General features: G+C 66.2%; 51 protein-coding genes and 1 tRNA gene (2 of these 52 only partly in view). 38 read left to right on the forward strand and 14 right to left on the reverse strand.

The features are described 5' to 3' along the window. From AC24R4_RS23120 to AC24R4_RS23145, 6 genes are all read left to right on the forward strand, one after another. Positions 1-1152: the 3' end of an adenosylcobalamin-dependent ribonucleoside-diphosphate reductase gene (locus AC24R4_RS23120; protein ID WP_400392891.1), read on the forward strand. Its footprint begins 1356 nt before the window's first position; only the last 1152 of its 2508 coding nucleotides appear in the window; its start codon lies beyond the left edge, outside the window; its stop codon occupies positions 1150-1152. Positions 1153-1486: 334 nt separating this feature from the next. Further along, positions 1487-3163 (forward strand): L-lactate permease, encoded by a 1677-nt coding sequence (locus AC24R4_RS23125; RefSeq protein ID WP_400392893.1) that lies wholly within the window; start codon positions 1487-1489, stop codon positions 3161-3163. 128 nt (positions 3164-3291) lie between these two features. Further along, positions 3292-5802, forward strand: coding sequence for a DNA polymerase III subunit gamma/tau (locus tag AC24R4_RS23130; protein ID WP_487523663.1), 2511 nt, complete (start codon positions 3292-3294; stop codon positions 5800-5802). A 78-nt stretch (positions 5803-5880) separates the two neighbouring features. Then, positions 5881-6207: a YbaB/EbfC family nucleoid-associated protein gene (locus AC24R4_RS23135; RefSeq protein ID WP_092594129.1), complete on the forward strand. Its 327-nt coding sequence runs from the start codon at positions 5881-5883 to the stop codon at positions 6205-6207. 37 nt (positions 6208-6244) lie between these two features. Further along, complete coding sequence (recR, locus tag AC24R4_RS23140; RefSeq protein ID WP_092594128.1) at positions 6245-6859, forward strand: recombination mediator RecR; 615 nt, start codon at positions 6245-6247, stop codon at positions 6857-6859. A 2-nt stretch (positions 6860-6861) separates the two neighbouring features. Further along, a complete protein-coding gene (locus AC24R4_RS23145; RefSeq protein ID WP_153945295.1) occupies positions 6862-7767 on the forward strand; it encodes a LysR family transcriptional regulator in 906 nt (301 codons plus the stop codon). A 16-nt stretch (positions 7768-7783) separates the two neighbouring features. Here the strand turns inward: AC24R4_RS23145 and AC24R4_RS23150 are convergent, their stop codons facing one another. Continuing rightward, positions 7784-9118 (reverse strand): GGDEF domain-containing protein, encoded by a 1335-nt coding sequence (locus AC24R4_RS23150; protein ID WP_487523664.1) that lies wholly within the window; start codon positions 9116-9118, stop codon positions 7784-7786. Positions 9119-9153: 35 nt separating this feature from the next. Further along, positions 9154-9921, reverse strand: coding sequence for a substrate-binding periplasmic protein (locus AC24R4_RS23155; RefSeq protein WP_487523665.1), 768 nt, complete (start codon positions 9919-9921; stop codon positions 9154-9156). A gap of 264 nt (positions 9922-10185) precedes the next feature. Between AC24R4_RS23155 and AC24R4_RS23160 the strand changes: the two genes are divergently transcribed. The 6 genes from AC24R4_RS23160 to AC24R4_RS23185 all read left to right on the forward strand — a co-directional run bounded on the left by AC24R4_RS23160 (position 10186) and on the right by AC24R4_RS23185 (position 16406). Further along, positions 10186-11382: a CaiB/BaiF CoA transferase family protein gene (locus tag AC24R4_RS23160; protein ID WP_400394637.1), complete on the forward strand. Its 1197-nt coding sequence runs from the start codon at positions 10186-10188 to the stop codon at positions 11380-11382. Next, entirely contained in the window at positions 11379-12356 is a 978-nt protein-coding gene (locus tag AC24R4_RS23165) for a hydroxymethylglutaryl-CoA lyase (protein WP_400394635.1), read from the forward strand. Before AC24R4_RS23160 ends, AC24R4_RS23165 begins: the two co-directional genes overlap by 4 nt. Positions 12357-12431: 75 nt before the next feature. After that, a complete protein-coding gene (locus AC24R4_RS23170; protein WP_400394633.1) occupies positions 12432-13412 on the forward strand; it encodes a Bug family tripartite tricarboxylate transporter substrate binding protein in 981 nt (326 codons plus the stop codon). A 224-nt stretch (positions 13413-13636) separates the two neighbouring features. Beyond that, a complete protein-coding gene (locus AC24R4_RS23175) occupies positions 13637-14680 on the forward strand; it encodes an ABC transporter substrate-binding protein (RefSeq protein ID WP_400394631.1) in 1044 nt (347 codons plus the stop codon). 94 nt (positions 14681-14774) lie between these two features. Beyond that, positions 14775-15587 (forward strand): ABC transporter ATP-binding protein, encoded by an 813-nt coding sequence (locus tag AC24R4_RS23180; protein WP_153945289.1) that lies wholly within the window; start codon positions 14775-14777, stop codon positions 15585-15587. A 27-nt stretch (positions 15588-15614) separates the two neighbouring features. Beyond that, positions 15615-16406: an ABC transporter permease gene (locus AC24R4_RS23185; protein ID WP_153945288.1), complete on the forward strand. Its 792-nt coding sequence runs from the start codon at positions 15615-15617 to the stop codon at positions 16404-16406. 170 nt (positions 16407-16576) lie between these two features. Here AC24R4_RS23185 and AC24R4_RS23190 read toward each other — a convergent pair whose 3' ends face one another. Beyond that, entirely contained in the window at positions 16577-17551 is a 975-nt protein-coding gene (locus AC24R4_RS23190) for an NADPH:quinone oxidoreductase family protein (RefSeq protein ID WP_400394772.1), read from the reverse strand. Positions 17552-17800: 249 nt separating this feature from the next. Between AC24R4_RS23190 and surE the strand changes: the two genes are divergently transcribed. From surE to AC24R4_RS23215, 5 genes are all read left to right on the forward strand, one after another. Further along, positions 17801-18553 (forward strand): 5'/3'-nucleotidase SurE, encoded by a 753-nt coding sequence (surE, locus tag AC24R4_RS23195; protein ID WP_400394770.1) that lies wholly within the window; start codon positions 17801-17803, stop codon positions 18551-18553. A gap of 109 nt (positions 18554-18662) precedes the next feature. Further along, positions 18663-19565, forward strand: coding sequence for a protein-L-isoaspartate(D-aspartate) O-methyltransferase (locus tag AC24R4_RS23200; RefSeq protein WP_400394769.1), 903 nt, complete (start codon positions 18663-18665; stop codon positions 19563-19565). 8 nt (positions 19566-19573) lie between these two features. Beyond that, positions 19574-20461: a peptidoglycan DD-metalloendopeptidase family protein gene (locus AC24R4_RS23205; protein ID WP_400394766.1), complete on the forward strand. Its 888-nt coding sequence runs from the start codon at positions 19574-19576 to the stop codon at positions 20459-20461. Positions 20462-20467: 6 nt separating this feature from the next. Beyond that, complete coding sequence (gene rpoS, locus AC24R4_RS23210) at positions 20468-21649, forward strand: RNA polymerase sigma factor RpoS (RefSeq protein ID WP_400394765.1); 1182 nt, start codon at positions 20468-20470, stop codon at positions 21647-21649. Then, positions 21646-22482 carry a 3'-5' exonuclease gene (locus AC24R4_RS23215; protein WP_400394764.1) on the forward strand — a complete coding sequence of 279 codons (837 nt, stop codon included), beginning with the start codon at positions 21646-21648 and terminating at the stop codon, positions 22480-22482. Before rpoS ends, AC24R4_RS23215 begins: the two co-directional genes overlap by 4 nt. Before the next feature lie 42 nt (positions 22483-22524). Here AC24R4_RS23215 and AC24R4_RS23220 read toward each other — a convergent pair whose 3' ends face one another. Continuing rightward, positions 22525-23379, reverse strand: a complete 855-nt coding sequence (locus AC24R4_RS23220) for an endonuclease/exonuclease/phosphatase family protein (RefSeq protein ID WP_487523666.1) — start codon at positions 23377-23379, stop codon at positions 22525-22527. A 123-nt stretch (positions 23380-23502) separates the two neighbouring features. Between AC24R4_RS23220 and rlmD the strand changes: the two genes are divergently transcribed. Next, the gene (gene rlmD, locus AC24R4_RS23225; RefSeq protein WP_400395096.1) at positions 23503-24888 is read left to right on the forward strand and encodes a 23S rRNA (uracil(1939)-C(5))-methyltransferase RlmD; all 1386 of its coding nucleotides are present in this window, start codon (positions 23503-23505) and stop codon (positions 24886-24888) included. 84 nt (positions 24889-24972) lie between these two features. Here the strand turns inward: rlmD and AC24R4_RS23230 are convergent, their stop codons facing one another. Further along, positions 24973-25680 carry a Bax inhibitor-1/YccA family protein gene (locus tag AC24R4_RS23230; protein WP_153945281.1) on the reverse strand — a complete coding sequence of 236 codons (708 nt, stop codon included), beginning with the start codon at positions 25678-25680 and terminating at the stop codon, positions 24973-24975. A 338-nt stretch (positions 25681-26018) separates the two neighbouring features. On the opposite strand from AC24R4_RS23230, the gene ndk reads away from it, so the two are divergent. The 16 genes from ndk (at position 26019) to AC24R4_RS23310 (ending at position 43685) form a co-directional block, all read left to right on the forward strand. Next, positions 26019-26444 carry a nucleoside-diphosphate kinase gene (gene ndk / locus AC24R4_RS23235; RefSeq protein ID WP_092594111.1) on the forward strand — a complete coding sequence of 142 codons (426 nt, stop codon included), beginning with the start codon at positions 26019-26021 and terminating at the stop codon, positions 26442-26444. A 52-nt stretch (positions 26445-26496) separates the two neighbouring features. Next, positions 26497-27648, forward strand: a complete 1152-nt coding sequence (gene rlmN / locus AC24R4_RS23240) for a dual-specificity RNA methyltransferase RlmN (RefSeq protein WP_153945280.1) — start codon at positions 26497-26499, stop codon at positions 27646-27648. Then, positions 27645-28424: a type IV pilus biogenesis/stability protein PilW gene (gene pilW / locus AC24R4_RS23245; RefSeq protein ID WP_487523667.1), complete on the forward strand. Its 780-nt coding sequence runs from the start codon at positions 27645-27647 to the stop codon at positions 28422-28424. The genes rlmN and pilW overlap by 4 nt, the downstream gene beginning before the upstream one ends. Further along, a complete protein-coding gene (locus AC24R4_RS23250; RefSeq protein WP_487523668.1) occupies positions 28417-29559 on the forward strand; it encodes a RodZ domain-containing protein in 1143 nt (380 codons plus the stop codon). The genes pilW and AC24R4_RS23250 overlap by 8 nt, the downstream gene beginning before the upstream one ends. Before the next feature lie 48 nt (positions 29560-29607). Further along, on the forward strand, positions 29608-30900 hold the full coding sequence (gene ispG, locus AC24R4_RS23255) for a flavodoxin-dependent (E)-4-hydroxy-3-methylbut-2-enyl-diphosphate synthase (RefSeq protein WP_400394385.1): 1293 nt from the start codon (positions 29608-29610) through the stop codon (positions 30898-30900). 42 nt (positions 30901-30942) lie between these two features. Further along, complete coding sequence (gene hisS / locus AC24R4_RS23260; RefSeq protein WP_400394387.1) at positions 30943-32295, forward strand: histidine--tRNA ligase; 1353 nt, start codon at positions 30943-30945, stop codon at positions 32293-32295. A gap of 87 nt (positions 32296-32382) precedes the next feature. Then, positions 32383-33012: a YfgM family protein gene (locus AC24R4_RS23265; protein ID WP_066733811.1), complete on the forward strand. Its 630-nt coding sequence runs from the start codon at positions 32383-32385 to the stop codon at positions 33010-33012. Positions 33013-33053: 41 nt separating this feature from the next. Further along, positions 33054-34205: an outer membrane protein assembly factor BamB gene (bamB, locus tag AC24R4_RS23270; protein WP_400394389.1), complete on the forward strand. Its 1152-nt coding sequence runs from the start codon at positions 33054-33056 to the stop codon at positions 34203-34205. Positions 34206-34473: 268 nt separating this feature from the next. After that, entirely contained in the window at positions 34474-35817 is a 1344-nt protein-coding gene (der, locus tag AC24R4_RS23275) for a ribosome biogenesis GTPase Der (protein WP_092594104.1), read from the forward strand. A gap of 211 nt (positions 35818-36028) precedes the next feature. Beyond that, complete coding sequence (gene hfq, locus AC24R4_RS23280; protein ID WP_153945274.1) at positions 36029-36268, forward strand: RNA chaperone Hfq; 240 nt, start codon at positions 36029-36031, stop codon at positions 36266-36268. Positions 36269-36533: 265 nt separating this feature from the next. Further along, positions 36534-37790, forward strand: coding sequence for a GTPase HflX (gene hflX / locus AC24R4_RS23285; RefSeq protein ID WP_487523669.1), 1257 nt, complete (start codon positions 36534-36536; stop codon positions 37788-37790). A gap of 107 nt (positions 37791-37897) precedes the next feature. Continuing rightward, a complete protein-coding gene (gene hflK / locus AC24R4_RS23290; protein ID WP_400393161.1) occupies positions 37898-39238 on the forward strand; it encodes an FtsH protease activity modulator HflK in 1341 nt (446 codons plus the stop codon). Between the two features lie 11 nt (positions 39239-39249). Then, on the forward strand, positions 39250-40155 hold the full coding sequence (hflC, locus tag AC24R4_RS23295) for a protease modulator HflC (RefSeq protein WP_400393163.1): 906 nt from the start codon (positions 39250-39252) through the stop codon (positions 40153-40155). A 141-nt stretch (positions 40156-40296) separates the two neighbouring features. Beyond that, positions 40297-41448 (forward strand): ATP phosphoribosyltransferase regulatory subunit, encoded by a 1152-nt coding sequence (locus AC24R4_RS23300; protein ID WP_400393165.1) that lies wholly within the window; start codon positions 40297-40299, stop codon positions 41446-41448. 189 nt (positions 41449-41637) lie between these two features. Then, on the forward strand, positions 41638-42981 hold the full coding sequence (locus tag AC24R4_RS23305; RefSeq protein ID WP_400393167.1) for an adenylosuccinate synthase: 1344 nt from the start codon (positions 41638-41640) through the stop codon (positions 42979-42981). A 134-nt stretch (positions 42982-43115) separates the two neighbouring features. Then, entirely contained in the window at positions 43116-43685 is a 570-nt protein-coding gene (locus tag AC24R4_RS23310; protein ID WP_153945268.1) for a phosphoribosyltransferase, read from the forward strand. 58 nt (positions 43686-43743) lie between these two features. Here the strand turns inward: AC24R4_RS23310 and AC24R4_RS23315 are convergent, their stop codons facing one another. The 3 genes from AC24R4_RS23315 to AC24R4_RS23325 form a co-directional block, all read right to left on the reverse strand. Continuing rightward, the gene (locus tag AC24R4_RS23315; protein ID WP_400393169.1) at positions 43744-44355 is read right to left on the reverse strand and encodes an NAD(P)-dependent oxidoreductase; all 612 of its coding nucleotides are present in this window, start codon (positions 44353-44355) and stop codon (positions 43744-43746) included. A gap of 63 nt (positions 44356-44418) precedes the next feature. Further along, entirely contained in the window at positions 44419-44853 is a 435-nt protein-coding gene (locus AC24R4_RS23320) for an Rrf2 family transcriptional regulator (protein WP_153945266.1), read from the reverse strand. A 291-nt stretch (positions 44854-45144) separates the two neighbouring features. Further along, positions 45145-45231, reverse strand: a tRNA-Leu gene (locus AC24R4_RS23325). Positions 45232-45300: 69 nt separating this feature from the next. Here AC24R4_RS23325 and rnr point away from each other — a divergent pair. The 3 genes from rnr to AC24R4_RS23340 are packed head-to-tail and all read left to right on the forward strand — an operon-like array spanning position 45301 to position 49450. Further along, positions 45301-47922: a ribonuclease R gene (gene rnr, locus AC24R4_RS23330; RefSeq protein ID WP_153945265.1), complete on the forward strand. Its 2622-nt coding sequence runs from the start codon at positions 45301-45303 to the stop codon at positions 47920-47922. Positions 47923-47967: 45 nt separating this feature from the next. Next, positions 47968-48705, forward strand: coding sequence for a 23S rRNA (guanosine(2251)-2'-O)-methyltransferase RlmB (rlmB, locus tag AC24R4_RS23335; protein ID WP_400393172.1), 738 nt, complete (start codon positions 47968-47970; stop codon positions 48703-48705). A gap of 1 nt (position 48706) precedes the next feature. After that, on the forward strand, positions 48707-49450 hold the full coding sequence (locus AC24R4_RS23340; RefSeq protein WP_487523670.1) for an SIR2 family NAD-dependent protein deacylase: 744 nt from the start codon (positions 48707-48709) through the stop codon (positions 49448-49450). Positions 49451-49539: 89 nt separating this feature from the next. Here the strand turns inward: AC24R4_RS23340 and tal are convergent, their stop codons facing one another. Beyond that, positions 49540-50496 carry a transaldolase gene (gene tal / locus AC24R4_RS23345; protein ID WP_400396332.1) on the reverse strand — a complete coding sequence of 319 codons (957 nt, stop codon included), beginning with the start codon at positions 50494-50496 and terminating at the stop codon, positions 49540-49542. A 196-nt stretch (positions 50497-50692) separates the two neighbouring features. Here tal and rpiA point away from each other — a divergent pair, with 196 nt between their 5' ends. Next, a complete protein-coding gene (rpiA, locus tag AC24R4_RS23350; RefSeq protein WP_400396330.1) occupies positions 50693-51379 on the forward strand; it encodes a ribose-5-phosphate isomerase RpiA in 687 nt (228 codons plus the stop codon). 18 nt (positions 51380-51397) lie between these two features. Here rpiA and AC24R4_RS23355 read toward each other — a convergent pair whose 3' ends face one another. The 5 genes from AC24R4_RS23355 to narI all read right to left on the reverse strand — a co-directional run. After that, a complete protein-coding gene (locus tag AC24R4_RS23355; RefSeq protein WP_400396328.1) occupies positions 51398-52063 on the reverse strand; it encodes a response regulator in 666 nt (221 codons plus the stop codon). 11 nt (positions 52064-52074) lie between these two features. Then, complete coding sequence (locus AC24R4_RS23360) at positions 52075-54162, reverse strand: type IV pili methyl-accepting chemotaxis transducer N-terminal domain-containing protein (RefSeq protein ID WP_487523671.1); 2088 nt, start codon at positions 54160-54162, stop codon at positions 52075-52077. 334 nt (positions 54163-54496) lie between these two features. Then, entirely contained in the window at positions 54497-55675 is a 1179-nt protein-coding gene (locus AC24R4_RS23365) for an NAD(P)H-dependent flavin oxidoreductase (protein WP_487523672.1), read from the reverse strand. A gap of 34 nt (positions 55676-55709) precedes the next feature. Further along, a complete protein-coding gene (locus tag AC24R4_RS23370) occupies positions 55710-56429 on the reverse strand; it encodes a carbonic anhydrase (RefSeq protein WP_487523673.1) in 720 nt (239 codons plus the stop codon). Positions 56430-56438: 9 nt separating this feature from the next. After that, on the reverse strand, positions 56439-56768 hold the 3' end of the coding sequence (narI, locus tag AC24R4_RS23375; RefSeq protein WP_487523674.1) for a respiratory nitrate reductase subunit gamma. 354 nt of this gene lie beyond the right edge of the window; the window shows 330 of its 684 coding nt (coding positions 355-684); its start codon lies beyond the right edge, outside the window; the stop codon is at positions 56439-56441.

Below are 56768 nucleotides of genomic sequence, written 5' to 3' on the forward strand. Positions count from 1 at the left end.
CACCTGCTGTCGATCGCGCCGACCGGCACCATCACGCTGGCCTTCGCGGACAACGCGTCGAATGGCATCGAGCCCGCGTTCTCGTGGACGTACAACCGCCGCAAACGCATGCCGGACGACAGCTATCGCACGTTCGAGGTGGCCGACCATGCATGGCGGCTCTACCGCCATATGGGCGGCGACATGGACCACCTGCCGGACAGCTTCGTCACCGCGCTGCAGATGTCGGCGCTGGACCATATGCGGATGCTGGAAGCCGTGCAGCCGTATATCGACACCAGCATCAGCAAGACCGTGAACGTGCCGGAGGACTATCCGTACGAAGCCTTCCGCAACCTGTACCTGGAAGCCTGGAAGGCCGGCCTGAAGGGACTGGCCACCTACCGGCCCAACCAGGTGCTGGGCGCCGTGCTGTCGGTGGCGCCGGCCCCCGGCGCGCCCGCGGCGGCGGCCACGTCGCCGGGCGCCCAGCAGAATGGCGACGACCCGCTCACCCGGCCGTTCGGCAGCCGTCCGCTGGGCGATCTGGAAGGCGTGACGTCCAAGGTCGAATACCTGACCTACGAAGGCCACAAGACCGTCTACCTGACCGTGAATTTCATGCGCGTCACGGGGACGGTGGACGGCCAGCCGGTCACGATCGAACGGCCCATCGAGTTCTTCATGCCGGCCGGCCAGCGTACCGAGGGGCAGCAGTGGATCACGTCCACGATGCGGCTGCTGTCGATGGTGGCGCGCTCGGGCGGCCCGATCGCCAAGGCGCTGGCCGACATGCGCAACGTGGTGTGGGACAAGGGCACCGTGCGCTATGGATCGGTGGTGCGGCAGGATGGCACCGAGGTGCCGCGCTTCCATGACTCCGAGGTGGCGGCCCTGAGCTACGCGCTGCAGCGCATCCTGATCAAGCGCGGCTTCCTGGACGACGAGGGCGGCCAGGTGCCCGTGACGGCGCTGGCCGCCCGGCTGGCCCGGCGCGACGGCGGGGAGGCGGCGGTCGCACTGGCCAGGCCGACGACGCCGGCCCAGGCCGCGACGGCCGTGACCGGCATCGGCACCGGCAAGCCATGCCCCGAATGTGGCGCGCATGCGTTGCACAAGGTTGACGGCTGCGCCAAATGCGCCAACTGCGGCTACGTGGGGGAATGCGGCTGATCCGGCACGCGCCGAAGGGGGCGGCCCGCAGTACACCGCCGCCGGTCGGCCGGGCCGCGCCTCCATCACATTACCTATATCGAACGATCGTTTTAAGGAGTACGCTGCGCGCGAGGATGTGAGGTGCGCCAGACTGCCCCCGAATAAACCCTGATCCCTGAATCCGGCTCATCGGGTCGATGACCGGATTTTGGGCGGTGAGCCGGGAACCCGTCCTTACAATCCCCTTTCTGTCCGGCGGGCGGCGCTTGCGTCGCTCGGCGGGGCACATGTCGTCCGGTTGTCCAGGCCCGTCAGAGGCAGGCAGCCGTATCAACCAGAGGAGGATTCAATCGTGTGGAGTCAAGTCTATGACCCGCTAGGCAGCATGGCGCTTTCGACCATCGCTGCAGGGGTTCCGGTCGCCGTGCTGCTTGCCGCGCTGGCGTTCTTTCATATGCAGGCGCACCTGGCGGCCGGCCTGGCGCTGGTGGTGGGCATCGTCGTCGCGTCGTTCGTGTTCGGCATGCCGGCGGCCATGGCCGGCAAGGCGGCGGGGCTCGGCATCGTGTCCGGCTTGTTCCCGATTGGCTGGATCGTCCTCAATATCATCTTCCTGCACCGGCTCACCACGATAAACGGGTCATTCAAGGTGTTGCAGAACTCGATCTCCGGCGTGACCGAGGATCGCCGCCTGCAACTGCTGCTGGTGGCCTTCAGCTTTGGCGCATTCTTCGAGGGCGCCGCCGGCTTTGGTACGCCGGTGGCCGTGACCGGTGCCATCCTGATCGGCCTGGGCTTCTCGCCGCTGGCCGCTTCGGGCCTGGCGCTGATCGCCAATACCGCGCCGGTGGCCTTTGGCGCGCTGGGTGCGCCGATCATCGGCCTGTCGTCGGTGACGGGCATCGACCAGGTGCAGCTGTCCGCGATGATCGGCCGCCAGCTGCCGTTCTTCTCGGTGCTGGTGCCGTTCTGGCTGATCTGGGCGTTCGCGGGCTTCCGCGGCATGCTGGCGATCTGGCCGGCCATCCTGGTGGCGGGCGTCAGCTTCGCCGTGCCGCAGTTCCTGGTGTCGAACTTCCATGGCCCGTGGCTGGTGGACGTGATCTCGGCGCTGATCTCGATGGGCTGCCTGACCGGCTTCCTGAAGATCTGGCAACCGAAGGAAATCTGGACGTCCACGCGCATCCTGGGCCGCCACGACGACTCCAAGGTCGATCATCCCGAGGCGCTGGAAGCCGACGCGCGGGCCAGCGCGGCATCGGTGGGCATCTCGGTGGCCAAGGCCTGGATGCCGTGGGTGATCCTGACCGTGTTCGTGTTCGTCTGGGGCGTTCCCGAGTTCAAGAAGCTGATGGACGGCATCTGGCAGTGGAAATTCCCGATCCCGGGCCTGGACAAGGCCGTCATCAAGGGCCCGCCGGTGGTGCCGAAGGAAATCGCCGAAGGCGCCGTGTTCAACTTCAACGTGCTGTCGATGGCGGGCACCGGCATCCTGGTGTCGGCGGTGGTCGGCGGCCTGCTGATGGGCTACTCGATCCCGCGCCTGTTCAAGGAATACTGGGAAACCATCAAGCTCGTGCGCTATTCGCTGCTGACGATCTGCGCGATGTTCGGCATCGGCTACCTGACCCGCTACTCGGGCCTGGACGCCACGCTGGGCCTGGCGTTTGCCCAGACCGGCGTGCTGTACCCGCTGTTCGGCACGATGCTGGGCTGGCTGGGGGTGGCGCTGACCGGGTCCGACACGGCATCGAACGTGCTGTTCGGCGGCCTGCAGAAGACCACGGCCGAGCAGCTGGGCCTGTCGCCGACGCTGATGGCGGCCGCCAACAGCTCCGGCGGCGTGATGGGCAAGATGATCGACGCGCAATCGATCGTGGTGGCATCCACGGCCACCAAGTGGTACGGCCACGAGGGCGAGATCCTGCGCTACGTGTTCTTCCACTCGATCTCGCTGGCCATTCTGGTCGGCCTGTTCGTGACGCTGCAGGCGTATGTGCATCCGTTCACGCAGATGGTGATTCACTGACGGCCGGCCAGCCCGATGTGACACGAAGCCCCGCCCCACGGCGGGGCTTTTTCGTAGGCGCCGGCCGGCCAGGGTTTGCCGGGCCGGCTCCCGATTGCCGAGGCCCGCCTTTTGCTACAATCGCCGCCATGAGTTATCAAGTTCTAGCGCGCAAATGGCGCCCACGGGATTTCACCACGCTGGTCGGCCAGGAGCACGTGGTGCGCGCGCTCACGCATGCGCTGGAACAGCAGCGGCTGCATCACGCCTACCTGTTCACCGGCACGCGCGGTGTCGGCAAGACCACGTTGTCCCGGATCCTGGCCAAGGCGCTCAATTGCACGGGCCCGGACGGCAACGGCGGCATCACCGCCCAGCCCTGCGGACAGTGCAAGGCCTGCCTGGAGATCGATAGCGGGCGGTTCGTCGACTATATCGAGATGGACGCGGCGTCGAACCGTGGCGTGGACGAGATGGCGCAGCTGCTCGACAAGGCGGTCTATGCGCCGACGGTCGGCCGCTTCAAGGTCTACATGATCGACGAAGTGCACATGCTGACCAACCACGCCTTCAACGCGATGCTGAAGACGCTGGAAGAGCCGCCCGGGCACGTCAAGTTCATCCTGGCCACGACCGATCCGCAGAAGATCCCCGTCACCGTCCTGTCACGCTGCCTGCAGTTCAACCTGAAGCAGATGCCGCCGGGGCATATCGTGTCGCACCTGGACCATATCCTGGGCCAGGAAGGCATCCACCACGACGGCAGCGCGCTGCGCCTGCTGGCGCAGGCTGCCCATGGGTCGATGCGCGACGCGCTGTCGCTGACCGACCAGGCCATCGCGTACAGCGCCGGCCAGGTGTCCGAGGAAGCCGTGCGCGGCATGCTCGGGGCGATCGACCAGAGCTTCCTGGTGCAGTTGCTCGATGCGCTGGCCGCCGAGGACGGCGCCGCGATGCTGGGCATTGCCGATTCGATGGCCGACCGCAGCCTGTCATTTGCCGGCGCGCTGCAGGATCTGGGCTCGCTGCTGCACAAGATCGCGCTGGCCCAGGCCGTGCCGGCATCGGTGCAGGACGAATGGCCCGAGGCCGAGGACGTGCGCCGCCTGGCCGGCCAGTTCGACGCGCAGGAAATCCAGCTGTTCTACCAGATCGCCAACATTGGCCGCAGCGAGCTTGCGCTGGCGCCGGACGAATATGCCGGCTTCACGATGACGCTGTTGCGCATGCTGGCCTTCCGGCCGTCGGCCACGCCTGCCGCGCCAGTGGGCGGGCAGGGCGGTGGCGGCCAGGCCGTGGCGCGGCCGCGTCCGGCCAGCCCGCCGGCCGCCGCGCCGCGTGCCATGCCGGCTGCGCCGGTGGCGCAGGCTCCCGCAGCCGCGCCGGTGAAGGCCGTCGCGCCCCAAGCGCCCGTGGCGCGGGCGCTTGCACCGAACGCCGGGACGCCGGTTGCCGATGTGCCGAAGGCCGTCGTTCCGCCCATGCCCGAGCCGGTAGCGGAACCGGTTGCAACGCCCATGGCAGCCGCGCCGGCGCGTGCCGAAGTCCCCGCATCCCCGGTCGTTGCCGAAGCGCCCGCCGCGCCGGCCAGCAGCCGCACCGCCATGTCTCCGGCCCGTGCCGCGCTGGAAGCCGCGCGACAGGCGTCGGCGGGCAAGGGTGCCTCGCGTCCGGCCGGCGCCAGCGCGCCGCCGATGGCTGGCGCCGCAGCCGCGTCCAGTCAGCGCCCGGCGGCCCAGCCGCTGCGTCCGCCCTCGGCTTCGCGCCCGGCGACCACGGCCGCACCGGCACCGGCATCCGCATCCGCATCCGCATCCGCGCCACCGGCCCGGCCCACGGGCGCCGCACCGGCTGCGCCCGCCGTGCCCACCGTGCCTGTGGCAGCCGCCCAGCAGGCCCCGGCCGCGTCGGAGCCCGTGCGCGAGCGCCCGGCACCCACTGTGGCCAAGCCTGCCCGGCCGGCACAGCCTGCCGCCGATGTGCCGCCGTGGGAAGCCGCCGGTGGCAGCGATGTCCCGCCGTGGGAAGCCATGCCGGCCGACATGCCGGTGATCGGCCCCTACGATAGCGATCCGGGCTTCGACTCCAACTTTGGCGGGTACGACAACGGGTTCGAATCGGAAAGCTTCGACCGCGCGCCGGGCGGCGCCGGACGTGCCGCCCCGGGCCAGTCCGCCCCGCCTCAGGCCCGCAAGCCGGCGCCCGAGCCCGAACCGGCGGTCGCGCTGGCACCGGCCGTGCCGCCGGTGGCGCCGAGCGCGTCCGACGACGGTACGCCGCCGGTCTTCACGGGCGACTGGCCCGCGCTGGCCGCCAGCCTGCCGCTCAAGGGCCTGGCGCAGCAGCTGGCGCATCAGAGCGAGCTGCACCGCGTGGTGGGCCGGACGTTGCATCTGCGCGTGCCGGTGGCGGCCATTGGCGAGGCCAATGTGGCCGAGCGCCTGCAAACGGCGCTCAATGAACACTTCGGCGTCGAGGTCCGCGTGCATTGCGAGATCGGCGCCGTGACCCATACCGCGGCGGCTGTCGAAGCCGCGGCGCGTGCCGAGCGCCAGCGCGAGGCCGAGGCCGAGATTGACCGGGACCCGTTCGTACAGGGCCTGCTGCGCGAATTCGGCGGGCAGATCGTGCCCGGTTCCGTGCAGCCGCGCGCTGCCTGATTTCGAGAGGCGGCCCGCCTGGATCGACACCATGCGGCGCCGTCCCACCCCATACACACATATCGAAGGAGTGATGCCATGATGAAAGGCCAACTGGCGGGGCTGATGAAGCAAGCCCAGCAGATGCAGGACAACATGAAGAAGATGCAGGAGCAGCTGGCCCAGATCGAGGTCGAGGGCCAGTCCGGCGCCGGTCTCGTGAAGGTGCTCATGACCTGCAAGAACGACGTGAAGCGCGTGACGATCGATCCGAGCCTGCTGGCCGACGACAAGGACCTGCTCGAAGACCTGGTCGCTGCCGCGTTCAACGACGCCGTGCGCAAGGCCGAGGCCACCACGCAGGAAAAAATGGGCTCGATGACCTCGGGCCTGCCGCTGCCCCCGGGCTTCAAGCTGCCGTTCTGATCGACGTCGCCATGCGCGCATTGTTCCAGGCGGTGCCATGAAGGCGGCGCCGCCCACTTCGCTGCAGGCGCTGATCGAGGCGCTCAAGGTGCTGCCCGGCGTGGGGCCGAAATCGGCCCAGCGCATGGCATATCACCTGCTGCAGCATGATCGCGACGGCGCGCGCAAACTGGGCGACGCGCTGCGTGGCGCCGCCGATGGCATCCGCCATTGCGAACGCTGCAATACGTTCACCGAGCAGGACATCTGCGAGACCTGCCGCGACCCCGGCCGCGACGCCGCGCTGCTCTGCGTGGTGGAAACGCCCGCCGACCAGGTCATGATCGAGCAGACCCTGACCTATCGCGGGCAGTATTTCGTGCTGATGGGGCGGCTGTCGCCGCTCGACGGCATCGGCCCGAAGGAAATTCATCTCGATCGCCTGCTGGCGCGTGCCACCGACCCCGAGTACGGCGGTCCGGCCACCGAGGTGATTGTCGCCACCAACTTCACCAGCGAAGGCGAGGCCACCGCGCACTACATCGGCGAAATGCTGAAGGCGCGCGGGCTCAAGGTGTCGCGCCTGGCGCGCGGCGTGCCGGTGGGGGGCGAACTCGAATACGTGGACGCGGGCACCATTGCCCGCGCCGTGATGGACCGGCGCACGCTCTGACCATGAATCTGGCGCGCTTCGATCTCGTGACGCTGGGCCTGTTCGTGGCCGTGGCCCGGCAGGGCAGCATCTCGGCCGGCGCGCGCCAGTCGCATCTGGCCGTGGCGGCCGCCAGCAAGCGGATTTCCGACCTGGAAACCGCCGTCGGCGCGCCGCTGTTCTTCCGCCATGCGGCGGGGGTGCAACTGACCGAGGCGGGACAGGCCTGCTTTCACCACGCGCTGACCATCCTGCAGGACGTGGAGCGCATGGCCGGCGTGATGTCCGACTATGCGTCGGGCGTGCGCGGCCAGGTGCGCGTTTGCGCCAACACGTCGGCCATTACCCAGTTCCTGCCCGACGACCTGGCGCAGTTCATGCGCCAGCATCCCACCATCCGCATCGAGCTCGAAGAGCACAACAGCAGCGACATCGTGGCCGCGCTGATGGAGAACCGGGCCGACGTCGGCATCTTTGCCGACCGCACGCCTTGCACCGGGCTGGTCACGGTCGAATACCGGCAGGACGAACTGGTCATCATCACGCCGCCGGGCCATCCGCTGGCCCAGGACGGTCCGGTGCATTACGCCGATGCGCTCGAATACGACTTCGTCAGCCTGCCCCAGGTGACGTCGCTGGCCGCGCGGCTGCTGGAAGAGAGCAGCCGACTGGAACGCCAGTTCCGCCTGCGCATCCAGGTGCGCAGCTTCGACGCGATGTGCCGCATGGTGATGGCGGGGCTGGGGGTGGGTGTGCTGCCGCGCATCGCCGCCGAGCCGCATGTGAAGTCGATGGGGCTGTCGCTGGTGGGGTTGCGCGATGCTTGGGCGCGCCGGTCGTTGCTGATCGGCATGCGCGACCCAGCCGGCCTGACCGTGTCGGCCAGGCTGCTCATTGCCCACCTGTGCGGGGACCGCGCCCCGTTCTGAGCAGCGCCGCGCCGGGCTATGGGGTGGTCAAGCCCTCGTCGGCGTACTCCACGCGGTCCCGTCCGTTGTTCTTGCCGCGATAGAGCGCCTGGTCGGCGCGCGAGATCATCCCGTGGATGGTGTCGCCGGGCTGCACGCTGGCCACGCCCAGGCTGGCGGTCATGTCGCCGGTCACCGAAAACGCCCGCTCGGACACCGTGCGGCGCAGCCGTTCGGCAAACTGCACGGCGACCTCGGGCGTGGCGTCGGGGCAGATGATCAGGAATTCCTCGCCGCCCCAGCGGCCCACGGTATCGGCATCGCGCGTGATTTCCAGGATGCGCTCGGCCATTTCCACCAGCACCCGGTCGCCGATCTGGTGGCCATGGTTGTCATTGATGGCCTTGAAGCGGTCCACGTCGATCAGGATGATCGAAAACAGGCTGCCGTCGCGGCGGTGGCGTTCCAGCTCGCTGATCAGCACCGCGTCCAGATGGCGCCGGTTGAACACGCCGGTCAGCTGGTCGGTCTTGGACAGCGCCTCCAGCTGCAGATTCTTCTCGACCAGTTCGGCCTGGGTGGCCTGGATCTGCGCAAAGGCCTCGTGGCTGCGCTGGATGGCGGCCCGCACCGTCAGTTCGGCTTCGGTCCGTTCGGCGATGATCAGCTTGAGCTTGCGCAGCACCTGGTTGAAGCCGTCGATGACGCTGTCGAACTCGGTGCGGCCCAGCCGCGACAGTTCGTCGAGCTCGTCGCCATGGCTCGACGCGAGCTGGAACAGCGCGCGCTGCAGGTGTTCCAGCGGGCGGAATACCATGCGCAGGCCAAAGGTCAGCAGCAGCACCAGCACCACGTCGATGGCGGCCACTTCGGTCATGCCCTGGATCATCGCCGCACGAAGCGCCCGGTGCATCGGCTGGCGCGAGAACCGGATCACGGCCGTGCCGATCGACTGCTCGCGGCGCGCCGCATCGATATTGGCCGGCGGGTAGATCCGCACCTCGCTCAGCACGTCGTGCGGTCCGGCCACGGTGCAAGGGGCGGTGCCCGGCGCGGCAGGGCGCCCGGCCGTGGCATAGGATTCCTTGCCGTCGGGCGAAAAGACGCAGGCCTCGGAGACTTCCGGGTGCACCAGCGTGGCTTCCAGGCGGGAGCGCAGGATGCCGACATTGAGCGCCCAGGCAGGTTCGGCCAGGCTCTGGCCCAGGCCATCCATGATTTCCGCGCGGGTCCGCTCGAAGCGACGCGCGAGTTCCTGCTGCAACTGCCACTGGCGATGCGCGGCAAAGGCCCCCAGCGTTGTCGTGGTGACAACGATGAACAGCACGATCATTCTGTTCCGGATCGACTGAACCGGGGGCAGCAGTGGCATGAAGGGCTCGATCCTGGAGGATTCAGGGAGGGATTCTATTCATCCGCTGCCTTGTTGAACAGCGCGCGGAAGCGGGCCAGCTCCGGATGCGATGCCTCGTACTGCTTGCTGAAACCGATATGCACGGTCTCGGTCTTGACGTTCAGCACGCGCCTGGACTTGTAGCGCATGCGCTCGGGCAGGCCGCGCGCCTCCAGCGTGACCAGCGCCTCGTTCAGGACCACGCTGGGGTTGACCACGCAGTCGATCTCGCCCACCAGCATCTTCTTGACCAGGTCCTGGAACTCGTGGCCCTCGACAACCTCGATGCGGCCTTCCCGGGCGAACTGGAAGAAGCGCGGCCCCGGGGCCAGGTAGCCGCGCTGGTTGCCGAACTTCAGGCCGGCAAAATCGTCGGGATAGGTGCGGAAGGTGCGGCCTTCCACGGCATCGCGATTGCAGTGGACGGCCACGTCCTCGGCGTAGAACGCCTTCGAATGGTTCAGGTATGGCCGTTCCTTGGGGCGGTAGTAGACGCCCAGGATGCCGGCGCTGTTGCCGGACCTGGCCTCCTCGACCACGCGCGCCCAAGAGGCGAAGCGGATCTCGACCCGGTATTCGGGCGGCAGCCGTTTCAGCACGCGCTGCACGCTGTCGATGTAGGCGCCCCGGGGCACGCCGTTTTCCTCGTAGGACAGCGGCCGCTGGCCGGCTTCGGAATACAGCACGATGGTCGTCGTGGCGGGCGTCTGCGCCGGCGCGGACGTGGCCATCCAGCCGGCGCAGGCGGCGCAGAGAATCCGGCAGAAGCGGAAAAATCGCATGGTGACGAAGCCGCGGAGGGTGAGTGGCTGGCGCGCAGCGTGCCGGAACGGTGCCGGAACTGCGCCCGGGAGGTGCCCCGGATAACGGCAACCCGGGACCGGAAGTTGACCCATCCCCTCGTCAGGGTTAGCCCCAATCTTTCGCATTCCGAGATAGCCCGCTTTCCGGAATGCCGATTCCGCGTCACCCCGAAGCTGCGGCACACTCCGTCGAAACCAAGCCAAATCCCCCGCACGGGTCAGTTTCACGGAGACATTTCCAGCATGGCGCAACAGATTCTCAATGGCATCAAGGTCCTCGAACTGGGCCAGTTGATCGCCGGCCCCTTTGCCGCCAAGACCCTTGCCGATTTTGGTGCGCACGTGGTCAAGGTGGAACCGCCCGGCCAGGGCGATCCGCTGCGAAAGTGGCGCATGCTTCACGAAGATACGTCGGTCTGGTGGGAAGCCCAGTCGCGTAACAAGCAGTCGATCGCCATCGACCTGCGCCAGCGCGAAGGGCAGGACCTGGTGCGCCAGCTGGCCGCCGAGGCCGACGTGCTGATCGAGAACTTCCGGCCGGGCACCATGGAAAAGTGGGGCATGGGCTGGGATGTGCTGCACGCGGCCAACCCCAGGCTGATCATGCTGCGCGTGTCGGGCTACGGCCAGACCGGACCGAAGCGCGACGAGCCGGGCTTTGCCGCGGTGGCCGAGGCCATGAGCGGGCTGCGTTACCTGACGGGCGAACCGGGCCGGCCGCCGGTGCGCGCCGGCCTGTCGCTGGGCGACACCATTGCCGGGCTGCATGGCGCGCTGGGCGTGCTGCTGGCGCTGTACGAGCGCGACGCGCGCGGCGGCAAGGGCCAGGTCATCGACGTGGCGCTTTATGAGTCGCTGTTCAATCTCAGCGAAAGCCTGCTGCCCGAGTATTCGGCATTTGGCGCGGTGCGCCAGCCGGCGGGCGGGGCGCTGCCGGGCATCGCGCCGTCCAATGCCTATCCGTGCGGCTGCGGCGAATACGTGCTGATCGCCGCCAATGGCGACGCCATCTTCAAGCGGCTGATGGCCGCGATGGGCCGCGAGGACCTGGGTGAGGACCCGGACCTGGCGCGCAACGACGGCCGGGTCAAGCGGGTGGACGACATCGACGCCGCGATTGCGGCCTGGACCCGCACGCAGACGGTGGCCTCGGCGCTGGAAGTGCTGCGCGCCGCCGACGTGCCGTCCGGCCGTATCTATACGGTCAAGGACATCGCCGAAGACCCGCATTACCGCGCCCGCGAAGTCATCGAGACGGTGACGTCGGCCAAGGGCCTGACCGTGGAAGTGCCGGGCGTCTTCCCGAAGCTGTCGAGCAATCCCGGTGCCATCCATGACCGCGCGCCCACGCTGGGCGAGCATACCGACAACGTGCTGGCGCAGGCCGGCTTCGACGCGGCGACCATTGCCGACCTGCGCGCCCGTGGAGTGATCGCATGAGTCAACCCATCGCCCAGACCTATCCGCTGGCAGGGCCGGCGCGCATCGAAATCAACGACGTGGCGCCGCGCGACGGGCTGCAGATCGAGCCGTTCGTGGTGCCCACCGAAGGCAAGGTCGCTTTCGTCAACGCGCTGGCCCATTGCGGGTTTGCGCGTATCGAGGCCACGTCGTTCACGTCGGCCCGGGCCATTCCCGCCCTGGCCGATGCCGAGGCCGTGATGCACCAGATCGAGCGCGTGCCGGGCGTGCGCTACACGGTGCTGGTACCGAACCTGCGCGGCCTGGAGCGCGCGCTGTCGTGCCGCCCGGACGAAGTGAACCTGGTGATGTCGTCCAGCGAGACGCATAACCGCGCCAACCTGCGCATGACGCGCGAACAGTCGAAGGCCCAGTTGCTGGCGATGATCGACGAGGCCGGCAAGGCCGGCGTGCCGGTGAACGTCTCGCTGTCCACGGTGTTTGGCTGCCCGTTCGAGGGCGATGTCAGCGACGCCGACGTGATGGCGCTGGCGCGCACGTTTGCCGACGCCGGCGCGGCCGGCATCACGCTGTGCGACACCACGGGCATGGCCTATCCGAACCAGGTGGCCGCGCTGTGCGAGACGTTCCAGCGCGCGCTGCCGCAGACCGGCCTGACGATCCACCTGCACAACACGCGCGGCATGGGCCTGGCCAATGCCATCGCGGCCTGGCAGACCGGCGTGGCGCGCTTCGACGCGGCGGCCGGCGGCCTGGGCGGCTGCCCGTACGCGCCTGGCGCCAGCGGTAACGTCAGCACCGAGGAACTGGTGCATATGTTCGCGGCGATGGGCGTCGATACCGGCGTCGACCTCGACGCGCTGCTGAACGTGGTGGGCGGGGTGTCGGAACTGGTGCAGCGCGACGTGCCCAGCCAGCTGCTGCGCGCTGGCCCGCGTCTGCGCACGCATCAGCCGCCCGCGTGGATGGCGGCGTTCTTCGCCAACGCCTGACCGGGCCGCAGAACAACAGGATTTTCCGATTTTCGGATTTTCGGGTCCCCCAGATAAGACATACGGAGACAACGCATGAAACGCAACCTCATCGGCGCCTGCGCCGCGCTGGCCGCTGCCGGCCTGACTGTCGGCACCGCCGTCCAGGCCCAGGACGGCACCTATCCCAATCGCCCGGTCATGCTGGTGGTGTCGGCGGCCGCCGGCGGCACCACCGACCTGGCGGCGCGGCTGATTTCCGAGCCGCTGTCGAAGGCGCTGGGCCAGTCGGTGGTGGTCGACAACAAGCCGGGCGGCAACGGCACCATCGCCGCCCAGGCCGTGCAGCGCGCCAAGGCTGACGGCTACACGCTGCTGGTGCAGTACTCGGGCTACCACGTGATCACGCCGCTGCTGACCAGGACGTCGTGGGACCCGGTCAAGGATTTCCAGCCCGTGGCCAACCTGCTGTCGGCGCCGCAGGTGCTGGTGGTGCGCCCGAGCCTGCCGGTGAAGTCGCTCAAGGAACTGGTGACCTACGCCAAGGCCAATCCGAACAAGCTCAACTACGCGTCGTCGGGTAACGGGTCGCTGCAGCACGTGTCCACCGAACTGCTGAACCAGATGGCCGGCATCCAGATCACGCACGTGCCGTACAAGGGGACCGGCCCGGCCATGACCGACCTGCTGGGCGGCAACGTCGACATGACGATCACCACGCCGCCGCCGCTGATGGGCCATATCGCCGCCGGCAAGCTGCGCCCGCTGGTGGTGACGAGCAAGTCGCGCCTGGAAAGCCTCAAGGACGTACCGTCGGCGCCGGAAGCGGGCTACCCCGACCTGGACGTCTCGTCGTGGTTTGCCATGTACGCGCCGGCCGGCACGCCCAAGGCCGTGGTGGACAAGCTGACCACCGAGATCGAGAAGATCATGAAGACCGAGGCATTCCGCAAGAAGGCCGAGGAACTGGGCGCCGAGGCGAAGTACATGAACCCGCAACAGCTCGACCAGTACCAGAAGGCCGAACTGCAGCGTTGGGCCAAGGTGATCAAGTCCGCCAACATCCACGCGGAATAAGCCGCCGGGCAGGGCGGGCAAGCCGATGGAAGGCGCCCGGCGGCGGCGTGGCCGTGGCGCCTGCCTCATTGTGCCGACATTAGGTGTTGATCCCGATGCGGACACTGGCTGTGTCCGGTAGCATCGCCGGGAGCCGCTTGGGCGGCGTCCCGGCTTTCGTGCGTCGGCACGCGGCGCGCCCTCATCCAAACAGAAGCAGGAATCGGAAAAGGCAGGAGACCCCCATGTACAACAAACCTTTCTGGAAGCAGTTGCTGATTGCACTGGCGCTGTTCCTGGCCGGCTGGTTCACGTTCGGCAGCGCCTTCGCGCAGGGCAAGCCCGAGAAGCAGAAGGTGACCATCGCCGTGGGCGGCAAGAACCTGTTCTACTACCTGCCGCTGACGATTGCCGAGCGGCTGGGCTACTTCAAGGAAGAAGGGCTCGACGTGGAGATCGTCGACTTCGCCGGTGGCGCCAAGGCGCTGCAGGCCGTGGTGGGCGGCAGCGCCGACGTGGTGTCGGGTGCCTACGAGCACACCATCAACCTGCAGGCCAAGGGCCAGCACTACCAGGAATTTGTGCTGCAGGGCCGCGCCCCGCAGATCGTGCTGGTGACGTCGAACAAGACCATGCCCAACTTCAAGTCGATTGCCGACCTGAAAGGCAAGAAGATCGGCGTGACCGCGCCGGGCTCGTCGACCAACATGATGGCCAACTTCGTGCTGGCCAAGGCCGGGCTGAAGCCGTCGGACGTGTCGTTTATCGGCGTGGGCGCCAGCGCCGGCGCGGTGGCCGCGATGCGCTCGGGGCAGATCGACGCCATGGCCAACCTGGACCCGGTGATTTCGATGCTGACGCAGAAGAACGAGGTCAAGATCGCCTCGGACACGCGCACCCTCAAGGAAACGCAGTCGGTGTTCGGCGGCAACATGCCGTCGGGCTGCCTGTATGCGTCGACGAAGTTCATCGAGCAGAACCCCAACACGACCCAGGCGCTGACCAACGCCATGGTGCGCGCGCTGAAGTGGCTGCAGGCGGCCGGCCCGTCGGACATCGTCAAGACCGTGCCGGAAAGCTACCTGCTGGGCGACCGCGCGCTGTACCTGGCGGCCTGGGACAAGGTGAAGGAAGCGATCTCGCCGGACGGCCTGATGCCGGCCGACGGCCCGAAGACCGCGCTGAACACGCTGCAGCAGTTCGATCCCGACCTGAAGGGCAAGGCGATCAAGCTGGATGGCACTTTTACGAATTCGTTCGTGCAGAAGGCCAACGCCAAGTACAAGTAAGCATTGCGCCCCGTCCGGGGCGTCTTTCGTCGCCCGCCGTGCCCGCCCTGCTTGGGTGCCCGGCGGGCGAAACGTTTCTCAGAGTCATGCCGTCATGAGCACGCCTGCACTTTCCCTTGAAAACGTGACTTGCACCTTCGTCTCGCGCGAAGACCGCTCGCAGCGGTATACCGCTGTGCGCGATGTCACGATGTCCATCCAGCCTGGCGAATTCCTTTCCGTGGTGGGGCCTACCGGCTGCGGCAAGTCCACGCTGCTGAATGTATCGGCCGGCCTGCTGGAGCCGTCCAGCGGCACCGTGCGTGTCTTCGGCGAGCCGTTGCACGGCATCAATACCCGCGCCGGCTACATGTTCCAGGCGGAAGCCCTGATGCCGTGGCGCAGCGCGCTGGACAACGTGATCGCCGGCCTGGAATTCCGTGGCGTGCCGCGGGCCGACGCCGTGGCGCAGGGCGAGGAATGGCTGCGCCGCGTGGGCCTGGGCGGGTTTGGCGACCGCTATCCGCACCAGCTGTCGGGCGGCATGCGCAAGCGCGTGAGCCTGGCGCAAACGCTGGTGATGGACCCCGACATCATCCTGATGGACGAGCCGTTCTCGGCGCTGGACATCCAGACCCGCCAGCTGATGGAAAACGAAGTGCTGGACCTGTGGGCCGCCAAGCGCAAGGCCGTGCTGTTCATCACCCACGACCTGGACGAGGCGATTGCGATGAGCGACCGCGTGGTGGTGCTGTCGGCCGGCCCGGGCACCCATCCAATTGGCGAATTTACGATCGACCTGCCGCGTCCGCGCGATGTGGCCGAGATTCGCAATCATCCGCGCTTCGTGGAACTGCACGCCGCCATCTGGGACGTGCTGCGCGAGGAAGTGCTCAAGGGCTACGCGCAGCAGCGCAAGGTGGCCTGATTTACCGGACCGGACAATAACAAGATCATGGCTTTTCGTGCTGATTCCAAAGGCATGCTGCGCGTCTGGCAGCTGCTGCTCCTGGTGGTGATCCTGGTCGTGTGGCACGTCGCCACGCGCGCGCAGGAGGTGGCGTTCTTCTTTGGCGAACCGTTGATGGTGGCGCAGCGGATCTGGAACTGGTTCGTCGTCGAACGCGATATCTATATCCATCTGGGCGTGACCCTGCTGGAAACCGTGCTGGCCTTCGGCATCGGCACCGTGGCCGGGCTGGGCGTGGGCCTGTGGCTGGCGCTGAGCCCGTTCACGTCAGCCGTGCTCGATCCCTACGTGAAAGCCGCCAACTCGATGCCGCGCGTGATCCTGGCGCCGATCTTCGCGGTCTGGTTCGGCCTCGGCATCTGGTCGAAGGTGGCGCTGGCCGTCACGCTGGTGTTCTTCATCGTGTTCTTCAACGTCTACCAGGGCGTGAAGGAAGTGAGCCCGGTGGTGCTGGCCAACGCGCGCATGCTGGGCGCCAACAAGCAGCAGTTGCTGCGCCATGTGTACCTGCCCAGCGCCACGAGCTGGGTGTTCTCGTCGCTGCATACGTCGGTGGGCCTGGCGTTCGTGGGCGCGGTGGTGGGCGAATATCTGGGCTCGGCGCGCGGCGTCGGCTACCTGATCCTGCAGGCCGAGGGCACGTTCGACATCAACACGGTGTTTGCCGGCATCGTGGTCCTGACGGCCTTCGCGCTGGTGCTGGACTGGATGGTGACGGCGGGCGAGAAACGCCTGATGAAGTGGCAGCCGCAGAGCGGGGAAACGGAGAAACTCTGATCGTTCGTTGAGGATTTTCTCCCCTCTCCCGCGAGCGGGAGAGGGGCCGGGGGAGAGGGCGGGCGGGTCAATATGCGATCGGCGCCGTTTGTACCGCCTTACCCTCTCCCCCAACCCCTCTCCCGCCATGCGGGAGAGGGGAGCAAAACACGCGAAACGGTGGCGCGCCTTTATGGCGTAATGACGATCTTCCCCGTCACCTTGCGCGCTTCCATGTCCTTGAGCGCCTGCGGGGCCTGTTCCAGCGGATACCGTGCCGAGATATGCGGACGGATCTTGCCTTCCTTCATCCAGCCGAGCATCTGGGCCATGTTGGCCTGGTTGGCCTTCGGCTCGCGCCGCGCGAAGTCGCCCCAGAACACGCCCACCAGCGACGCGCCCTTGAGCAGCGCCAGGTTCAGCGGAATCTTCGGAATTTCGCCATTGGCGAAGCCCACCACCAGATAGCGGCCCCGCCAGCCAATCGAACGGAAGGCCGGTTCCGCGTAGACGCCGCCCACCGGGTCGTAGATCACGTCCGGACCCTTGCCGTCGGTCAGCGCCTTGATGCGCTCGCGCAGGTCTTCGGTGGTGTAGTTGATCAAGGCGTCGGCGCCGTGTTCCTTGCAGACCGCCAGCTTTTCGTCGGTGGACGCCGCGGCGATCACGCGGGCGCCAATGGCCTTGCCGATTTCGATAGCCGCCAGACCCACACCGCCGGCTGCGCCCAGCACCAGCATGGTTTCGCCGGCCTTCAGTTCGCCACGGTCCACCACGGCGTGGTGCGACGTGCCGTAGGTCAGCGTGAACGCGGCGGCCACGTCGAAGTCGATGCCGGGCGGCATCGGCACCACGGCCTTGGCCGGCGCGCGGGCCTGGGTGGCAAACGCGCCGTTGCCCAGATAGGCAATCACCTTGTCACCGGGTTTCACATGCGTGACACCGGCGCCAACGGCATTGACCACCCCGGCCAGCTCCGAGCCGGGCGAAAACGGCAACGCGGGCTTGGCCTGGTATTTGTTCTGGATGATGAGCACATCCGGGAAGTTCACGCCGGCGGCCTTGACGTCGATGACGACTTCGCCGTCGCCGGGCACCAGGTCGGGCAGGGTTTCCAGCGCCAGCGAATCGGGCGGGCCCCAGGCTTTGCACAGTACGGCTTTCATTGTGTCTCCCATGTGTGATGTGGTCTTGCCGGTGCCGTGCCCGGCAGGAACGCCGGGGCGGCCGGGCACGACGCCGGGCAAGTGTAGCGCAAGAAAAGCACGATCGTTCTGCAGGAAAAAATCGCTGCATGTCGCCTATTCGGGCGCCGCATGGCGGCCGGCTGGCAGGGGCGCCGGCGCTGCATCTGTCCCGTTTACGGTGCATCCGCGGTGCCGCCAGCGGCCTTTCGCTCAGGTACAATCGCGGCCATGCATATCCTTCTCGCCAACGATGACGGTTACCTTGCGCCGGGGCTCGCCGTCCTGCACGCAGCACTCGCGCCCCTGGCGCGCGTGACCGTGATCGCTCCGGAACAGAATCACAGCGGCGCGTCAAATTCTCTGACGCTGCAGCGCCCGCTTTCGGTGTACGAGGCGAAGGAAGGCGTGCAGAAGGGGTTCCGCTATATCAATGGTACGCCGACGGACTGCGTGCACGTGGCGCTGACCGGCCTGATGCAGGATCGGCCGGACCTGGTGGTGTCAGGCATCAACCAGGGCCAGAACATGGGCGAGGACGTGCTGTACTCCGGCACGGTCGCCGCGGCCATCGAGGGCTACCTGTTCGGCATCCCGTCGATCGCGTTCTCGCAGGTCCACCATGGCTGGGAGCATCTGGATGCGGCGGCACGCGTGGCGCGCGAGATCGTCGAGAACGTGATTGCGCGTCCGCCGCGCGAACCGTTCCTGCTCAACGTCAATATTCCGAACCTGCCGTTCGAGCATATCCGCGGGCACCGCGCCACACGCCTTGGCAAGCGCCATCCGTCGCAGCCGGTGATCCAGCAGGTGAACCCGCGCGGCGACCCCATTTACTGGATCGGCCCGGCCGGCGACGCGCGCGACGCCAGCGAAGGCACCGATTTCCATGCCACGGCCCATGGCTTCGTCTCGCTCACGCCGCTGCAGCTGGACCTGACGCATCGCGGCCAGCTCGCACAGATCGAACAGTGGCTGGGGTGAGCGTGTCATCGCCGCGCGCCCCTCAGGCGTTTTTTCGCGGTCGCCGCGCGGGTATGCTGCGCGGCGGCATCGTTTTTGTCTTTCCCTTGGTTCCAGCGCCGTATCCGAAATGAGTTCCACGCCGCGCCGCCCCCGCTTTCCGCTGCCGCTGGATGCGGTAGTCGAACGCAAGCCAGCGCCCGCGCGCACTGCCGGCATGCCGGCGGTGGGCAAGCGCGCGGCCGCACCGGCGCCGGCCACCGTCAAGCCGCGCAAGCCGGCTGCCCCGCCTGCGGCACCGCCCCCGCCGGGCAGTGCCGTGGAGGCGCGCGCGTCGGCGGCCACGGCGGGCGGCGGCGGCATGGCGTCGGACCGGGCCCGTGCCGCGCTGGCCGCGCGCCTGCGCGCCGGCGGCATCCGCGACGAGCGCGTGCTGGGCGCCATCGCCACGGTGCCGCGCCACCTGTTCATGGAGCCGGGGCTGGCCTCGCAGGCCTATGAGGACGCGGCGCTGCCGATCGGGCATCAGCAGACCATTTCCAAGCCTTCGGTCGTGTCGCGCATGATCGAACTGCTGCGCGAGGGCCTGCCCCCCGATCAGCCGCTGGCGCGCGTGCTCGAAATCGGCACCGGCTGCGGCTACCAGGCCGCCGTGCTGAGCCTGTGCGCGCAGGAAGTGTTCTCCATCGAGCGAATCCGTCCGCTACACGAACAAGCCAAGGCCAACCTGCGGCCGCTGCGCGTGCCGAATATCCGCCTGCATTACGGCGACGGCATGCTGGGCCTGCCGCAGGCCGCGCCGTTCTCGTCGATCATCCTTGCCGCGGCCGGCATGGAGGTGCCGCAGGCCCTGCTGGAACAACTGGCCATCGGCGGGCGTCTGATTGCGCCGGTGGTGACACCTGGCAACGGCGCGCCGGGCCAGACGGTGACGCAGCAACTGCTGCTGATCGAGCGCCTCAATCGGCATCGATTTCACAGGACCGCGCTTGAAGCCGTTTTCTTTGTGCCCTTAAAATCGGGCACCATCTGAGTCGAACTATGCACAACATCGTGAATCAGAAGAATTTCACACGAGTCGGACAACATCTGAGCATCCTGGCCTGCGCGGCGGTACTGGCCGCCTGCGCCAATTCGCCGATGCCGGCACCCGTGGTGGACCGTACGTCCGGCGGCACCGCCCAGACGGCCGCGCCGCTGGAGCCGGCACCTGCTGGATACTATCGGGTCAAGCGCGGCGATACCCTTTACCGAATCGCACTGGAAAATGGCCAGTCGTATCGCGACGTGGCGGCCTGGAACAACATGGCCAACGCGAACCAGATCGAAGTCGGCCAGCTGCTGCGCGTGGTGCCGCCGAGCGCCGACGTGAACGCCGCCCCGGGCGTGGCCACCGTGCCGGTGGTGCCCGGCACGGTGCAGTCGCAGCCGATCGACGCCACGCGCCCGGTGGGCACGCCGATGAGCGCATCTTCCGCCCCGGCGGCCACGCCCGCAGCGGCCGCCCCGGCCGCGGCCGCCGGCGCCAGCGCCAGCGCGGCAGCTGGCGCGTCGGCCCCGGCAGGCGACGTCCGCCTGGCCTGGCCGGCCAGCGGACAATTGATTGGTAAATTTGACGACAAAGGTAACAAAGGCATCGATATTGCTGGCAAGAAAGGCGATCCGGTGCTGGCTGCCGACGAGGGTAGGGTGATTCACGTAGGCCCCTTGCGCGGCTACGGGAATCTTGTCATCATCAAACACAACGACACGTATCTCACCGCTTACGGTCATAACGACAAGGTGCTGGTGGCAGAGCAATCAACGGTTCGCAAGGGCCAGAAGATTGCCGAAATGGGTAACAGTGATACTGACAGGGTCAAGCTGCACTTCGAGGTTCGCAAGAACGGAAAACCGGTCGATCCGATGCGGTATCTACCGCCACAGTGAGGTTTCATGCCACGCCAGAAAACTGTTTCATCCGGAGTTGTCAGCAGGACCCGTCGTCCCAAGCAGCCGGAAGGACAGGCTGGTGTGGCAACCCGCGCCGCTGAAGGCGATGCCGAAGTATTCGAGGTCGAACTCGAACCCGCATCCGACATGGTGCCGGTGGCCGACGAGCCCATCGCGCCCGTGTCGCGCGGCAGCCTGCGCAACAATACCGACCGGAATACCGAGCGCAACACCGATCTGAGCGCCGACGACGCCGAGGACGAAGACGAGGAAGAAGACGAAGAGGAAGAGGCCGGCACCGAAGCCGCGCCGGAACCCGACGACTTCCGCACCGTCCTGCATACGGAACTGGCTGCCGACACGGTCCAGCACTACCTCAATCGCATCAGTATCAAGCCGCTGCTCTCGGCCCCGGAGGAACTGCATTTCTCCACGCTGGCCAAGGGCGGCGATTTTTCGGCCCGGCAGGTCATGATCGAGCGCAACCTGCGTCTCGTGGTGAGCATTGCCAAAGGCTATCTGAATCGCGGCGTGCCGCTGCTCGACCTGATCGAGGAAGGCAATCTCGGCCTGATGCACGCGATCGAGAAATTCGATCCTTCGCGCGGTTTCCGCTTTTCGACATATGCCACCTGGTGGATCCGCCAGAGCATCGAGCGCGCGATCATGAACCAGGCCCGCACCGTGCGGTTGCCGGTGCATGTGATTCGCGAACTCAACCAGGTCCTGCGCGCCAAGCGTCATCTTGAAAAAGGTGGCACCGATGGCCGCGACGCCAGCCTCGAGGACATCGCCCACCTGCTCGGCAAGACGCCGGACGAGGTGCAGGACGTGCTGGCACTCAATGAACATACCACCTCGCTGGATACGCCGTTCGATCTAGACCCGGGTTCGAGCCTGCTCGATTTCCTGTCGGACGAACATAACGCCGCGCCCGATCAGGAAGTGGCCCACCGCGAGCTGGAAAACCTGATGAAGCTCTGGCTGGCACGCCTGTCGGAGAAGCATCGCTATGTGGTGGAGCGCCGTTTCGGGCTCAACCACATCGAGCCGGCCACGCTCGAGGAGCTGGCCGAGGAAATGGGTCTGACGCGCGAGCGCGTGCGCCAGATCCAGCAGGAGGCGCTGGTCAAGCTCAAACGGCATTTCGCTTCGCAAGGTGTACGCAAGGACGCCGTTTTATGACCCCTGTGCTGGTATTCGACATCGAGACGATTCCCGATGTCGACGGCCTGCGCCGTTTGCATGACCATCCCGCATCGATGAGCGACGCCGAAGTCGCCGAGCATGCGTTTGCCGCCCGCCGGGAGAAGACCGGCTCCGACTTCCTGCCGCACTATCTGCAGCGCGTGGCCGCCATTTCGTGCGTGCTGCGCCGTACCCAGCGCGATGGTTCGGCGGTATTCCATGTCGGTTCGCTGGGCACGCTCGAGGATGGGGAAGCCACGCTGATCCAGAAGTTCTACGAACTGATTGCGCGCTACAGCCCGCAGCTGGTGTCGTGGAACGGGGGCGGTTTCGACCTGCCGGTGCTGCACTATCGCGGCCTGGTCCACGGCGTGGCCGCGCCACGCTACTGGGAGATGGGCGAGGGCCGCGACGACGACAGCCGCGATTTCAAGTGGAACAACTACATCAGCCGCTATCACATGCGGCACCTGGACCTGATGGACCTGCTGGCGATGTACCAGCCGCGGGCCAGCGCGCCGCTCGATGACCTGGCCAAGCTGTGCGGCTTTCCGGGCAAGATGGGCATGGACGGCAGCATGGTCTGGCAGGCGTTCCAGCAGGGCAAGCTGAACGAGATCCGCGACTATTGCGAGACCGATGTCGTCAACACGTACCTGATGTACTGCCGCTTCCAGCTGATGCGCGGCGGCCTGTCACCGCGCGAATTCGACATGGAAGTGGCGCTGGTCCAGGAATCGCTGGCCGAACTGCCGGGCGCGCAGTGGATGGCGTACCTGCGCGCGTTCAAGCTGCAGCCGAGGGCGCCCGAGGCCGAGGAAGACGACTGACGACGGCTGCGGCTGCAGGCGGCGTCCGAGCGGCACTGGCCGTCAGCGGTCCAGGATCAGGTGGATCGGCTGGTGGTCCGAGGCGTCGGTCTTGCCATTGACCTCGCAGCGCGTCACGTTGGCCAGCAGGTCTTCCGTCACAAACATGAAATCGCAGGCGAACGGTGGCTCCGGCCACTGCACCTTGTCGTACAGCGCGCAGGTCGGCGCGTGCGACTGGCCTGGATGCATGTGGCACCAGGCATCTTTCCAGTTTACGGTGGCATCGGGGTAGGGCTCGATCATGCGCTGGTAGGCCACGTCATCGGGCTTGCTGTTGAAGTCGCCGCAGAGGATGGCCTCGGTCGGGCGTGGTTCGGGCGTGAACGGCCCGGGCTTTTTTTCCGACTTGCCGGGGCGCCGCGCGTGCTCGCAGGCCTCCGCATGCCACTGGCGCAGGGCGTCCGCCTGCGCGGCGCGCTGCAGCTTCGAGTAGAACTCCAGGTGGGTGCAAATGACCCGAATCGGCCTGGCCCCAGCTTCCACGGTAACTTCCAGCGCGACGCGCGGCATCGATGCCACGTCGGGATCGGCTGGCCAGGGCAGGGCATGGCGGAAGATCTCGCGCACCGGCAGCCGCGTGGCCACGACATTGCCGAACTGGCGCGGCGTGCCGTCGCCATGGGTGCGGTCCACGCCCGGCGCGAAGATGACGCGATACCCGGGCAGCAGCGCGGTCAACTCGGCCACCTGGTCGCGCTGCGGCTGGCCTGCCATATCCGAAAAGCCGCGGGTGACCTCCTGCAGGCAGATGACGTCGGGATCGGTCATGTCACGGATCGTGGAGACGATGCGGGCCAGGTCGACCTTGCCGTCGGCACCGCGTCCCCACTGGATGTTCCACGAAATCAGTTCCATCGTTTCCTCTTTCGTCGTTCGGACTGTCGTGACGGCGCGATGACTGGACTACAATCGCGCTTTCGCAAAACAATACGTCAGGTCCCTCCGGTGTCTCAAGCCGTCGAATCTTCCAAGCCCGAAATGGCGGGCAAGCCGGGTGCCGCGCCCGCCGCATCCGCGCCTCCGAGCGATCCCGTGGTCACTATTCATAGCCTCGACATGGAGGCGCGTGGCGTCGGCCGCCTGGAGAATAACGAGGACGGCACAACCGGCAAGGTGATCTTCGTCGAGGGCGCGCTGCCGGGCGAAACCGTTTCGTACAAGAGCTACCGCCGCAAGCCCAGCTACGAGCAGGCGCATCTGGTGGAGGTCAAGCAGCCGTCTGTGATGCGCGTGGAGCCCGGCTGCCAGCACTTTGGCGTGTGCGGGGGCTGCTCGATGCAGCACCTGGACGCCCGGGCACAACTGGCGATCAAGCAGCGCGTGCTGGAAGACAATCTCTGGCACCTGTCGAAAGTGAAGCCGGACGTGGTGTTCCGCCCGATCGCCGGCCCGGACTGGGGTTATCGTTACCGGGCCCGCCTGACCGTGCGCTACGTGGCCAAGAAGGGCGGGGTGCTGGTGGGCTTCCACGAGCGCAAGAGCAGCTATGTGGCGGACATGACACGCTGCGAGATCCTGCCGCCGAACGTTTCCGCGATGCTCGTGCCGTTGCGCGAACTGGTGACGGGGCTGTCGATCCGTGACCGCATGCCCCAGATCGAACTGGCCGTTGGCGCGGAAGTGACGGCGCTGGTACTGCGCATCCTGGAGCCGCTGACCGATGCCGACAAGGATCTGCTGCGCGCATTTGCCGACAAGCACCAGGTGCAGTTCTGGCTGCAGCCCAAGGGCCCGGATACGGTCTATCCGTTCTATCCGGCCGAGCAGGAGCTGGCCTACACGCTGCCCGAATTCGGCATCCGCATGCCGTTCAAGCCCACCGACTTCACGCAGGTCAATCACCAGATCAACCGCGTCCTGATCGGCCGGGCGCTGCGCCTGCTCGATGCGCAGCCCACCGACCGGCTGCTCGACCTGTTCTGCGGCATCGGCAACTTCACGCTGCCGCTGGCCACGCAAGGCGCGTCGGTCATGGGGATCGAGGGCAGTGAAGCGCTGACCACGCGGGCGCTGGCCAACGCGGGGTACAACGGACTGGCCGACAAGACGTCGTTCGCCTGCCGCAACCTGTTCGAGGTGACTGCCGAGGATATCGCCGCGCTTGGCCGCTTCGACCGCTGGCTGGTAGACCCGCCGCGCGAAGGTGCGCTGGCCGTCTGCAAGGCGCTGGACGAACTGCATCAGGCTGGCAGCGACGTGCTGCCCAGGCGCATCGTCTACGTGTCGTGCAGCCCGGCCACGCTGGCGCGCGATGCCGGCCTGCTGGTGCACGAGGCCGGTTATCGCCTGGCGGGTGCAGGCGTGGTGAACATGTTCCCGCATACGTCGCACGTGGAGTCGATCGCCGTATTCGAGCGCGACTGACGCGTATGAAGGGCGCGGCCGAAGCCGGCGGCGCACAAAAAAATAGCCGCCCGAGGGCGGCTATTTTCATGATGGCGGGGCGACTCAGTCGCGGTTGCCGCCAAAGATACCCAGCAGCGCCAGCAGGTTTACGAAGACGTTGTACACGTCCAGGTAGATGGCCAGCGTGGCGGTGATGTAGTTGGTCTCGCCGCCATTCACCACGCGCTGCACGTCGATCAGGATGAAGATCGAGAAGATCGCGATGGCGATGACCGACAGCGTGATCATCAGGGCCGGCATCTGCAGCCAGATGTTGGCAATGCTGGCCAGGATCAGCAGTACGACGCCGACGAACAGGAACTTGGCCAGGCCAGAGAAATCGCGCTTGCTGACCGTGGCGATCGTGGCCATGACGCCAAATACCGCCGCAGTGCCGCCGAAGGCGTACATGATCAGCGCCGGGCCGTTCGAGTACGACAGCGTCAGGCTGAGAATGCGCGCCAGCATCAGGCCCATGAAGAACGTGAAGGCCAGCAGCAGGACCACGCCCATGCTGCTGTTCTTGGTCTTCTCGATCGCGAACATGAAACCGAACGCGACGGCCAGGAACAGCAGGGCCGACATGCCGGGGCTGCCGGCGACGAGGCCGGCGAATCCGGCAGCCACGCCGATCCATGCGCCCAGCACGGTCGGGATCATCGAGATGGCCAGCAGCCAGTAGGTATTGCGTAGGACCCGGTTGCGGACGGCAACGTCGGTGACGCCCGCAGCACTATTGCCGAATCCGTAAGTATTCAGCTTGTCGTTCATCGTGACTCCTGTCTTCAGTTCTATGTGAGGCGCCGGAGCAACCCGACGGCACAGCGCCAATGTGGCATCGCGCCTGCGGATTTGCAAGGGGCTTTGTCCACACAACCACCCTTGTCATTAGTTGTTTTCCGAAAACGCAAACATTTGACGAAGGGTTTGCGCCGCCGTTCCCACATTTCACGAATGTAATGTGATTTATAAATAACAATAAGTGCGGCAACAGTGCACACCGCAAGTATCGTCGGGGCCATTGGCGCGCATGCTCGAATCCGCCATGCGGTCGTGCTAGAATTGCACGTTTAATCCATTTGTAACCCCTTCATTTTTCGGAGTTTTTCATGGCGATCGAACGCACCCTGTCGATTATCAAGCCGGATGCCGTGGCCAAGAACGTTATCGGCCAGATCTACGCCCGTTTCGAGGCCGCTGGCCTGAAGATCGTTGCTGCCAAGATGGTTCACCTGTCGCGCGGTGAAGCCGAGCAGTTCTACGCCGTGCACAAGGCACGCCCGTTCTTCAAGGATCTGGTGGACTTCATGGTGTCGGGCCCGGTCATGATCCAGGCTCTGGAAGGCGAGAACGCCATCGCCAAGCACCGCGACCTGATGGGCGCCACCGACCCGAAGAAGGCCGAAAAGGGCACGATCCGCGCCGATTTCGCCGACAGCATCGACGCCAACGCCGTGCACGGCTCGGACGCCGCAGAAACGGCTGCCGTGGAAGTGGCTTTCTTCTTCCCGGGCATGAACGTTTACAGCCGCTGATTGTCTTCTGACACTCACGACTGAACCTGTAGTCAAGCTGGAAACTGCCGTCATGAACGATCTCGTCAACCTGCTCGACCTCGACGCGGACGCGCTCACCGCCTATTGCGGCGAGCTCGGCGAGAAGCCGTTCCGTGCGCGGCAGCTGCAACGCTGGATCCACCAGTTCGGTGCCAGCCGCTTCGACGCCATGTCGGATCTCGCCAAGTCGCTGCGCGAAAAGCTCGCGACGCGGGCCGAGATCCGGTCGCCTGCCATCATCACCGACAACCTGTCGGCTGACGGCACGCGCAAATGGCTGCTCGATGTCGGCGCCGGCAACGCGGTGGAGACGGTATACATCCCCGAGGACACGCGCGGTACGCTGTGCGTGTCGTCGCAGGCGGGGTGCGCCGTCAACTGCCGGTTCTGTTCGACCGGCAAGCAGGGTTTTTCCCGCAACCTGACGACCGGCGAAATCATTGGCCAGCTGTGGATGGCCGAATTCGCCATGCGCGCCCAGCTGGGCCGGGGTCCGAAGGACGACCGTGTCATCTCCAACGTGGTGATGATGGGTATGGGCGAGCCGCTGCTGAATTACGATGCCGTCGTGCCGGCCATGCGGCTGATGCTCGACGACAACGCGTACGGGCTGTCGCGCCGCCGCGTGACGCTGTCCACGTCCGGCGTGGTGCCGATGATGGACCGCCTGTCGCGGGATCTGCCCGTGGCGCTGGCCGTGTCGCTGCATGCGTCGAACGATGCGCTGCGCGACGTGCTTGTGCCGCTGAACCGCAAGTATCCGCTGGCCGACCTGATGGCGGCCTGCCGCCGCTACCTGGAATTCGCGCCGCGCGATTTCATTACTTTCGAATACTGCATGCTCGACGGCGTCAACGACACCGTCGAACATGCGCGGGAACTGTTGAAGCTTGTGGCCGACGTGCCCTGCAAGTTCAACCTGATCCCGTTCAACCCGTTCCCGGAATCGGGCCTGAAGCGATCGAACAACGACCAGATTCGCCGCTTCGCCCAGGTGTTGATGGATGCGGGCATCGTTACGACGATCCGCAAGACCCGGGGCGACGACATCGACGCCGCCTGCGGGCAACTGGCCGGCGAGGTCATGGATCGTACCCGTCTGGCCGAGCGCGGCAAGTTCGGCAAGATCACGCCACTGGTTCCGGTGGGTGCCGGAACCGCTCGGGAGGTCCGTCCTGCATGACCCGTCTGCTTGTCGCTGCCCTGTCAGGGCTGTTGATGCTGTCTGCCTGCACGCTGCCCGCCGGGCCCCAGCAGGACATCAAGACCGCTTCCGACCAGACCGCCGCTGACAAGCGTGCGTCGCTCCGGCTGCGCCTGGCCACGCAGTATCTTGAGGCGCGCCAGTATCCGGTGGCGCTCGACGAGGTCAAGCAGGCCATCAGTATCGATCCGTCGAACGCCGACGCCTATCACGTGCGTGCCCTGGCCTACATGGGCATGAACGAGAACGCGCTGGCCGAGGACAGCTTCCGCACTGCGCTGAACATGCGGGCGAACGATCCGGACGTGCTGAACAACTATGGCTGGTTCCTGTGCCAGACCAACCGCTACGCCGAGGGCAAGGCAACGCTGCAACGCGCGGTGCAGACCCCTTCGATGAACGGTCCGGTCAAGCCGCTGACGAACCTCGGCATTTGCGAGATGCGCAACGGCAATATGGCCGAGGCCGAAAAAAATCTGCAAACGGCCTACGGATATGACCGTAACGATCCGTCAGTGCTCATGAATCTCGCGCAATTGTATTTCCAGCGCGGGGACATGGGACAAGCCCGGCAGTTTGCCGGCCGCGTCAACGCGAGCCGCTTTGCCAGCGCGCAATCCCTCTGGCTGGGTGCGCGCATTGCCCACCGCCAGGGCGATACCCAGACGCAGGGCGCGATGATCGCGGAACTGCGTAACCGTTTCCCCGATTCGCGCGAGCTGACCGCATACGAGAGAGGAGCTTGGGATGAATGAAGAAGAGCGCGCCGGTAGCCAGGCAACGCACGTTGCCGGCGGCGCGACAGACTCCGACCGCGAGGCAGTGGCCCGCGAGATCGGGGCGCAGCTGAAAGAGGGTCGCGAGGCGCAACGCCTGTCGCTGGAGGATGTCGGGGCACGCCTGAAGGTGGCGCCCAACAAGCTGATGGCGATCGAGGCAGGCGACGTGTCGAGCCTGATGGACGTGACGTTTGCCAAGGGCGTGATGCGCGCCTACGCGCGCACGCTCCAGATCGATATCGACGCGCTGCTTGGCCAGTATCACGCGCGGGCGCAGGCCACGCCGGTGACTGGCATCACGCGCCGCCATGAAGGCGCGCTGAACCAGGCGTTCGACGACCGCAAGCGTTTTGGCAGCAAGAGCACCGGCGGCGCCGGGGGGCGCTGGATCTGGCTGGTTTGCGTGCTGGCACTGGTGGCAGCGGGCGTTTATTTCGGCTACGACCACGCCAAGGCATGGTTCGATGCACACAGCAAGGCCGCGGCGGAAGCCCCGGCAAGCGACAAGCCGGCCGAGAAGGTCTCGGAGGAAGGCAGCGCGCAGAGCAACGGCGACGGCACCGTGACCGCGGCCTTGCCGCCCGTGATGGCTGGCAACGATTCGCCGGCACCGTCCGAGGCGGCCCCCGCCGACGCGACGGCCAAGGCAGAACCGGCGGCGCCGGCAGCCAAGGCTGCCCCGGCCCCCGCGACGGCGGCACCCGCCCAGGCGCCGGTTGCCACCACGACGGCTGGCATGCCGCTGGCGACGGGCGGCGCCGTGAACCTGGCGCAGGACGCGCCCGCGAAGCCGGCAGCGCCGGCCGCTGCGGCCCCGGCCGTCGCCGCGCCTGCTGCCGCCGCAGCGCCCGCTTCGACGGCGTCCGGCGATGGCGCGGTGCAGATCCGCTTTGCCTCCGACACCTGGTACGAGGTGCGTGATCGCACCGGCAAGGTGATCCTCGGTGGCACGGCCAAGGGCGGCGACGCCGTGGCCGGCAGCGGCCAGGGCGGCCCGTACAAGGTCATTCTCGGCAACGTAAAGGGCGTGGAGTCGCTGGCGCACAATGGCTCGCCGGTGAACTTCAAGTCCGCCGACCGGAACAATGTGGCGCGCCTGACCCTGCAGTAATGCGGCCGGGCAGCGCAATCAGTCATGCCATTTGAAGGTGGTAACGCAATGCACCAGAATGCTTCCCACCCGGTGATTCCGGGTCCGCTGCCGCGCCGCGTGTCGCGCCAGGCCAGCGTCGTGTGGGGCGACAATATCGTGACGATCGGCGGCGGCGCGCCCGTGCGCATCCAGTCGATGACCAATACGGACACGGTCGATGCGATCGGTACTGCCATCCAGATCAAGGATCTGGCGCGTGCAGGCTCCGAGATCGTCCGGATTACCGTCAATACGCCGGAAGCCGCGGCGGCCGTGCCGGCCGTCCGCGAGCAGCTGGACCGCATGGGCGTGAACGTGCCGCTGGTGGGCGACTTCCACTACAACGGCCATACGCTGCTGCACGACTATCCCGAGTGCGCGCAGGCGCTGTCGAAGTATCGGATCAACCCCGGCAACGTGGGCAAGGGCGCCAAGCGCGACAAGCAGTTCGCCGAGATGATCGAAATGGCGTGCCGCTACAACAAGCCGGTGCGCATCGGCGTGAACTGGGGCAGCCTGGACCAGGACCTACTCGCCCGGATCATGGACGAGAACGCCAAGCGCGCCGAGCCGTGGCCGGCGCAGAGCGTGATGGTCGAGGCCCTGATCACGTCGGCGATCGAGTCGGCGCAGAAGGCCGAGGAAATCGGCCTGCCCGGCAACCAGATCATCCTGTCGTGCAAGGTGTCGCAGGTGCAGGAGCTGGTGGCGGTGTACCGCGAGCTGGCGCGCCGCTGCGAATATGCGCTGCATCTGGGCCTGACCGAGGCCGGCATGGGCAGCAAGGGCATCGTGGCCTCGACGGCGGCGCTGTCGGTGCTGCTGCAGGAAGGCATCGGCGACACGATTCGTATTTCGCTGACGCCGGAACCGGGCGCGGCGCGCGAGAAGGAAGTCTACGTCGGCCAGGAAATCCTGCAGACGATGGGCCTGCGCAACTTCACCCCGATGGTGATCGCGTGCCCGGGTTGCGGACGTACCACGAGCACGACGTTCCAGGAACTGGCGGCCAGCATCCAGGGTTATCTGCGCGAGCAGATGCCGGTCTGGAAGAACGAGTTCCCGGGCGTGGAAGAGATGGACGTGGCCGTGATGGGCTGCATCGTCAACGGCCCCGGCGAGAGCAAGCACGCCAATATCGGCATTTCACTGCCCGGCTCGGGCGAATCGCCGGCGGCGCCGGTGTTCGTCGACGGCGTGAAGGTCAAGACGCTGCGCGGCGAGAACATCGCCCAGGAATTCCAGGCGATCGTGGACGAGTACGTCCGCTCGCACTACGGCCCGAATGCCACGCAGGCAAAACAGGGCGCGGTGGCCTGAGCGCAGGGGCGCCAGGTCAGCATCGGTATCACGAAGAGAACAATGAGCGAAGACAAGACGAAGGCCGACAAGGCACTGCAGGGCGTGAAGGGCATGAACGACATGCTGCCCGCCGACGCCCCGCTGTGGGAAATGTTTGAGAACGCCGCGCGCAGCATGCTGCGTGCCTATGGCTATCAGCAGATCCGTACGCCGATCGTCGAGCATACGCAGCTCTTCGTGCGCGGTATCGGCGAGGTGACCGACATCGTCGAGAAGGAAATGTATTCCTTCACCGACGCCCTGAACGGCGAGAACCTGACGCTGCGTCCGGAAGGCACCGCGGCGGCCGTGCGTGCCACCATCGAGCACAATCTGCTGTACGACGGCCCGAAGCGCCTGTGGTACACCGGCCCGATGTTCCGTCACGAGAAGCCGCAGCGTGGCCGTTATCGCCAGTTCCACCAGCTTGGCGCCGAGGCGCTGGGCTTTGCCGGCCCGGATGTGGATGCGGAAATCATCCTGATGTGCCAGCGGCTGTGGGACGACCTGGGCCTGGTCGGCGTCCGCCTGGAGCTGAATTCGCTGGGCCAGGCGCACGAGCGTGCCGCGCACCGCGAGGAACTGATCAAGTACCTGGAAGGCTTCAAGGACATCCTCGACGAGGATGGCAAGCGCCGCCTGTATACCAATCCGCTGCGCGTGCTGGATACCAAGAATCCGGCGCTGCAGGACATGGCGGCCAACGCGCCGAAGCTGATCGACTTCCTGGGCGAGGAATCGCTGGCGCACTTCGAGGGCGTCCAGCGGATCTTGAAGGCGAACAATATCCCCTTCAAGATCAATCCGCGTCTGGTGCGTGGTCTGGACTACTACAACCTGACCGTGTTCGAGTGGATCACCGACAAGCTCGGCGCCCAGGGCACGATCGCCGGCGGTGGCCGCTACGATCCGCTGATCCAGCAGATGGGTGGCAAGGCCGCGCCGGCCTGCGGCTGGGCGATGGGTATCGAGCGCATCATCGAACTGCTGCGCGAGGAAAAGCTGGTGCCGGAATCGCAGGGCTGCGACGTGTACATGGTCCACCAGGGCCAGGCCGCGAGCGAGCAGGCGATGATTGCGGGCGAGCGCCTGCGCGACGCGGGCCTGGACGTGGTCTTCCATGCCACGCCCGACGGCAAGAGCGGCAGCTTCAAGTCGCAGATGAAGCGCGCCGACGCAAGTGGCGCATCCTTTGCCGTTATCATTGGCGAGGACGAAATCGCCGCCGGCACGGTGCAGGTCAAGCAGCTGCGCAGCGGCAATGCGGCCGAAGGCGGCCCGCAGACCAGCGTGCCGGCCGAGAACGTTGTCGACTTCATCATCGACAGGATGGTCGACGAAATCGAATCGGACGACGAGGACGACGAGCAATAAGCGCGCCGTCGGAATCGCGCCGCACGGCCGCTGTCCTGTCAGGAAGCGGCCGTGTCAATTTCAACCAACGCGGGTAACTGCCTCGACATGGCTTACGATCTAGAAGAACAGGAACAGCTTGAGAGCCTCAAGGCCTGGTGGAAACAGTACGGCAATGCCGTCACCTGGGCGCTGATTGTCGCCTTGCTGGCGTTCGCGGGCTGGTCCGGCTGGAACTACTGGCAGCGCAAGCAGGCCGGCGACGCGGCGGTGCTGTACGAGCAGGTGACCAAGGCCGCCGAGGCGCGCGACGCCGAGCGCGTCAAGCGCGCGGCGACCGATCTGGAAGACAAGTTCGGCCGCACCGCCTATGGCCCGATGAGCGCACTGACGGCAGCCAAGGTGCTGTACGACGCGGGCGACCTGGCCGGCGCAAAGACGCAGCTGCAGTGGGCCATCGACCATGGTGGCGACGACTACGCGCCGCTGGCGCGCGTGCGTCTGGCCGGCGTGCTGCTCGACGAGAAGGCCTACGACCAGGGCCTGGCGCTGCTCAAGGATGCGCCTGCGCAGTACGAGGCACTGTTCGCCGATCGCCGTGGCGATCTGCTGGCCGCCCAGGACAAGCGCGACGAGGCACGCACCGCCTACCGCCGCGCGCTGGAAAAGCTCGGCGCGAGCGAAGGCGGCATGCGCCAGATCATCCAGTTCAAGCTCGACGCGCTGGGCACCGCGTGAGCGGACGGCGGACCCTTTCAAAAAATTCAGGATCGCATCCTATGACGTCATTGCTTCGCACAGCCGCAACCCGTACGCTCGTGGCCGGCACCTGCCTGGGCCTGCTGGCGGGCTGCTCGCTGTTCAGCAAGGAAAACAAGCACCCGCCCACCGAACTGAAGCCGATTTCGGCCACGCTGTCGGTCAAGCAGGCCTGGAAGGCCGACGTGGGCAAGAGCGGCCCGTACGTCATGGCCCCGGTGGCGGCTGGCGATGTGGTGTTCGTGTCGGGCAAGAGCGGCGCGGTGATGGCGATCAACGCCACCAGCGGCCAGACGCTCTGGAAGGCCAAGACCGATCTCGACCTGACTTCGGGTCCGGGTTCGGACGGCGACACAACCGCCGTGGCCGGCGAGAAGGGCGCGATCTACGCGTTCGACAAGAGCGGCAAGCAGATCTGGAAGAAGCAGGTCAACGGCGAGGTTCTGTCGGCACCGCTGGTCGGCAACGGCCTGGTGGTGGTGCGTACCACCGACACCCGCATCATCGGACTGGATGCCGGCACGGGCGACCGCCGCTGGATCTACCAGCGTTCGCAGTCGCCGCTGAACCTGCGTGCCGCGATGGGCATGGTGTATGCCGGTGACGGCATCGTCACGGGTTTCCCGGGTGGCAAGCTTGGCGTGCTGGCGCCGGGCAATGGCGTGCTGCGCTGGGAAAGCACGGTGTCGTATCCGAAGGGCGTGTCCGAGATCGAGCGCCTGAACGATGTGACGGGCATGCCGGCCGTGATGGGCCGCCAGGTCTGCGCCACCACGTTCCAGGGCCGCATCGCCTGCCTGGAACTGGCCAATGGCCAGCCGCAGTGGGGCAAGGACTTCTCGTCGCCGATGGGCCTGACGCAGGACGACAGCTCGCTGTTCGCCAGCGACGAGACGTCGGCGGTGTTCTCGTTCGATCGCCAGAACGGCAACGAGCGCTGGAAGAATACGGACCTGCGCTACCGCAGCCTGGGCGCCCCGGCGTCCATCGGCCGTTCGGTGGTCGTGGGCGACTATGAAGGTTTTGTCCACTTCCTGTCGCGCGAGGATGGCACCATCCTGGCGCGCATGAAGACGGACGGCAGTGCGGTCAGCGCGGCACCGGTGATCGCCGGCCAGACGCTGGTGGTGCAGACCCGTGACGGCGACGTCTACGGCTTCGTGCCGAACTGATCGGCTGATTGCCAGGGGCGCCAGCGATGGCGCCAGAACAAAAGCGTGCCTGCGCACGCAAGGCCGCCCATGCCCCTGTCGCATGGGCGGCGCCAATCCGGTAGCATGATCCCTGGTCGTGCCAACATAGCGGACTGGAACAGCGGTTCCATATCCGCCCCGACAGGAAAAGCGGCCAGCCGTGGACACATCACGGTGGTTGTCGGATCAACATGACTCCGGAATTGCTGGGGGACGGCGCGTGCCGGCCCCTGTTTCCGTTTATTGAATGAAACCAGTTATCGCACTCGTCGGCCGTCCCAATGTGGGCAAGTCGACGCTATTCAATCGCATGACCCGCTCGCGCGACGCCCTCGTCGCCGATCTGCCGGGCCTGACACGGGACCGCCACTACGGCGAGGGCCGTATCGGCGATCGTCCGTTCATCGTGATCGACACCGGCGGCTTCGAGCCCGTTGCCAAGGACGGCATCGTGGCCGAAATGGCCAAGCAGACGCGCCAGGCCGTGGTGGAAGCGGACGTCGTGATCTTCCTGGTGGACGGTCGCCTGGGGCTTGCGCCGCAGGATCGCGTGATCGCCGACTACCTGCGCAAGACGGGTCGACGCATCATGCTGGCCGTCAACAAGGCCGAGGGCATGCGGTACACCTCGGTGGCGGCCGATTTCTACGAGCTGGGCATGGGCGATCCGTACGCGATCTCGTCCACGCACGGCGACGGCGTGAGCGAACTCGTCGACGAGGCGCTGGAGCTTGCCGTGCAGGAGCGCCCGGAACTGGCCGACCAGGACGACGCCGGCCAGCGCGGCACCAAGATCGCCATCGTGGGCCGGCCGAACGTGGGCAAGTCCACGCTGGTCAACACGCTGATCGGCGAAGAGCGCGTGATCGCGTTCGATATGCCGGGTACCACGCGCGACGCGATCTATGTGGAGTTCGAGCGTGGAGGCAAGCCCTACACGCTGATCGACACCGCGGGCCTGCGCAAGCGCGGCAAGGTGTTCGAGGCGATCGAGAAATTCTCGGTGGTCAAGACGCTGCAGTCGATTGCCGATGCCAACGTGGTGGTGCTGCTGCTCGATGCCCAGCAGGACATTTCCGAGCAGGACGCGCATATCGCCGGCTTTATCGTGGAGTCGGGCCGCGCACTGGTGGTGGGCGTGAACAAGTGGGACGGCCTGGACGGCCACGCCCGCGACCGCGTGAAGCACGACCTGGAGCGCAAGCTCCAGTTCCTGAGCTTTGCCAACGTCCATTACGTGTCGGCCAAGGAACGTACCGGAATTGGTGCATTGCTGCGCTCGGTGGACGATGCGTACGCCGCGGCGATGGTCAAGCTGCCCACGCCGCAACTCACCCGAGTGCTGCAGGAAGCGGTGGAATTCCAGCAGCCGAAGCGCGCGGGGGTGTCGCGCCCCAAGATGCGCTACGCGCACCAGGGTGGTTCCAATCCCCCGATCGTGGTCATCCACGGCAACGGACTGCAGAACGTGACGGACGCGTACAAGCGTTATCTGGAAAACCGCTTCCGGACGGCGTTCAAGCTCAAGGGCACGCCATTGCGCATCGAATTCCGTACGAACAAAAACCCTTACGCCGAATCGAAGGATTGAGCCCAAAAGGTGCCGTTCCTCGTCCGAAGTTTCGTTTGCGTTCGTTTGGAACTGCGGCTAAATTCACGAGTAGCAGGGGTAGCCCTGCTGCGTTGATGCCAGCTTGGTACCGTTTTGATCTTTTTTCTGGCGCGTTTTTGCGCCAACTGACTTGAACCGGGGACTTTCGTCCCCATGATCCATCACTAAATCTATAATTTTGGAGTGTGCCATGAGCAACAAAGGGCAATTGCTACAAGACCCGTTCCTGAACGCGCTGCGCAAAGAGCACGTGCCGGTTTCCATCTACCTCGTCAATGGCATCAAGCTGCAAGGCAATATCGAGTCGTTCGACCAATATGTCGTGCTGTTGCGTAACACCGTGACGCAAATGGTGTACAAGCATGCGATTTCTACCGTCGTGCCGGCGCGCGCGGTGAATTTCCGTGTGGATGATTCTTCCGAGGCCTGATTTTTCCTCGTTTGTGGGCGGCCGCATCCGCATGCGGCCGTCACGCTGCACGTTCCCGCCCCAGCTGTTCTCCGGCCTGCGCCGCCGGCGCTGCCCTGACCGGGCGGCACCTTCCGAATCCGGTTCCCGATCCAGCCTGCATCCGTCACCGAGCCCCCTGGCGCTGGTGTGCGACAGCATGCCGCAGCGCGGCCTGCCATTGTCTTGACAATCGGTTCCAACCCCGTTTTCCAACCTATTTTTCCGGCGCTTCGCGTCCACCCGCTTGCAACCCAGAGCTACCTCCCAGACCGATCCTTCGCGCGCGATCCTTGTCGGCGTGGATTTCGGCAAGCATGACTTCCAGGAAAGCCTGTCCGAACTGGCGCTGCTGACCTCCACGGCCGGCTCGGTGCCGGTACATACGCTGACCGGCAAGCGATCGCGCCCCGATCCGGCGCTGTTCATCGGTTCGGGCAAGGCGGAAGAGCTCAAGGAGGCGGCGGACGCCCTGGATGCCGATGTGGTCGTCTTCAACCACGCACTGAGCCCGGCCCAGCAACGTAACCTGGAGCGATTCCTGGGGCGGCACGTGATCGACCGGACTGGCCTGATCCTCGATATCTTCGGCCAGCGTGCGCAAAGCCACGTGGGCAAGGTGCAGGTGGAACTGGCCCAGGTGCAATACCAGGCGTCGCGCCTGGTGCGGGCGTGGAGCCACCTTGAGCGCCAGAAGGGCGGTATCGGCATGCGCGGCGGCCCCGGCGAGCGACAGCTCGAACTGGATCGCCGGATGCTCGATGACCGCGCCAAGCGGCTCAAGACCGATCTGGCGCGCCTGCAGCGCCAGCACCATACGCAGCGCCGCGCCCGCGCCCGTAACGATACGCTCAGCATTTCGCTGGTCGGCTATACCAACGCAGGCAAGTCGACGCTGTTCAATGCGCTGACCAAGGCGCGGGCGTATGCGGCCGATCAGCTGTTCGCCACGCTCGACACCACGTCGCGCCGGCTGTTTCTGGATGGACTTGGCAATGTGGTGCTGTCCGATACGGTCGGCTTCATCCGCGACTTGCCGACGCAACTGGTCGCGGCGTTCCGCGCCACGCTGGACGAAACGGTCCATGCCGACCTGCTGCTGCACGTGGTGGATGCGTCGAGCCCCGTGCGCCATGAGCAGATCGAGCAGGTGAACCGCGTACTGGCGGAAATCAACGCCTCGGACATCCCGCAGATCGTGGTGATGAACAAGATCGATGCGGCGCCGGAACTGCTGGAGCAGGGCCCTCGCATCGAGCGCAACGAAGACGGCGTGCCCACGCGCGTGTTCATTTCGGCGCGCGACGGCCTGGGTCTCGATGCCTTGCGCGAAGCCGTGGTGGAAGTTGCCCAGTGGCTGGCTTCGCGGCCGGACGAGCCGGGCCCGTTCGATCCGCGGCTGGAGGGCATTGCGCCCCCGGCCGGCGACGACGACTGGGACGCCGAGGACCCCAGCGAGGGCGCCCAAAGCAGCCCGGACCGGGGTGCCGACCACCCAGACTGATAGCCGTTCGCTGCGAATGGCGTGCCGATTGGGGGAATTTGAGCAAAAGTGATCAAGATGGCTGCTAGAATCCCCCTGTTCCAAACTTTCCCGGACCCGTGCCCTACATGCCCCTGTTCCCTCGGAATCCTGACTCGCACTTCGTGCCAGGCAGCCGCGCCGCGCGGCTTGCTCGCTGGCCGCGCCTGCGCGCCATCTTCTCGTTGAACGACCCGCGCTGGGGTCGTAACGGACAGGACGATGAAGACAACAAGGACAAAGGTCGCCAGCAGAACCAGCGTCCGCAGGACGGCCCGCCCGACCTGGACGAGCTGTGGCGTGACTTCAACCGCCGCCTGAACGGGCTGCTGGGCCGCAAGGACAATGGCGGTGGAGGGCAGGGCAATGGTTTTGGCTCGCGTCCGCCGGGCAAGGGCTCGAACGTCGGTATCGGCGTGATCGTCGCGGCCGTGGTCGGCATCTGGCTGGCCAGCGGCTTCTTCATGGTGCAGGAAGGCCAGACCGCCGTGATCCTGCAGTTCGGCAAGTTCAAGTACACCACGGGCCCCGGTATCAACTGGCGCGCACCGTGGCCGATCCAGTCGGCCGAGGTGGTGAACCTGTCGGCGGTGCGCTCGGTGGAAGTTGGCCGCGCCACGTCGATCAAGGACAGCAACCTCAAGGACTCGTCGATGCTGACCCAGGACGAGAACATCATCGACGTCCGCTTCACGGTGCAGTACGACATCCAGGACGCCAGCGAATTCCTGTTCTACAACAAGACCGATCGCGGTGGCGATGAAGAACTGGTGACGCAGGCCGCCGAGACGTCGGTGCGCGAGATCGTGGGCCGCAACAAGATGGACGCGGTGCTCTACGAGAATCGCGAGCAGATCGCCCAGGGCCTGGCGAAGTCGATCCAGTCGATTCTGACTGCTTACAAGACTGGTATCCGCGTGATCTCCGTCAACGTGCAGAGCGTGCAGCCGCCCGAGCAGGTGCAGGCCGCGTTCGATGACGTGAACAAGGCCAGCCAGGATCGCGAGCGCGCGATCAGCGAGGGCCAGGCTTACGCCAATGACATCCTGCCGCGTGCCCGGGGCACCGCGGCGCGCCTGAAGGAAGAGTCGGAAGCCTACCGTGCCCGTGTGGTGGCACAGGCCGAGGGCGACGCCGCGCGCTTCCGCTCGGTGCAGACCGAATATGCCAAGGCGCCGCAAGTGACGCGCGACCGTATCTATCTGGAGACCATGCAGCAGATTTACAGCAACGCGAACAAGATTCTCGTCGACGCCAAGGCGGGCAACAACCTGCTGTATCTGCCGCTGGACAAGCTGATGTCGCAGTTGCCGCAAGCTGCGGCGCCTGCATCGGCGCCAGGCGCGAGCACGCCGGCCACGACCGACACGCCCACGCCGGACATCCGTTCGCGTGAGTCGATGCGCAACCGCGACCGCGACGTTCGCTAAGGAGACCCGTCATGAACCGACTGATTTCCTTTGCCATCGGCCTGTTTATCCTGCTGGCTGTCGTGTCGTCGATGCTGTTCGTGGTCGATCAGCGTCAATATGCCGTGGTCTTCGCCTTCGGCGAGATCAAGCAGGTGGTGCGCGAGCCCGGCCTGCATTTCAAGCTGCCGCCGCCGCTGCAGAACGTGGTCTTCATGGATCGCCGCCTGCAGACCATCGACGTGGCCGCCAGCGAGCGTTTCCTGACCGCCGAGAAGAAGTCGATGGTGGTGGACTGGTTCGTCAAATGGCGAATTACCGATCCTCGTAAGTTCTTCGTGGCCTTCGCGGGCAACGTCCGCGGCGCACAGGACCGCATGACGCAGCGTATCGACGCCGTGGCGCGCGAGGAGTTCGGCAAGCGCACCGTGGCCGACGTGGTGGCGGGCGAGCGTGACAAGGTCATGCAGAACATCCGCCTGGGCATGGCCGAGTATGCGCAGTCCGTGGGTGTCGAAATCCTCGATGTGCGCCTGAAGCGCGTGGACCTGCTGCCCGCGATCAGCGAGTCGGTCTATCGCCGCATGGAAGCCGAGCGCAAGCGCGTGGCCAATGAACTGCGTTCGACGGGCGCCGCCGAAGGTGAGAAAATCCGTGCCGATGCCGACCGTCAGCGCGAGGTGGTGCTGGCCGAGGCCTATCGCGACGCCCAGATTGTGAAGGGCGAGGGCGATGCCAAGGCGTCGCAGCTCTACGCCGATGCCTTCGGCAAGGACCCGAACTTCGCGCAGTTCTGGCGCAGCATGGAAGCCTACCGCAACACGTTCCGCGACAAGGGCAACGTGATGGTGCTGGAGCCGAATTCGGACTTCTTCCGCTACATGCGGTCGGCGGGCGGCAACGCGGCGCCGGCTTCCGCCAGCGGCGGCAAGAAGTAGCGCGCACGGCGCGCACCGGGCCTCCTGCTCCAAGCGGGGGCCCTGAAACGCAACATTCGACAGAACCCCGGTCCGCCGGGGTTTTGTCCGGCTGGAGGGGCTTGCGCTCCGCCGGCCCGGATTTTGATAGAAGAGACCCCCATGTCCAACCGCTGGCTCCTGCCCGAAAACATTGCCGACGTCCTGCCGTCGGAGGCGCGCAAGATCGAAGAACTGCGTCGCCGCATGCTGGACCTGTTCCGCACCTATGGCTACGAGCTGGTCATGCCCCCGATGCTGGAGTACCTGGAGTCGCTGCTGACGGGTACCGGCCATGACCTCGATCTGCGTACGCTGAAACTGGTGGACCAGCTGTCGGGCCGTACGATGGGCCTGCGTGCCGACATTACGCCGCAGGTGGCCCGTATCGACGCGCACCTGCTGAACCGCCCGGGTGTGACGCGCCTGTGCTACGCCGGCAACGTGCTGCATGCGCGTCCGGCAGGTTTCCACGCCACGCGCGAGCCGATCCAGATCGGCGCCGAGATCTACGGCCATGCCGGCCTGGAAGCCGACGTCGAGATTCAGGAACTGATGCTGGCTGCGTTGCAGGCTGCCGGTCTGGCCGATATCCGGCTGGATCTGTGCCACGCCGGCATTCTCGAGGCATTGCTGTCGGCGCTGCCGTCGGTGCGCAATATCGAAGATGCACTGTTTGCGGCACTCGAAACCAAGGATGTGCCGGCCCTGCGCGAACTGACCGAAGGGCTGCCCGAGACCGAGCGCAACGCGCTGCTGGCGCTGCCGACGCTGTATGGCGGCGTCGAAGTGATCGAACGGGCGCGTACTACGCTGCCGGCCAGCCCGGCCATCGGGCGTGCGCTCGACGAACTTGCAGCCTTGGCGGGTCACGTGCGGGGTGCCAGCGTGAACATCGACCTGTCGGATTTGCGCGGTTACCACTATCACAGTGGCGTGATGTTCACGGCTTACGTGTCCGGGCTGCCGAACTACGTGGCGCGCGGCGGCCGCTACGACAAGGTGGGCGAGGCGTTCGGGCGTGCACGACCCGCGACCGGCTTCTCGCTCGATCTGCGCGAGGTGGCGGCCCTGTCGCCGGTGGAAGTCCGTGCACTGGCCATCTTCGCCCCGTGGGACGCCGATCCCGCCCTGCGCACCACCATTGCCACGCTGCGTGCGGCCGGCGAGATCGTGATCCAGTCGCTGCCGGGTCATACGCATGAGCTTGACGAGTTCAACTGCGACCGCCAGCTGCAGCGCCAAGGCGATGCGTGGGTCGTCGTGCCGCGTTGATTCGCTGATTCGTGTGCCGGCCGTTTCGTGCCGGTACCTTTCCACCTGCTCTCAAATGACGTTTGCTGCCCGTGGTGGCCTATGATCGCCCGGAATGGATGGCAAACGTCTGTTCCGCGGACTCGTGAAAACCCGGAACCGTCGAACAACGAGAGTAGAATACGTTTTTAACCTTCTGACCAATTCAACATGTCCGCATCCGCAGTAGGCCAGGGACGCAATGTCGTCGTGATCGGAACCCAGTGGGGTGACGAAGGCAAAGGGAAAATCGTCGATTGGCTTACCGATCATGCAAAAGGCGTGGTGCGGTTCCAGGGCGGCCACAACGCTGGCCACACGCTCATCATCGGCGGCAAGAAGACCATTCTGCGACTGATCCCGTCGGGGATCATGCGCGAAAGCACCGTCTGCTATATCGGCAACGGTGTGGTGCTGTCTCCCGAGGCGCTGTTCCGTGAAATTGAAGAGCTCGAGGGCGCCGGCCTGCAGGTGCAGAACCGCCTGCGCATCTCCGAAGCCACCACACTGATCCTGCCGTACCACGTTGCCATCGACAAGGCGCGCGAGGCGCGCCGTGGCGCCGCCAAGATCGGTACGACCGGTCGCGGCATCGGCCCGGCTTACGAAGATAAGGTGGCGCGCCGCGCGCTGCGCGTGCAGGACCTGTTCGACCCGAAGCATTTCGCCGAGCGTCTGCGCGAGAACGTCGAATTCCACAACTTCATGCTGACCCAGTACCTGGGTGCCGAAGCGGTGGACTACCAGCAGATCCTGGACGAGATGCTGGCCTACGCCCCGCGCCTGAAGCCGATGGTGGCCGATGTGTCGGCCGAGCTGTACGCGGTGAACGCCGCCGGCGGCAACCTGATGTTCGAAGGTGCGCAAGGCACGCTGCTGGACGTCGACCACGGCACGTACCCCTTCGTGACGTCGAGCAACTGCGTGGCCGGTGCGGCCGCCGCCGGTGCCGGCGTGGGCCCGGGCCGTCTGCACTATATCCTGGGCATCACCAAGGCGTACTGCACGCGCGTGGGTGCGGGTCCGTTCCCGAGCGAGCTGTACGACAACGACAACCCCGCCCGTCAGGATGCCGTGGGTGTGCGCCTGGCCAACGTCGGCAAGGAATTCGGCTCGGTGACCGGCCGTCCGCGCCGCACTGGCTGGCTCGATGCCGCCGCGCTGAAGCGGTCGGTGCAGATCAATGGCGTGTCGGGGCTGTGCATGACCAAGCTCGACGTGCTCGACGGTCTGGAGACGATCAACCTGTGCGTGGGCTATGAGCTCGACGGCAAGCAGGTGGACATCCTGCCGCGCGGCTCGGACGCCGTGGCGAACTGCAAGCCGATCTACGAGGAATACGCTGGCTGGAACGAGTCGACCTTCGGCGTGAAGACCTGGGACGCGCTGCCGGAACAGGCGCGCGTGTACCTGAAGCGCGTCGAGGAAGTGGTCGGCATTCCGATCGACATGATCTCGACCGGTCCGGACCGCGACGAGACGATCCTGCTGCGCCACCCGTACCAGGTCGCCTGACGCGACGGCAGTATCCGTGAGCATGACCGTGGCGCCATGAGCGTCGCGGCCTCACAAAAGCCATTCGGCCCGCGACATGCGGGCCGATGCTTTATCCACTGGCCAATGATCCGGCCAATTGAAGAAAGTACGCCATGAACCTGCCAACCAATGACGAGGAGAACCTGTGGGTCTCCTGGGATGAGTATCACCGCCTGGTCGCACGCCTGGCGCTGAATGTGCACGAGTCGGGCTGGAAGTTCGACAAGATCCTGTGCCTGGCCCGTGGCGGCCTGCGCGTGGGCGACCAGATGTCGCGCATTTTCGATGTGCCGCTGGCCATCCTGGCCACGAGTTCGTACCGCGAAGCCGCCGGCACGCAGCAAGGCGACCTGGACATCGCGCAATACATCACGATGACCCGTGGCGAGCTGTCGGGCAAGATCCTGCTCGTGGATGACCTGGTCGATTCTGGCGTCACGCTGGAACGTGTGGGCCGTCATCTGAAGGAACGCTATCCTGCGGTCACCGATGTGCGCTCGGCCGTGCTCTGGTACAAGGCCTGCTCGAAGGTGGAGCCCGACTATCACGTGACGTTCCTGCCGTCGAATCCGTGGATTCATCAGCCGTTCGAGGAATACGACACGCTGCGCCCGCACAATCTGGCCGCCTGGCTCAAGCGCGGCAAGCGCGCCAGCCTGCTGGAAGACGATAGCGCCGCGTAAGCGTTTCGTTTGTCCCCACACCCGACGCGGGTGTGGGGCGTCCATCACGGGTCGGCGATCAGTACCCGACCGTGAACCGTTCCCGCACATGCTTCGGCTGCTCGATTTCGTCGAGCATGGCGATGGCATAGTCTTCCATAGAGATCCAGCTTTTGCCGTCGGCGGCGGTAAGCAGATCGTCGCTCCCCAGACGGAATTTCCCGGTTCGCTCACCTGGCGTGAACAGGGCCGATGGCGAGAGGAAGGTCCACGCCAGCGCCGTTTCGCCACGCAGCGCATTGAGGAAGTCGCGGCCAGCCAACGCCTCGGCCTTGTAGGCGTCGGGGAAATTTGGCGTATCGACGAGTTGCACGCCGGGCGCCACGAATAGGCTGCCTGCGCCGCCTACCACCAGCAGCCGCTCGACGCCAGCGGCCTTGACCGCGGCCACGATCTGCGCGGCGCTGGTCTGCAGGAAACGCACCGTGCTGATCACGACATCGCTGCCGCGCAGCGCATGGGCCAGGGCCGATGTCTCGGCCACGTCCACGTCACGTGCCGTCACGCCTTCCCGGGCGGGGAGTTTCGACGCCTGGCGGGCCAGGGCGGTCACGCTGTGGCCACGGCGCAGGGCTTCATCGGTCAGGCGGCTGCCCACGTTACCCGTGGCGCCAATGATGGCGATCTTCATGATGGATTCCTTCAGGCTAAGGTTAATGTGAAACCACTTTGGTTACATATCGAGGTAAAAAAATCAGCGCCTGCGGCGCCGGGCAGCATGCTCGACCTCGTTGAGCATGCTGGCAATCGTGATTTCCGCGAGCGACGCATCCATGGCGGCCTGCGCGCGATCGGCCACGGTCTGCAGGGCGCCGGTGATCTCGCGGCCCACCATGCAGGCCGGATTTGGCGCGCTCTGGTGCAGCGTGATCAGCGCCGTCGTCTCGGTGGCGCGGAAGACGTCGAGCAGGGTGATGTCCGACGCGGGCCGCGCCAGCATCGCACCGCCAGTGCTGCCCATCGTCGTCGTCACGAACCCGGCTTCGGTCAGCGTGCCGATCATCCGGCGGATCAGCGCGGGGTTCGTTCCCACGCTGCCGGCGATCATCGACGACGGCACCGGCCCCTCGGCTTGCGCCAGCAGGGTGAGAATGTGGACGGCGACGGCAAACCGGCTGCTGGTGCTCATGCGGAAATCTCGATGTGAAACCATCATAGTTACAGATCGGCCAACCGTCAACAACCAGGTTGAATGGTGGGGCTGCTGTATTTTTCGCGATGGAAGTTGCGAAGATGGCGAGATAATGCCGGAATCGGCACTGAAACTGATACACTCATCCACGGCTCAACGTCAGAAAAGAGCCATGGACGCGGCAACAAGGCCAACAAGGCTAACGAGGCAAGAGGGAGGGAATTTGAAGGATTCGGCAGCAGAAAACAAAAAACCCGCAACTCACGTTGCGGGTTCCTTGCTGAATCTTGGTGCCCAGGAGAGGACTCGAACCTCCACAGTGTTGCCACCGCTAGGACCTGAACCTAGTGCGTCTACCAATTCCGCCACCTGGGCAGGTGTCGAAACAACCGAAGCGGCCATTATAGCGACCGTCAAACGTTTGTCAAATAGTTTCGAGAAAAATTGAATCAGAACAACTATCCGATCCCCAGCCGGGAAGAAATCCTCGGCGTACTGAGAACTTCGGGGTCGCCCCTGTCGGCCGGCGATATCGCCAAGGCCCTGGCCGTCACGCGCAAGGAGCATGACGGCTTTCAGAAACGGCTTGCCGCGATGGAACGCGACGGCCAGATCGAACTGAACCGCAAGGGCCGCTACGAGCTGGCCCATCAACCGAATTTCGTCGTCGGCCGCGTACAGGGCCATCGCGATGGCTTTGGCTTCCTGATTCGCGACGATGGCGAGGACGATATCTTCCTGCCCGAGCGCGAACTGCAGAAGGCGATGCACAACGACCGCGCCCAGGTGCGCGTGGTGGGCTACGACCGCCGCGGGCGTCCGGAAGGGCAGATCGTCGAGATCGTCGAGCGCGCCAACCGTTTCGTGATCGGCCGTCTGCTGTCCGAAAACGGCGTGCTGGTGGTGGCGCCCGAAGACAAGCGCATCGGCCAGGACATCCTGATCCCGCCCAAGTCGCAAGGCAAGGCGCGCGTGGGCCAGGTGGTCAGCGTCGAGCTGATGGAGTGGCCGGACCGCTACGTGCAGCCCGTGGGCCGCGTGGTGGAAGTGCTGGGCGACATCGACGATCCCGGCATGGAAATCGAGATCGCCGTGCGCAAGTACGGCGTGCCGCACGAGTTCTCGGCGGCTGCCGCCAAGGAAGCGCAGGCGCTGCCTGACGAAGTGCGCCAGGCCGACCTGGACCATCGCATCGACCTGCGCGACGTGCCGCTGGTGACGATCGACGGCGAAGACGCGCGCGACTTTGACGATGCCGTCTACTGCGAGCCGGTCAAGATCGGCCGCGCCAAGGGCTGGCGCCTGATCGTGGCCATTGCCGACGTGTCGCACTACGTGCGCCCCGGCACGCCGCTGGACGCCGATGCGCTCGACCGCGCCACGTCGGTGTACTTCCCGCGCCGGGTCATCCCGATGCTGCCGGAGAAGCTGTCGAACGGCCTGTGCTCGCTGAACCCGAACGTCGACCGCCTGTGCATGGTCTGCGATGCCGTGATCACGGCCAAGGGCGAGTTGAAGGGCTACCAGTTCTATCCGGCCGTGATGCACTCGGCGGCGCGGCTGACCTATAACGAGGTCTGGGCCGTCCTGTCGAACACCAAGGGCCCGGAGGCGCACAAGCGTGCCGGGCTGGTGCCGCACCTGCAGAACCTCTACGAACTGTTCCAGGTCCTGCTCAAGGCGCGCCGCGAGCGCGGGGCGATCGACTTCGACACGACCGAGACGTATATCGTCTGCAACGCGCAGGGCAAGATCGAACAGATCCTGCCGCGCACCCGCAACGATGCGCACCGGCTGATCGAGGAATGCATGCTGACGGCCAACGTCTGCGCGGCCGACTTCCTCGAACGCTTCAAGCACCCGGCGCTGTACCGGATCCACGCGGGCCCGAGCGAGGAAAAGCTCAAGAACCTGCGCGAATTCCTGAGGACGGCGGGCCTGTCCCTGGGCGGCGGCGACAAGCCGCAGGCTTCGGATTACGCCGAGGTGATGGACAAGATCAAGTCGCGCCCCGATGCGCCGATGCTGCAGACGATGCTGCTGCGCTCGATGCAGCAGGCCGTCTACAGCCCCGACAACATCGGCCACTTCGGTCTGGCCTACGAGGCCTACGCGCACTTCACGAGCCCGATCCGGCGCTATCCCGATCTGCTCGTGCATCGCTCGATCAAGGCCATCCTGGCGCATACCAAGTACCGGCCGGCCTTTATCCCGGGCACCGAACTGAACACGCAGATCTCGCCCAAGGCGCGCCGCATGCAGGCCGCCGACGCCGAGAAGCGTGCCGAGAACGCTGCCGCCCGCGCCAAGCGCGACGAGGGCATCTGGGACGAACTGGGCCTGCACTGCTCGGCCAACGAACGCCGGGCCGACGAGGCCTCGCGCGACGTGGAAGCCTGGCTGAAGTGCTATTTCATGCGCGACAAGCTCGGCAGCGATTTCGCCGGGACGATCAGTGCGGTCACGTCGTTCGGCATCTTCGTGCAGCTCGACGAACTCTACGTGGAAGGGCTGGTGCACGTCACCGAGCTGGGCAGCGACTACTTCCAGTACGACGAGGCCCGCAACGAACTGCGCGGCGAACGGACTGGCATCCGCTACCGGCTGACCGACCGCGTGCGTGTGCAGGTCTCGCGCGTGGACCTCGATGCGCGCAAGATCGATTTCCGCCTGGTGCAGGAGCCGTCGGCCAAGACGCTGCGCGGTCGTGCCGGCGTCCCCGAGCAGCCGCGCGTGCCTGCCGCCCATGCGGTGCCGGCGCGCAAGAAGGGCCGGCAACTGGCGGCCCTGCTCGGCGGCACCTCGAAGCCCGAGGAATCGTTCGACGAAACGCTGGACCGCGTGATCGAAGAGCAGCCTGTGTTCGAGGCCGTGATCACGCCGGTCAAGCCGCGTGAGGCGAATGTCGGACATGCGCCGCATTCGGGCCGCAAGGCGCCGGCGGGCAAGCCGGCCAAGCGGGCCGCCAAGCCCAAGCCGCCGCACCTGCAAACGGCCAAGAAGTCCGCGGCCAAGCGGGCGCCGAAGCCGGCCGGCAAAACGAGCCGCGCCGCGCGCAAGCGGTAAGCAAATCGGCGTTGTGGTGAGGCCATGGCGGGTACAATGCGCGCCATGGCCAAACACAAACTCCTGATCGGCTTTCACGCCGTCAACGCACGCCTGCGCCAGAATGCGCAGAGCGTTTCCGACATCTACATCGAAGCGAACCGCAAGGACCGCCGCATGCTGGACTTCGTCCGGCTGGCGGAAGGCCTTGGCGTGACGCTGCATCCGGTGGATGCCGACCGCCTGCGCGGCATGGCCGGCACCGACCGCCACCAAGGTGTGGTGGCGCGCGCCGAGGATGTCTCGCTCGCCCTCAATCTCGACGAACTGCTGGACGGCATCGAAGGTACGCCGCTGCTGCTGGTGCTGGACGGCGTGACCGATCCGCACAACCTCGGCGCATGCCTGCGCGTGGCCGATGGTGCCGGTGCCCATGCGGTCATCGCGCCGAAGGACCGCAGCGTCGGCCTTAATACCACCGTGGCGAAGGTGGCCAGTGGCGCCGCCGAAACCATTCCCTATATCACCGTGACCAACCTGGCGCGCACGCTGCGCGAACTGCAGGAGCGCGGCATCTGGGTGATCGGCACGGCGGACGGCACGGACAAGTCGCTCTACGACCTGGACCTGAAGGGCCCGACCGCCATCGTGATGGGGGCCGAAGGCGAGGGCATGCGCCGCCTGACGCGCGAAACCTGTGACGAGCTGGTGGCCATTCCGATGGCCGGCGGCGTGGAAAGCCTCAATGTTTCGGTAGCCAGCGGCGTGTGCCTGTACGAGGCCGTGCGCCAGCGCCGGGGCTGACATGATCGTCGATGCCGCCGCGCTGGAGCAGGCACGCCAGTGGATCGACGCCGCGCAAAACATCTTCGTGCTGACCGGCGCGGGGATCTCGGCGGAATCCGGCGTGCCGACCTTCCGCGATGCCCTGACCGGGCTCTGGGCGCGCTTCGATCCCGAGGAGCTGGCCACGGAGGAAGCCTTTCGGCGCCAGCCGGCGCTGGTGTGGCAGTGGTACGAACACCGGCGCGAACTGGTGTCGGCCGCCCGGCCGAATCCCGCCCACTACGCGCTGGCGGCACTGGCCGGCCAGAAATCGTTGACGCTGGTCACGCAGAATATCGACGGCCTGCATCAGCAGGCTGGCAGCGAACACGTGGTGGAATTGCACGGCAACCTGTTCGCCAACAAATGGCTGGACGGCTGCGGGCGCTGCGACACGGTGCCGCCGGTGCCGGGCGAGCCGCCGCATTGCGCGCTGTGCGGGGCGATGATGCGCCCCGGCGTGGTGTGGTTTGGCGAGGATCTGCCGCGCGTGGCGCGCTTTCGCGCCGATCACGCGGCGCAGCACTGCGACCTCTGCCTGGTCGTCGGCACCTCGGGGATGGTCTATCCGGCGGCCGCGCTGCCGGGCCTGGCGAAGGAACACGGGGCCCGCGTGCTGATGGTCAATCCGCAGCCGTCGGCCCTGGATGCCACGGCAGACCTGTTGCTGTCCGCGCCGGCAGGGCAGTGCCTGCCGATGCTGTGGCCGCAAGGCGCGGCCTGAGCGCCTGACCGCCTGATCGCCTTATCCCGTGTGCCGGTGATGCCGGTGCTCGCGCAGCCCGCCAATGCCGGCCTGGCAGGCAGGCGCGCTCAGCCCGCCAGTTCCGCCACGAGCTTTTCGAGCTTCACCGCGTCCGCGGCGAACAGGCGGATACCTTCGGACAACTTCTCGGTGGCCATCGCATCCTCGTTCAGCTGCCAGCGGAACGCTGGCTCGTCGGCGGCGATGCGTGCGATGTTGCCGGCCTGGGCGTGCTCCACCGACAGCTTGCGCTCTACCGGGGCCTGGCTGCCCGCCAGCTGCTCCAGCAGTTCCGGGCTGATGGTCAGCAGGTCGGAGCCCGCCAATGCCAGGATCTGGCCCGTGCCGCGGAAGCTGGCACCCATCACCTCGGTGTCGTAGCCGAACTTCTTGTAGTAATCGTAGATCTGGCGCACCGAGCGCACGCCGGGGTCGTTGTCGCCCGCGTTGGCGTCGGCATCCCACTGGTCGCCTGCCTGCTTCTTGTACCAGTCCAGAATGCGCCCGACGAACGGCGAGATCAGCTGCGCGCCGGCTTCGGCGCAGGCCACGGCCTGTACCAGCGAGAACAGCAGCGTCATGTTGCAGCGGATGCCTTCGCGCTGCAGGACGGCGGCGGCCTGGATGCCTTCCCAGGTCGAGGCGATCTTGATCAGCACGCGCTCGCGGGCCACGCCGCGCTGCTCGTACAGGCCGATCAGGTGCCGCGCCTTGTCGACGGTGGCCTGCGTGTCGAACGACAGGCGCGCGTCGACTTCCGTCGATACCCGGCCCGGCACGATGGCCAGGATCTCGCAGCCGAAGGCGATCAGCAACTGGTCCATGACGGCCTCGACGCCCGCGCTGCCGTGATGGTCGCGCGTGGCCTGCTCCAGCAGCGGCCGGTACTCGGGCTTCTGCACGGCCTTGAGGATCAGCGACGGATTGGTGGTCGCGTCCTGCGGCGTGTACTGCTTCATCAGCTGGAAGTCGCCGGTATCGGCCACTACCGTGGTGAACTGCTTCAGTTGTTCGAGCGCGTTCATGATCTGGTTCCGTCTGAAAGAAGTCTGGGGCGGAGCTCGCCGGGAATGGGCCATTGTAACGGCGCGGCGTGATGCGGCAAGGCGATGGGGCCCGCAGAGGCCGCGGCGCGCAAGCTCGGCACCGGGGCGGCAATCGCCGGACGGGGGCTGCGATCCGCTACACTACGCCCTTCCCAACGCAATTCTGGCTGTTGTCATGACTCAGGATGAACTCAAGGCGCAGGTCGCGCAAGCCGCCGCCGACTATGTGAAGCAGGAAGTGCCCCAAGGTGCCGTTCTCGGCGTGGGCACGGGCTCCACCGCCAATCTCTTCATCGACGCCGTCGCGGCGTTCAAGGACCGCTTCAGCGGCGCCGTTTCCAGCTCGGAAGCGTCCACGCGCCGTCTGCAGCAGCATGGCTTCACCGTGCTGGACCTCAACGAGGTCGACACCATCCCCGTCTATGTTGACGGCGCCGACGAGATCGACGCCTCGGGCGCGATGATCAAGGGCGGTGGCGGCGCGCTGACGCGCGAGAAGATCGTGGCGTCGGTGGCCGAGCGCTTCGTCTGCATCGCCGATGGCAGCAAGCTGGTGCCGGTCATGGGCACCTTCCCGCTGCCGGTCGAGGTGATCCCGATGGCACGCGCCGCGGTCGCCCGCCAGCTGGCCGCGCTCGGGGGCCAGCCGCGCCTGCGCATGACCAAGGAAGGCGGCATCTACAAGACCGACAACGGCAATGTGATCCTCGATGTGGCCGGCCTGAAGATCGAAGACCCCAAAGCCCTGGAGCAGCGCATCAACCATCTGCCCGGCGTGGTGACGGTGGGCCTGTTCGCGCTGCGCGGCGCCAACGTGCTGCTGCTGGGCACCGAGCAGGGCGTGCAGCGTACCGACTACTGAGCCGGGTCGCGCCGGCGGTCAGCCCGCGAGCCCATGCTCGACGGCGTAGACCGCCACCTGCACGCGGCTGGCGAGGTTGAGCTTCTTCAGGATGTTCTGCACGTGAATCTTCACGGTGCTTTCCGCCACGCCAAGCTCGCGCGCGATTTCCTTGTTGCTTTCGCCGCGCACCAGCCCCTGCACGATGTCGCGCTCGCGCACGGTGAGCGGGGCGCTCCGCTGGCTACCCTCATGGCGGAGGGCCGCGCCGGACGCGATGTTCGGCGCCCGAAACTGCTGCACCAGCTTCGCCGTCATGCCTTCCGATATCACCGGTTCGCCGGCCGCCGCCCGCCGGATGGCGCTGGTCAGGGCTTCGGTCTCGATGTTCTTGAGCAGATAGCCGCGCGCGCCGCTGCGCAGGGCGGTTGCCAGCTCGTCCGCCTCTTCCGACACGGTCAGTACGACCACGGCGCTGTCGGGCAGGTCTTCCACCAGCAGATGCAGGGCTTCGAGCCCGGACAGCCCGGGCATGTTCAGGTCCAGCGGGATCACGTCGGGCCGATGCTGCTTGGCGCGCTTGATGCCCTCCACGCCGTCGGCGGCCTCGTCGACGATCTCGAAATCCGCTTGCCGCTGCAGCAGGGCGCGAATGCCCGAGCGGAACAGCGTATGGTCGTCGATCAACAGGATGCGGATGGTCATGATGAGGGGCCTCAGGCAGGTATGCTGGCCGGCGTGGTGGCCGGTGCAGCGTCCGGCAGGTCGGCGGTTGGGGCGGGGCGGCCGTCGGACGCAACGTCGCGCGGCAGGGTCAGTTCGATCCGTACGCCAAGCCCCGGGCGGGCGTCGATGGCAAGCTGCGCGCCAAGCCTGGCCGCGCGCTCGCGCATGATGTGCAGGCCGATGTGGCTGGCGTCGTGTTCGTCCAGCCGGCCGGCGTCGAATCCGTCGCCATCGTCCTGCACCACCAGCCGGAACAGCCGGTCGTGCCGGATCGAGATCGTCACGTGTTCGGCCATGGCGTGCTTGCGCACGTTCGACAATGCTTCCTGCAGGATGAACAGCACCTGCAGCTGGTCTTCGGGCTGCAGCGGCAGGCCCTTGTCGTCGATGGTCAGCGTGGCGTCGGTGCGGCATTGGCGCCGGAAGCGCGCCACGGTTTCTTCCACGGCGGGGCGCAGGCCACCGGTGGTCAGCCGCGACCGGAAATTGTGCAGCAGCTCGCGCACGTCCTGGTAGCTCTCTTCCACACCATGGCGCAACAGCGGGATGATTTCCTGCACCTCGCCATCGGCACGCCGGTCCACGGCGTCTTCCAGCAACTGCACCTGCAGATTCAGAAAATTCAGCCCCTGCGCGATGCTGTCGTGCAGCCCCTGAGCCACCAGGTGGCGTTCTTCCACGACGGCCAGCTGGCGCGCACTGGCCGACAGGCGGATGTGTTCCAGCGCCGTGGCCAGATGCTGGGCCATCGTTTCGAGCAATTGCCGGTCCGATGGCGGCAGTTCGCGCGCCACCCGGAAGTGCAGCGTCAGCGTGCCCACCGGCCCGCGCAGGGTGTCCAGCCGGAACGCGGCCATCGACAGGAAGCCTTCGCGCCGGCAAGGCGAGGGCAGCGCCGGGGGCATCGGGACCTGCGCCGGGGACATGGACCGGCGCAGGTCGGCCACCGTGACAATGCCGGCTTGCGTGGCATGCCCGCAGTGACACGCATCGACGTCCGCGCAGTGATCGTCGTCGGCCAACGTCATCGACAAGCCCGCCGATGCCAGCCGATGGAGCTTGCCCTGGCGGGCGTCGTACACGCGCACGGACCCGCCATCGGCGCCGAACTGCGGCATCACGCGCGCCAGGAAACCCTGCGCCAGGGTTTCGGAATCGCCGGCCTGGTTCAGGAAGGCGGCCATGTCGTAGAGCGCCTCGAGGTCGCGATTCTGGCGGGCCAGTTCCGCCGTCTTGCTGGTCACCCGGGCGGCCAGGTCCTGGTAGAGATCCTGCAATTCGGCAGCCATCCGGTTGAAGCCCGAGGTCAGCGTGCCGAATTCGTCGCGGGTTTCCACTGGCAGGCGCAGCGAAAATTCGCGGGCGGCCATGCGGCGCAGGCCGTCCTGCAGACGCAGCACGGGCAGGATGATCCAGAGGTAGAGCAGATAGATGACGGCCACGGTGCCCACGCAGGCCATGATGGCCAGCCCGACTTGCGACAGGCGCAGCATGTCGGTCTTGCGTGCGCTGTTGTGCTCGATCTGACGGACCAGCCGGTCGGCCCGATTGACAAATCCCGGCAGCGCCCGGACGTACTGGCTGGCGTTGCCGGCCAGCGCCAGCGGCTTGAGCTGCTGCGACCAGTCGGCCACCACGGCGTCAAGCTGTGCGTGGATGGCGGGTTCGTCGGGCAGGAACAGCGGGCGGGCCGGATTGCCCTTGCGCAGCTGGGCCAGCGTGTTGTCGAGCGTGGTGATCTGCTCGGCCAGGCTGTTGGGTTTGCCTGATGCCGACAACGACAGCTCGATGGCGACACGATTGGCGCGCATGCGCAGGCTGCCGGCGTCATTGATGGCGGCGCCCGCGCCTTCGAGCTTCCAGGACAGGTAGAGCGTGCCGGCGATCATCGTCAGCACGGCCAGCAGCGACACCAGCGATAGCAGGATGATGCGCGTGGACAGCCGGTAGCGCGGCGGCGTAAGCCGGACGGTGTCCGGGACGTGGCCGGTCTCCGGCAGCGGATGCGGCGTGGCGGCAGCCGAAGCGGAGGCTGTCGTGGGGTTGTCTAGGGGCGTTGGAGTCGTGGGGCCTGGCATGGAATCGGGTTGGCACAAGGGGCGGGCGGGGGGCGTGCGCAACCTTGGATCCGATTTTCGGCGTGATGGGGCAGGTGATTTCTGCGCCAGATCAAGAAATGTGCAATCCGTGGGCCGATGTGGCGGGGACGTCAATGGGGTGGAACGTCTGCCAGCCGGCGGTCGGCTGTTCGCGGCCGCCAACGCGTGGATGGGCGCGCAGTCGCTGTCGGCCTTGCGCTGTATGTTCCGCATGCGCAAGCAGGGCGGCTTGCCGCCCCGCGTACTGCGAGAATGAACGAAAAAGAGGGAAGGGAAGGAAGGGGAGGGGAAAAAAAGGAAAGGCTGTTTGCCGTCACACCGCAGCAGCGGTGACCGGCGCCCGGGCCAGCGCGGCGGGCTTTTCGCCAGTCAGCAGGTAGTGCATCAGCTCGGCCACGGGGCGGATGGTTTCGCCAAATGGCAGTTTGCCCTTGCCACGGAAGAACAGGCCGCGTTCCACATCGCCGCGCACGGCTTGCGCAAGTTTCAGGTCGATGCAGAACTGGCCGATCTTGGCCACGCCATCCCGCAGTCCGCATGCCTGCAGGCAGTCGAAGCCCTCCAGGCAGTCTCGCGGCTTGGCGCGGCGCTGCAGCCGACTTTCGCTCGACAGATAGCGCGATAGCCACGGTGTCAGCACGGCCCGCGCCGGAAGCCCGGCCACGCTGGTGAATTCGCGCAGGGTGTCCGGCGTGGCGGTGGCCAGCACCTGCTTGAAGTCCGGATGGGCATCGCATTCCTCGGTCACGGCGAATGCGGTGCCCAGTTGCACGGCCGACGCGCCTTCGCCCAGCCAGTGGCGCACCTTCTCGTGGGAATTGATGCCGCCAGCCAGGATCAGCGGGATGCTGTCCCAGGCCAGCCCCAGCGTCTGGAACAGTTCGCGGCATTCGGTCAGCACGCGGGCGAACGAAAATCGTTCGTTGCCAAGATCCTCGATGGTGGCGGCGCCAAGATGGCCGCCGGCGTGCGCCGGATGCTCGATCACGATGGCGTCGGGCAGGCGGCCCTTTTTCATCCACCGGCGCAGGACCAGGCCAATGCCACGCGTTTCGGACAGGATCGGGATCAGGGCGACCTTCGGATGGTCGGCGGCCAGTTCGGGCAGATCCAGCGGCAGCCCGGCGCCCATGACGATGGCGTCGGCGCCGCTTTCGCAGGCTTGCCGCACCAGCTGGGCGTGGGAGCCCACGGCCTTCATCACGTTGACGGCGATGAGGCCGCGGCCGCCCGACAGCGCGCGCGCGGACCGGATTTCGCGATCGAGCGCCACACGGTTCGCCGCCTCGATTTTCTCCTTGTCATGGGTCCCGCGCGTCTGGGCCATCAGGTCTTCGTGGTGGTGGCGCAGGTCGATGCTGGCAATGGTGCCGACGCCGTTGTTGGCGGCCACGGTGCCCGCCAGTCGATGGGCGGAGATGCCGATGCCCATGCCGCCCTGGACGAGCGGCAGCAGTCGCCTTCCAGCGAGTTTCAGCCAGTGTTCTGTCATGAGTCCATTCCGGATAGTGTTTTGCTGTTTTGCATCAGGGGCAAACGGCGGTGACTGTGTTACGGACGTCGCGTACGGGGGTGTCGGGCAGCGGGCAAACCAGTGGCAGGAAGCTGTCGGCGCGGTCGGAATAAGCGAGCAGCGCGCCGGCGGCAATATCGAAATACCAGCCATGCAATGTCAGTTCGCCACGCTCGCACGCGGCGCGCACGAACGGGAACGACTCGAGGTTGCGCAGCGACACCAGGATCGATGCCTGTTCACAGGCATGCTGACGTTGCTCGGCGCTTGCGTCTGGCATGGTCTGCTCCACCATCTGGCGGGCGGGTGCCGCAATGCGCACCCAGGGACCAATGAAATCCTGGCCGGCACGCACCGGTGCCGTGTCGCCCTCAGCCTCGGGCCGCGCCAACAATGCGCGAATTCCGCCGCATCCGCTATGACCCATGACAATAATTCTGGCGACGCGCAGTTGCTCTACCGCAAATTGGATGGCCGCCGATACCCCGTGGAGCCGTCCAGTCTCCCTTTCGCTACATGGCGGCACCAGATTTGCCACATTTCTGACAGTGAAGAGATCGCCCGGATCGCTGCCGAGCAGCAGTCCGGGGTCCACGCGGGAATCGCTGCATCCAATCAGCAGAGTCTGAGGATGCTGCCCGGCGCGCAGCGCATCGTACAGCGCCGGCGCATCCTCGAAGTAATGCTGCTGGAAACGTTCGAACCCTTTCAGGAGGCGCTCGATCGTATGCATGGCGATGCCTTACCGGCTGCGCACCAGCTGCCAGGCGCGTCCGAGATAGCCCACCGACGCAAAGCCGCTCCACACATGCACCAGCCGGGTGAACGGGAAGATCGCGAACAGCGAGATGCCCATGAACAGATGCGCCTTGAAGACCAGCGGCGCGTCGGCCACGTAGCTTGCGGCATCCCCGCGCAGCGTGACGATGTGCTGGGCCCAGGTCATCAGCTGCACCATCATGTGGCCGTCCATGTGGCTGGCCGACGCGAAGATGGTGGACAGGCCCAGCAGCAGCGTGACCAGCAGCCACAGCAGCAGCACCTTGTCACCCGTACGGGTGACGGCGGACAC

The sequence above is a fragment of the Cupriavidus sp. CER-90 genome, assembly GCF_057652055.1.

What these genes read in the sequence shown, in the direction of transcription:
- AC24R4_RS23265 (WP_066733811.1), top strand. Translation starts at nt 32,383, where the DNA reads ATGGCTTACGATCTAGAAGAACAGGAACAGCTTGAGAGCCTCAAGGCC.
- AC24R4_RS23320 (WP_153945266.1), bottom strand. Translation starts at nt 44,853, where the DNA reads ATGAGCACCAGCAGCCGGTTTGCCGTCGCCGTCCACATTCTCACCCTG.
- hfq (WP_153945274.1), top strand. Translation starts at nt 36,029, where the DNA reads ATGAGCAACAAAGGGCAATTGCTACAAGACCCGTTCCTGAACGCGCTG.
- AC24R4_RS23190 (WP_400394772.1), bottom strand. Translation starts at nt 17,551, where the DNA reads ATGAAAGCCGTACTGTGCAAAGCCTGGGGCCCGCCCGATTCGCTGGCG.
- AC24R4_RS23370 (WP_487523673.1), bottom strand. Translation starts at nt 56,429, where the DNA reads ATGCATACGATCGAGCGCCTCCTGAAAGGGTTCGAACGTTTCCAGCAG.
- AC24R4_RS23315 (WP_400393169.1), bottom strand. Translation starts at nt 44,355, where the DNA reads ATGAAGATCGCCATCATTGGCGCCACGGGTAACGTGGGCAGCCGCCTG.
- hflK (WP_400393161.1), top strand. Translation starts at nt 37,898, where the DNA reads ATGCCCCTGTTCCCTCGGAATCCTGACTCGCACTTCGTGCCAGGCAGC.
- AC24R4_RS23155 (WP_487523665.1), bottom strand. Translation starts at nt 9,921, where the DNA reads ATGCGATTTTTCCGCTTCTGCCGGATTCTCTGCGCCGCCTGCGCCGGC.
- rpoS (WP_400394765.1), top strand. Translation starts at nt 20,468, where the DNA reads ATGCCACGCCAGAAAACTGTTTCATCCGGAGTTGTCAGCAGGACCCGT.
- rpiA (WP_400396330.1), top strand. Translation starts at nt 50,693, where the DNA reads ATGACTCAGGATGAACTCAAGGCGCAGGTCGCGCAAGCCGCCGCCGAC.
- rlmB (WP_400393172.1), top strand. Translation starts at nt 47,968, where the DNA reads ATGGCCAAACACAAACTCCTGATCGGCTTTCACGCCGTCAACGCACGC.
- AC24R4_RS23365 (WP_487523672.1), bottom strand. Translation starts at nt 55,675, where the DNA reads ATGACAGAACACTGGCTGAAACTCGCTGGAAGGCGACTGCTGCCGCTC.
- AC24R4_RS23165 (WP_400394635.1), top strand. Translation starts at nt 11,379, where the DNA reads ATGAGTCAACCCATCGCCCAGACCTATCCGCTGGCAGGGCCGGCGCGC.
- der (WP_092594104.1), top strand. Translation starts at nt 34,474, where the DNA reads ATGAAACCAGTTATCGCACTCGTCGGCCGTCCCAATGTGGGCAAGTCG.
- tal (WP_400396332.1), bottom strand. Translation starts at nt 50,496, where the DNA reads ATGAACGCGCTCGAACAACTGAAGCAGTTCACCACGGTAGTGGCCGAT.
- AC24R4_RS23220 (WP_487523666.1), bottom strand. Translation starts at nt 23,379, where the DNA reads ATGGAACTGATTTCGTGGAACATCCAGTGGGGACGCGGTGCCGACGGC.
- ispG (WP_400394385.1), top strand. Translation starts at nt 29,608, where the DNA reads ATGCACCAGAATGCTTCCCACCCGGTGATTCCGGGTCCGCTGCCGCGC.
- ndk (WP_092594111.1), top strand. Translation starts at nt 26,019, where the DNA reads ATGGCGATCGAACGCACCCTGTCGATTATCAAGCCGGATGCCGTGGCC.
- AC24R4_RS23145 (WP_153945295.1), top strand. Translation starts at nt 6,862, where the DNA reads ATGAATCTGGCGCGCTTCGATCTCGTGACGCTGGGCCTGTTCGTGGCC.
- AC24R4_RS23300 (WP_400393165.1), top strand. Translation starts at nt 40,297, where the DNA reads ATGTCCAACCGCTGGCTCCTGCCCGAAAACATTGCCGACGTCCTGCCG.
- pilW (WP_487523667.1), top strand. Translation starts at nt 27,645, where the DNA reads ATGACCCGTCTGCTTGTCGCTGCCCTGTCAGGGCTGTTGATGCTGTCT.
- AC24R4_RS23305 (WP_400393167.1), top strand. Translation starts at nt 41,638, where the DNA reads ATGTCCGCATCCGCAGTAGGCCAGGGACGCAATGTCGTCGTGATCGGA.
- AC24R4_RS23160 (WP_400394637.1), top strand. Translation starts at nt 10,186, where the DNA reads ATGGCGCAACAGATTCTCAATGGCATCAAGGTCCTCGAACTGGGCCAG.
- AC24R4_RS23215 (WP_400394764.1), top strand. Translation starts at nt 21,646, where the DNA reads ATGACCCCTGTGCTGGTATTCGACATCGAGACGATTCCCGATGTCGAC.
- AC24R4_RS23355 (WP_400396328.1), bottom strand. Translation starts at nt 52,063, where the DNA reads ATGACCATCCGCATCCTGTTGATCGACGACCATACGCTGTTCCGCTCG.
- hisS (WP_400394387.1), top strand. Translation starts at nt 30,943, where the DNA reads ATGAGCGAAGACAAGACGAAGGCCGACAAGGCACTGCAGGGCGTGAAG.
- AC24R4_RS23340 (WP_487523670.1), top strand. Translation starts at nt 48,707, where the DNA reads ATGATCGTCGATGCCGCCGCGCTGGAGCAGGCACGCCAGTGGATCGAC.
- AC24R4_RS23360 (WP_487523671.1), bottom strand. Translation starts at nt 54,162, where the DNA reads ATGCCAGGCCCCACGACTCCAACGCCCCTAGACAACCCCACGACAGCC.
- AC24R4_RS23250 (WP_487523668.1), top strand. Translation starts at nt 28,417, where the DNA reads ATGAATGAAGAAGAGCGCGCCGGTAGCCAGGCAACGCACGTTGCCGGC.
- AC24R4_RS23170 (WP_400394633.1), top strand. Translation starts at nt 12,432, where the DNA reads ATGAAACGCAACCTCATCGGCGCCTGCGCCGCGCTGGCCGCTGCCGGC.
- AC24R4_RS23130 (WP_487523663.1), top strand. Translation starts at nt 3,292, where the DNA reads ATGAGTTATCAAGTTCTAGCGCGCAAATGGCGCCCACGGGATTTCACC.
- hflC (WP_400393163.1), top strand. Translation starts at nt 39,250, where the DNA reads ATGAACCGACTGATTTCCTTTGCCATCGGCCTGTTTATCCTGCTGGCT.
- AC24R4_RS23205 (WP_400394766.1), top strand. Translation starts at nt 19,574, where the DNA reads ATGCACAACATCGTGAATCAGAAGAATTTCACACGAGTCGGACAACAT.
- AC24R4_RS23200 (WP_400394769.1), top strand. Translation starts at nt 18,663, where the DNA reads ATGAGTTCCACGCCGCGCCGCCCCCGCTTTCCGCTGCCGCTGGATGCG.
- AC24R4_RS23230 (WP_153945281.1), bottom strand. Translation starts at nt 25,680, where the DNA reads ATGAACGACAAGCTGAATACTTACGGATTCGGCAATAGTGCTGCGGGC.
- AC24R4_RS23180 (WP_153945289.1), top strand. Translation starts at nt 14,775, where the DNA reads ATGAGCACGCCTGCACTTTCCCTTGAAAACGTGACTTGCACCTTCGTC.
- surE (WP_400394770.1), top strand. Translation starts at nt 17,801, where the DNA reads ATGCATATCCTTCTCGCCAACGATGACGGTTACCTTGCGCCGGGGCTC.
- AC24R4_RS23185 (WP_153945288.1), top strand. Translation starts at nt 15,615, where the DNA reads ATGGCTTTTCGTGCTGATTCCAAAGGCATGCTGCGCGTCTGGCAGCTG.
- recR (WP_092594128.1), top strand. Translation starts at nt 6,245, where the DNA reads ATGAAGGCGGCGCCGCCCACTTCGCTGCAGGCGCTGATCGAGGCGCTC.
- AC24R4_RS23310 (WP_153945268.1), top strand. Translation starts at nt 43,116, where the DNA reads ATGAACCTGCCAACCAATGACGAGGAGAACCTGTGGGTCTCCTGGGAT.
- AC24R4_RS23175 (WP_400394631.1), top strand. Translation starts at nt 13,637, where the DNA reads ATGTACAACAAACCTTTCTGGAAGCAGTTGCTGATTGCACTGGCGCTG.
- rlmN (WP_153945280.1), top strand. Translation starts at nt 26,497, where the DNA reads ATGAACGATCTCGTCAACCTGCTCGACCTCGACGCGGACGCGCTCACC.
- AC24R4_RS23135 (WP_092594129.1), top strand. Translation starts at nt 5,881, where the DNA reads ATGATGAAAGGCCAACTGGCGGGGCTGATGAAGCAAGCCCAGCAGATG.
- rlmD (WP_400395096.1), top strand. Translation starts at nt 23,503, where the DNA reads ATGGCGGGCAAGCCGGGTGCCGCGCCCGCCGCATCCGCGCCTCCGAGC.
- AC24R4_RS23150 (WP_487523664.1), bottom strand. Translation starts at nt 9,118, where the DNA reads ATGCCACTGCTGCCCCCGGTTCAGTCGATCCGGAACAGAATGATCGTG.
- bamB (WP_400394389.1), top strand. Translation starts at nt 33,054, where the DNA reads ATGACGTCATTGCTTCGCACAGCCGCAACCCGTACGCTCGTGGCCGGC.